The organism is Enterovibrio makurazakiensis, from assembly GCF_050336585.1.
Lineage (GTDB): Bacteria > Pseudomonadota > Gammaproteobacteria > Enterobacterales > Vibrionaceae > Enterovibrio > Enterovibrio gelatinilyticus.
Genome location: NZ_JAKJSE010000006.1, coordinates 230,443 through 288,113 on the forward strand (window position 1 = coordinate 230,443; position 57,671 = coordinate 288,113).

Below are 57,671 nucleotides of genomic sequence, written 5' to 3' on the forward strand. Positions count from 1 at the left end.
TCCGTCAGGCTCAATGATGCCGACCTTATTGGTGGGCGACTTTATTCTGGTTGAGAAATACGCTTACGGTTTGAAAGATCCTGTTTTCCGTCATCAATTGGTGGAAACTGGCAAACCAGAGCGTGGTGATGTGGTGGTGTTCAAATACCCGCCACAGCCTAGCATCGACTTCATCAAGCGCGTGATCGGCTTACCAGGCGACACCATTCGCTATAGCGAAGAAAAGCGTCTGTGTGTTCAAAAGCAAGGTGAAGCAACGTGTGAGCTAGTGCCGGTTGATGATGTTCATAAAAGTGAATTCACACAGCGCGGAGTTGACCTAATTCAAGCACAAGAACAGCTAGGCCAAGAACCACACCAAATCCTAGTTAACCCTTACATGCCAAACCAAGAAGGTCAGTATTATCCGACCCCAGGCGAGGGTGAATGGGTTGTACCAGAAGGCCAATACTTTGTAATGGGTGATAACCGTGACAACAGTAAAGACAGCCGTTTCTGGGGTTTTGTGCCTGAAGCCAACCTTGTGGGCAAGGCCGTCGCTATCTGGACCAGTTTTGAATTTGACGAACAAGGCGATAGCTTCCTACCGTCTTGGGTACCTGTCGGCGTGCGCTTCGAGCGTATCGGCGGCATTGATTAACTTGGAAAGACATGACAACACCTACAAATAAACTACAACGTCGCATTGGTTATGAATTTAACGATGCGGCGTTTCTCAGTCTTGCCCTTACACACCGCAGCGCCAGTGGAAAACACAACGAGCGTTTGGAGTTTTTGGGTGATTCTATTTTGAGTTTCGTTGTTGCTGACGATCTCTACCATCGTTTCCCGAACGTTGATGAAGGCGACATGAGCCGCATGCGTGCAACTTTAGTTCGTGGTAACACGTTGGCCGAATTGGGCCGCGAGTTCGAACTAGGAGATGTCCTGCAGCTGGGCCCTGGTGAGTTGAAAAGTGGTGGTTTCCGCCGTGACTCAATTCTGGCTGATGCTGTAGAAGCGATCATTGGTGCTATCTATCTCGACAGCGATCTGGAAACGGTACGTGGAATAGTGCTGAGTTGGTACAAGCAGCGTCTGGACACCATTATGCCGGGCGTGAACCAAAAAGATCCTAAAACGCGTTTGCAGGAGTTCCTGCAAGGGCGTAGAAAGCCACTGCCAGCCTATAATGTAACAAAGGTGCACGGTGAAGCGCACAACCAACAGTTTACGGTTGAGTGTGAAGTAGCAGGTTTGGAACGACCTGTAGTTGGTAAAGGCAGTAGTCGTCGCAAGGCTGAGCAAGCGGCTGCAGAACTAGCATTAGAAAAGCTGGACTCATGACAGACACGCACGAAATTCACCACTGTGGCTTTATCGCTATTGTTGGTCGCCCTAACGTCGGTAAATCGACACTACTGAACCGCTTAGTGGGTCAGAAACTGTCGATTACTTCGCGTAAGCCACAAACCACACGCCACCGCATTATGGGTGTTGATACGCGTGATGGTTTCCAAGCGGTTTATGTCGATACTCCGGGGCTTCATATCGAAGAAAAACGCACCATTAACCGCTTGATGAACCGCGCCGCAGCGAGTTCATTAACGGATGTGGAATTGGTACTTTTCCTTGTTGACGGTACACACTGGACTGACGACGACGAAATGGTTCTCAATAAGCTTAAAAAGTCTGAGTTGCCTGTTGTTCTGCTGATCAACAAAGTCGACAACGTAAAAGAAAAAGCGGACTTGTTCCCACACCTTCAAGCGCTAAGCGAGAAGATGGACTTCGTTGATGTTGTGCCTGTTTCTGCGAAGAGCGGTAAAAACATTGATGTGGTTGAGAAATTGGTTCGCGCACATTTGCCTGAAGGCGAGTGGTACTTCCCTGAAGAGTACGTGACCGATCGCTCTCAGCGCTTTATGGCATCTGAAATTATCCGTGAAAAGCTAATGCGTTTTACGGGTGATGAGTTGCCATACTCCGTTACCGTAGAAATCGAGCGCTTTGACTACAACCCTGCGACAGATGGGTTTGAAATCAATGGCTTGATTCTCGTGGAGCGCAATAGCCAGAAGAGAATGGTGATTGGCAAGGCGGGCGACAAAATTAAAACCATCGGTCGTGAAGCACGACTGGATATGGAAGGTTTGTTCGAGCGCAAGGTCTACCTTGAGCTTTGGGTGAAAGTGAAATCGGGTTGGGCTGACGATGAACGCGCATTGCGCAGCCTTGGCTATATCGACGACCTTTAATCCACAATTAGGAATACCTTATGGAAGGCTTGCAGCGCTGCTTTGTTCTGCACTCACGCCCTTACAGTGAGACCAGCCTGATCCTCGATGTATTCAGCGAAAGCCACGGGCGCGTCAGCATTATGGCGAAAGGCGCTCGTGGCAAGCGCTCTCCCCTCAAAGGGGCTCTTCAGCCCTTTACTCCACTTTTGATGAAATGGTCTGGTCGCGGTGAAATGCGCACCCTTCGGCATGCTGAAGCGATTGGCCTCGCGATCCCGCTTTCTGGTAATGCACTGTTCTCAGGCTTCTATCTTAATGAGATATTGAGCCGTGTGGTTGAACAGGAAACGTCTTATCATCAGCTGTTCTTTGATTACGTGACGGCATTGACGGAATTGGCACAACACGCCAACCCTGAACCCGCTTTGCGTCGCTTTGAACTTGCCTTGCTCGACTCTCTTGGCTACGGTATCGACTTTCTCAATTGTGCGGGCAGCGGTGAACCTGTTGACGAGCGCATGACATATATATTTCGGGAACAACTTGGTTTTGTGGCTTCGCTGATGAAGAGCAACAACCTTGTGTTTACGGGCAGCGACTTGATGGCGCTATCTTCGAGACAATTTTCAACGGCAGACCAGCTAAAAGCGGCGAAGCGCTTTACACGGCTGGCACTCAAGCCGTATCTTGGCTCCAAGCCTCTAAAAAGCCGAGAGCTATTTTCGTTAAGAACAAGGAAATTAACGTAATGAATACCATTTATCTGGGCGTCAACATTGACCACGTCGCAACTGTTCGAAATGCACGTGGCACTAAATACCCTGATCCTGTTCATGCAGCTGAAATAGCAGAGCGTGCAGGTGCTGATGGTATCACTGTGCATTTACGTGAAGACCGCCGCCACATTAAAGATCGTGACGTCTACATTCTTAGAGACACGCTGCAAACGCGTATGAACCTAGAAATGGCCGTGACCGATGAAATGGTCGCCATCGCATTGGACGTAAAACCTGCTTACGTGTGCTTGGTACCAGAGAAGCGTGAGGAGCTAACCACTGAAGGTGGCTTGGACGTGGTTGGTCAGCTAGAGAAAGTTAAAGCTGCCACGCAGACGTTAACGGAAGCGGGCATCAAAGTGTCACTGTTTATCGATGCTGACCGTGCGCAGATTGATGCTGCGAAAGCGTGTGGTGCGCCGTTTATTGAACTTCACACCGGCAGTTATGCGGATGCAGAATCTGAAGAAGAGATGCAAGCTGAACTGAAGAAAATCGCTGCGGGTGCGAGCTATGCAGCAGACCAAGGTATCAAGGTGAATGCAGGCCATGGTCTGACCTATCACAACGTGACACCGATAGCCAAGATCCCAGAGATCTACGAGCTGAATATCGGTCATGCCATTATTGGTCGTGCAGTCTTTGATGGTCTACCAAAAGCGGTCGCAGACATGAAAGCTATCATGCAGGACGCACGTCGCTAATGTCAGTTGTTGGTCTAGGGACAGACATTGTTGAGATTGATCGACTTGATAAAATCATCGAGCGAAGCGGGGACGCGTTTGCTAAACGCGTACTCACTGACAGCGAAATGGTTAAGTACAACACCACCAAATTTCCTGCTCGTTATTTGGCAAAGCGTTTTGCTGTTAAAGAAGCTGCGGCAAAAGCACTGGGCACAGGAATAGCGTGTGGCGTGACGCTGCATGATTTCGAAGTCAGCAATGATGACTTGGGTAAGCCTATCGTAGCGTTTACTGGTGTTGCTAAACAGTTAGCGGATGAGCGCCAAGTGACAAATATCCTGCTTACCATTGCAGACGAAAAGCGTTATGCCGTTGCAACGGTATTACTGGAGCGATAGCGGTTTGTGTTGAGCGAAAAGTACTGAATGAAATAACGCCCGTGATACTGAAAAATATCCCGGGCGTTTTTTTATGCTTATTAGCTGGAGTTATGCAGGGATGTGGCGCTTAAAGATAATCGAGGTATTGATACCACCAAACGCGAAGTTGTTACTCATAATGTAGCTGCAATCAATGTGACGGCCTTCACCGCGAATGTAATCTAAATCGCCACAGGCAGGATCAATATTCTCGAGATTCAATGTTGGGCTGAACCACCCCTCATTCATCATTTCTACACTCAACCAAGCTTCGATTGCACCGCAGGCACCGAGTGTATGACCAAAATAACTCTTTAGAGAACTCATCGGTATACGTGACCCAAACACATTTGCAGTGGCTTGGCTTTCCGCAATATCACCTTTTTCGGTCGCCGTCCCATGTGCTGAGATATAATCAATTTTCGTCGCAGGTAAATGGGCATTTTCGAGCGCCATTTCCATGCAAATCTGCATAGTTTCACGACTAGGCTGGGTAACGTGTGCGGCATCGCAGTTGCTTGCAAACCCGACGATTTCAGCGAAAATATTCGCGCCACGCTGAACAGCGTGCTCATACTCTTCTAAAACCAAGGTGCCAGCACCTTCGCCTATCACCAAACCGTCTCGATCAACGTCGTAAGGTCGGGGGGTTGTTTCTGGCGCATCATTTTTAAGGCTGGTGGCGAACAAGGTGTCAAACACTGCGGATTCTGTTGGGCACAATTCTTCTGCTCCACCAGCGACCATGACGGTTTGATAACCGTGTTTGATAGCTTCGTAAGCGTACCCAATAGCTTGGCTACCGGATGTACAAGCACTACTGGTTGGGATCACTCGGCCTTTTAAGCCAAAAAAGAGCCCAACATTGACCGCGGCAGTATGCGGCATCATTTGAACATAGGTCGTCGCTGTGATGGCTTTAGTGGTTTTTTCATTCAGCATGACACCAAATGCACCAATGGCGGGGGTACTGCCTGTCGATGAACCATACGCAATACCTGTTTGCCCATTAGTGAGTACCTCATGACCAATCAGCCCGCTTTGATTCAGGGCATTTTCAGTCGCCACCGTAGACAATTGAGACACGCGCCCCATACCACGCACTTTTTTACGAGGGTAATGTGCGGGCAGTGAAAAACCGGGCACTGGCGCGGCCAGTTTGGTGTTAAGCCCGTTGTACTGCTCATAGTCAGGCATATAACGCACAGCATTTTTCATTTCGCGCAGCTTAAGCTGCACATCTTGCCATTCGTTGCCAAACGCAGTAACACCAGACATACCAGTGATAACAACTCTGCGATTCATATCAGTCCTCCATTGACTGAGATTACCTGACGTGTGACATATGCAGCTGAATCAGACATAAGATAACTGACTAATCCAGCAACTTCTTCAGGCTTGCCCATGCGGCGCATCGGGACCTGTGGCAGTGCATGCTCTTTGACGTGATCGTCTACCATTCCCGTATCTATCAGGCCTGGTGCGACACAGTTTACGGTGATCTTTCGTTTTGCCAACTCTAGCGCAAGCGCTTTGGATGCTCCAATAATGCCTGCTTTGGCAGCGCTATAATTGGTTTGTCCGCGATTCCCTATGATGCCAGAAACCGACGCCATGGTGACAATGCGGCCACCGCGACGACATTGGATCATTGGCATGACACAAGGGTGCAGTACGTTGTAAAAACTGTCTAAATTTGTGTGTACGACGCCGTCCCATTCGTCGTCTGTCATTGCTGGGAAGGCCGTGTCTGCGGTGATACCCGCATTATTTACTACACCGTAGTAACCACCATGGGCTTCGATGTCGGCTTCAAGCATGGTTCTGCATTGCTCTCGATTGGCAATATCAAAGGTGATCAGTCGCCCTTGTCCACCTGCTGCTTCAACTTCAGCAAGTGTGGATTGTGCACCAGTCAGATCGCGGCCGTAATGGATCACTACGTTAAAACCGTCTTTCGCCAGTTGGAGGGCGATCGCTCGTCCTATTCCTTTGCTGGCACCGGTAACGAGTACATCTCGATTCATTTTGGGGTCCTGTTTATCATTTCTTGAAGCTTTTCTTCTGATGGTACATAGGCATTCAGTTGTGCGCTGGCAATGTCTTGACCTTGATGTTCAATACGGCAGCTAAATACGGCCATGCCATTGCTTTCCATCATGTGTGTGGCATGAATGTCGAGTACGGTTCCTGCGCGAAACTCTGCGAGTTCGCTTTGGTATCTGCGGCTACCGAGTAAAAAACCAATCGGGGGCTGTTTATCGTCTTTCCATGCCTGATACCCCGACCATACAGCAACCGTTTGTGCCATGAATTCAATGCCAACCCAGCCCGGAATAGCTTGAGCATCTTTATCGAAAAAGAGGTTGTCAGCGTGGGCAGTGACGCGACAATGCACATGCGTTTCGCCGACATCGATCAATGCGTCAATCAGGATCATGGGCGCTTGATGAGGCAAAAGCTGATTGAGTGAAGGATGATTGTTCATAGCTTTCCAAAAATCAGGCAAACGTTATTGCCACCAAAGGCAAACGAGTTGCTCAAAATCACTTTACGTTCAAGGTGTTCACCATGATTCGCGATGCGAATGGGCGCAATAGATGGATCGCGTTCATGCGTTTGAGCCGGAACCGGTAGAGAAAGATTGTGGTTTAGGATGTGCCAACAAATCACCGCTTCAATAGCACTGGCCGCACCTAAAGTGTGTCCTGTTAGTGGCTTGGTGGAGCTGACGGGGATTTGGTCACCCAAAACACGGAGTATCGCTTTGGACTCCATGGCGTCGTTTAGTCGCGTTGAGGTACCATGCGCGTTGACATAGCCAATATCATTGGCTGATAACCCTGCATCTTTTAGCGCTTTTCGCATGGCTTCTTCTGCGCCTTTGCCTTCCGGTTCTGGCGCGGAGATATGGTGTGCGTCTGAGCTATCACCCGCGCCTAACAATGCGATGGCAGAGCCGTTGTCGGGAGGTGTTAAAGATAAGAGCATAAACGCTGCAGCTTCGCCGATATTAATGCCATCTCGCTCTGCACCAAAAGGTTGGCAAAGTGACGATGAAACGGAATCTAAACTGTGAAATCCATTCGGAGTCAGGGCACAAAGGCTATCTGTCCCGCCAACAATGACGGCGTCAGCCAATCCGGCTTTGAGTAAGCGCTTTGCGGTAATAAACACCCGGCCACTGGATGAACACGCAGTGGAAACCACATAATGTAGCCCCGTTAAACCAAACGTGTCATTGATATAATCAGAGAGGTTGCAAAGCTCTTGTTGATAATAGTGAAACCCCTCTGGGAGTGCGCCATTGTCATCAAGGTGCTTAAGTGCCAACTCCCCATCAGAGATCCCTGAGGTGCTCGAACCTACCACCACGGCGATGCGATCAGCACCAAATGTTACTTTTGCCTGTTCAATCTTATCCCGCATTTGTAACAGCGCTGATGCGGCAAGTTGGTTATTGCGAGTGTTGTGATGGGGGTTGTGCGGGTTAATAGCAGGTAGCGCATCTGTGGCTCTACCAACCGTCACAGTGGAGCCATCATTGAGAAGAAATGCATCACCCGTCATGCCTCGACTTTCGCCTGTTGTAAGGCTGTCATGAATGTCAGTCTCGGTCAGCCCGAGTGCTGAATGTGAGCCACAAGCGTGGATGTAAACGGGGGTTGTCGTGTGTGTTGATACCATCATCGCTAAGAGTTTCAGTCCGTTTTACTTTAAGGTGTTAATGGTGATGTGATAGTCCTGACGTAATTGCTCAAAGCGAATAGTGTCCGGTATTTTCCCTGCGAGCAGGGGTTCATCATACTTTATTTCAGCGATTGTTTCGCCATTGGCATTGAACAAGACACGATTATCATCTCGCTCAATGAGTTGCCATCCAATTGGCGAAAGGTGCGGTATCCATGACTCTATGGGCCACAGCGTTAACATGATATTGAGCAGTACTTGTCGACCATCCGGCAATACGGCATTCAATCCTGCCAAGGTGTCTTCTTCAATCTCATTTTCTGAATAGGACAGCGTGAGAATGCGTGTCCCCCAGCTTGAAAACCCAACCAACACCACGCTATTTTCAGAAATTTGTAATTGAACCGGTAGCGTGTGCGTTTCCCCATTCCAATTTGCGGTGATGAGTTGGCTGACACTGGTTGTTGCACCAAAGCTGGCGGGTGATGGCAGTGTTACTGTGGTATTCGGCGCAATGTTGACCTGATTTCCTCTGGGGACGGAGGTACAGCCTGTAAAGCCAAATAGCATGATAATCCCAACGAGGATGTGGATTTTTTTCATAATCAACGTCTCTTGATAGCTAGCGGAGACAAAAGCCAAGCAATGGAAATACCGACTAAAACCGTAATGCCAAAACTATGAATGGCTTCAGTTTTACTCAAGGAGAGCAAACCGAATGACAATATGGTGGTGATGGCTGCTAACGAATTGGCGAGCAATGCTCGCTGACTGTCTTTCTGTTCAGCAAAGAACAATGCATAGTCGATGCCGATGCCCAGTACCAGAAACAGACCAAGAAGGTTGAACAAATTCATGGGGACTGAGCTAAAAGCCCCTGCCGCCAAACCAACACCTGCAGCAAGCACGGGAGGCAAAACGACAAGGCATGCTTGGCGTAGATCAAATCGCCACGCTAACACCAATAATATCGCCATGACCGACAGGCTCATTAATACACTGATACGCGTGCGGTACTCACCAAAAAGTGCCGACACTTCTTGCGCTTTATTGAGCAAGGTAATGGATGGTGTCGCTGAAACTAAGGACTGAACCTGTTGGGTATCGGTGACTTCTTGCAGCAATACGATGGCAGCAAATTGTCCATCAATGTCGCCTAGCCAAAGTGGAGACATGGCTTTACCCGCTGCGGAAGCCAAGAATGGTTCAGGTAATAGTGCTGTGAAATCATCGGGTGCGGTAGGTTTATTCGGTAAGCCTAGCGTTGTTGCAAGGGATTGTGAGTGTGAAGCATAAAGCGCTTGTACTATGTCGAAGTCGGCTTTTTGCACCGATGCGGGCGGTACGATATCAGCAAGATTTCGGAAATTGGAAATTGCCCCTTCCTCTTTCAGCTTTTCTAACGAAGGGCTTAGAGTGTAGAGCTGCTCTAGAACATCTTGTTCGCTGCTGCCTCTCACTAACAGCATAGGTTGGCTGTTGCTCAGTCCTGTGATGGACTGGATACGTTGCTCTTGCATTTTCAGTGCTTGGGGGGGCGATTGTAATTGCTGGATGTTGTCGTTGTAGTCAGCAAAATGAAGCCCTAGGGCGCTAATTCCGATGGCAAGGAAAGGTAATCCCCATCGTACTGTCGATTGCCTCCAAAGTGTCAGGTAGTGATGCGATAGCTGCGAAAGAGGCAGCGCAATATCTCGTGATGGCGAGGCGGCAAGTACCGGGAACCAGCACATCACTGAGAGGAATGCACCGATCAAACCACACGCTGAAAATAAAGCTAATTGTTGTAAGCCCGGGAAAGGGGCAACCAGCATGCTGAGGTAAGCGATGAGCGTTGAAATCAGCCCGAAAGTAATGGGGACACGCACGGATAACCATCCTTTTCGCGGATGCCATTTTTGCCCTGCAGCCAGACGTTCTGTCAGAAAATGGAACGCATAATCGATGGAGACACCGATAAGGCTAGCCCCCATGACAAGGCTAAAGAGATGGATTTGCCCAAATACCATTAAGCTAACGGCAAACGCGGTAGCCAAGCCTGCTCCGACGGATAAAAGTGTTAACCCTAGTGGCAAAACGCTTCGGTATACCGCCAGTACCAAGAGAATAACGCCGACGAGTGATCCTAATCCGATGGTGCTAATTTCCGATCGCGCACTTTCTGTACCAAATGCCGCATAGAAAATCACACCAGTATGAAGAATGTCGGCATTGAATTGTTGTGCGACGTCGTTTTCAGCAGCGATGAGTGATGGCAATAATTGTTGATTGGCGATGCTGTATGACGAGCCGCGAAGCGTGGCGCGAAGCAGCACATAATGTTTGTTTTCATGAGACGTGGTGAGGTAGCCGTCGAGCATCTTAAAACGGCTATTTTGGGCATTAAGAGATTGAACGTACTCGCGAAACAATAAAAAAGGATCGCTTGCCAGTTCCGATCCTGTCACCCCAGAAAACGGGTTATACACCGTTTGGATGACCTGCTTAACCTGTTGCTGGGGTGAGGCGGCTAAACGTGTTCTTTGTGCGGGAGTTAAAAGCTGCGCTTTATAGGGAGCGAATGAGCGAATCCAGGCCATTTGGTCTTCAGTGGAAATCTTTCCATCAACGTGTTGAAAAAGTGGCAAGGTGGAAAGTGTCGAGGCCAGTGAATCAGCAGCTTCAATAGCGCCTTGTTCCGTCTCGTGACCGACTAAAATAACAACCTGATCTTCCATTTGCTCAGCGACGTGCTGAAATGCTTTTTGAGCTATCGGATCTTGCTGATCTTTGGGCAGGAGATTGAGGATGTTGGTGTCTAACATCGGGGTATTTGAAGGGTGCTGCCATAGGGCTGTTCCCATCAAAATAGTCAAACTCATTAGCCAAATAATGGCTCTAGTGGCTAAAGGCAAGACGTTCCTCGTCGCTTAATACTGTCGGCATATGCTGAATATCAGAAAAGGTGAGTGTGGTTTTATCGCCGCGCAGCTCATGCAATGACAAGGTTTCAATGTTATCTCCGCCAGATAACACAATATTTTTGAACACTTGAGTCAAAGGGGCGGCGTTCGGAATCAATGTCAGTTGCCATTGGTTTTTATCACCAGTTAGCGAGAGGTTGAATTGTTCTTTTAGTACGTGAGTGTCGGCATGGAACAGAGAGAGGAACATTTCACTAAAATAAAATGCCATTGGATTTTCGTTGGCGTGTACGACCGTTTCCGGTTGCCCTGGAATACGCTGACGAAGGGTCTCGCCAGCCAAGGTCAACGACACAGGAAAGGGTGTTTGTTGCTCCCACAATAAACCATGCTTCTCACTCAGTAGGAATTGCCCCTGTGATTGAAGAGGCATGTCCAGCAAGGCGATTTCGCGTACCTGAATAAAATCGCCTCGCACAACGGGAGATAAAGAAAGCTGTTGCTGGAGCTCAGGTAAATCAAATGCTTTTGCTGGCAGAGAGAGCATCACCGCAATAAGCAGTATGACGTTAATGATTAGGCGATGCAGCATGGCAATATGCCTCCAATCTGTCGGTTAATGCTCGTGGCGAAACAAAGCACATTTCCTCGCTTTCAATACTCACGGCTACCTGAGTGGTATGCCCTTTGGTGAGGCGAGCACCGGATTGGGCATCATAAATGACATAATCAGTACGGAGTCTATTTTCGTACTCAGAGAGTTTGGCGGTCACTCTAATGGTGTGATTAAAGCGTATCGGCTTTACATATCGGACGGCAGTGTCGATGATTGGCCACATATAGCCGGAATCCATCATTGCAACGTACCCATAATCAATCTTTTCCATCATGACCCGACGCGCTTCTTCGAAAAAACGAAAGTAATTGCCGTGGTAAATCACGCCCATGGGGTCGGCATCTTGAAATGCCGTGATCAGAGTGACTTCTGCCTCAAGGACTACCTTTGTCATTTGTACAGGTTCCATTCCTGTTGCTGAATGTGTGTGATGAAGCGACGAAGATCGCATTCCAATGGTCGATCTTCAACCACAAAATCAAAGTCACTCAGCACGTTTTGTGTCATTTCGCGTAGTGCGGGGCTGAAATGGTTCATATCCAGTTCGCCGTGTCGACGTCGTATTTCCAATGCTTGTGTAGACGCCAATAAGCTGGCTGCAGTCACTTGTTCGGTTAACTCCAGTACGCGTAAACAATCTCGCGCTGCAATTGTCCCCATGCTGACTTTGTCTTGGTTGTGACATTCTGTAGAGCGTGAGAACACACTGGCGGGAATGGTGTTTTTCAATGCTTCAGCAGTCCATGCTGAAATGCCAATTTGTACCGCTTTGAATCCGTGGTTGATGGGCTTTCTCTCACCCTCAGCACCGGTTAGGTTAAACGGCAGACCATTGTTAAATTTGTAATCCATCAATTGCGCCATTTGGCGATCAAGCAGATCGGCAATGTTCGCAACCGCGGTTTTTAGGGTGTCCATGGCCATGGCGATATGACCACCATAAAAATGACCGCCATGCAGCACTCGCTCATTATCGCCATCAATGATTGGGTTGTCGTTGGCACTGTTAAGCTCGTTTTCGATCATCTGTCTGAGCCAAGGCAGAGTGTCTTGCAGAACGCCAATGACATGAGGAGCACAGCGCAAAGAGTAACGATCTTGAAGGCGGTCGCTGTTGCGTGGCGGGCGATCTGCTTGTAAGTCTTCACGTAACCAGCGAGCAATTTGCTGTTGACCTGGGTGAGGTTTTACGGCGAAAAGGGCTTCATCAAAATGGAAGTCATTGCCGTGCATCGCCAGAGACACCATTGCCGTAATACGAGTAGATAGTTGCACGAGGTACTCGGCGCGCTTGAAGGCTAAACACGCCAGCGCCGTCATTACAGAGGTGCCGTTCATCAACGCTAAGCCTTCTTTGGGCTTTAGTGTGATAGGTTTTATGCCAAGTTCCGCGAATACGTCAGCCGTAGGACGCAGTTCCCCCTTGTAAGAGACTTCGCGTTCACCAATCAAGGTGGCTGCGACATAGGATAGCGGCGTTAAATCACCACTCGCTCCTACAGAGCCTTCTTGCGGAATCCGTGGCGCAATGTCTTTGTTTATCAGGGTAACTAGCTGATTGAGCAGCTCCATGCTAACGCCAGATACGCCTTGAGTCAGAGAATTGAGTCTCGTGGCGAGTACCGCACGGCTTTGCATGTGATCAAGGTTTTGTCCCAGCCCACAGCCATGGAAGCGTGTTAAGTGAAGGGGAAGTTCGTTAACCAGCGCAGGAGGAATCGCGACAGTGCAGGAGTCCCCATAGCCTGTTGTGACGCCATAGATCACGCCTTCCTCTTTGAGTAGACGTTCTAAAAATTGCGTTCCACGATCAATGCGTGCTGAGAACTCAGGAGCTTGGTTTAGTGTGGCATGGTGTCCATTTGCAATGGCGACCACTGATTCGATGGTGAGTAGGCCATCACCGAATACGATTGTGTTATCAGCGTTGAATGTCATTGTCGTTGCTCGTTAACTGCCAGAAATTGAAAAAGTTATACCATTGAAGTGGCGCTTTTAGTGTGTGGTGTTCAAGTCGGCTTGCATAGTGTGCGACGACTTTTTGTAGAGCGTCCTCTCGCTTCCCGCGTGGAAGGAGAATGGGATCGTAGAATGGTTCGAAATACACGTTGAAATGTGGATCGTTGCTGTTTTCGTCTCGAATGCCGAAAAGAAGAAAAACCGGTGCTTTTAACACGGCGGCCAAAATGAATGGGCCTTGGGGAAAGGGCGCAGGCTCACCTAAGAAATCAGCCATGACGACTCTACCTTCTCGCGTTACCGATGTGCGATCTCCAACGATCACTACCCATTCGCCGTCATCTATTTTTTGTTGCAGCATGATCGCGGTGTCTGGCCCTAAGTGGGATACCGTGATGAGGTTCACCGAGGAATTCGCGTTGACTTCATCCATCACGCTGTTGAATTGTTCAGCGTGTTCAGTAAACACCAGTGCATTAATTTTTATGTGGGTATGGCGCCGACTGAGCGCTCGACAAAGTTCGATATTCCCAAGGTGTGAGCCAATTAATATGGCTCCACGTTTTTCTGCCGCTAAGTGTTGAAAATGCTCTGCGCCGGAAATAGTTAAATGGCTTTCGTTAAAATCACCCTGCCATGCTGCTAGCTTGTCCAGCATGGTTTCGCCAAAAGAAACCAAGTGTCGGTAAGTCGATAGGTTAGGGGGTATGGGGTGACCATATTGGGTGGAAAAGGCTTCTAGTTTGGACAAATAGTCTTTTGATGCTTCTCGAGCCGCTTTACCCGTTAACCAGTAATAGGCCATGACTGGACGTAACAATAAGCTAAAAGCTTTGCGCCCAAGCAAGCGGTAGATACCCAACAGAATCTTTATACCTAAAATGGTGCCGCGTTCTTTACGTGCCGACCAGTGCTGCTTATTTTGGCGTTTCATCGCGAGGAGATGAGGGATTTTCGGCAGCATAGAAAAGAACAGTAAAGTGTGCATTTTACTGATCCGCATGTTGTCTCTAAGCGCATCAAAATGAGAGATGCCGCCTTCTGGATAAATGACGCGAATATCAATAAACCGAATGTCTATCGCTTCCCAGTACATGCGCACCATGATTTCAATGTCGAAATCCATGCGCTTACCGGGTGATGATTGGTCAATCACGGCAAGGGTTTGTACCAATGGATAAGCACGAAAACCGCACATCGAATCTTTGATTGTTGTGGAAAGAGTTTCCAGCATGACCCAAAAATGGGTGATATAACGTCCATATAGCCGTGATTTGGGCACTGATTCATCGTAGATTGGACGACCCGAGATTAACGAAGCTGGGTTCGCAGTTGAGGCTGCAATCAACGAAGGGACGGCTGTCAAATCATGTTGTCCGTCAGCATCAATTTGTAATGCATGTGAAAAGCCCAACTCGGTGGCTTTTCTGAACCCCGCCATGACGGCGCCGCCTTTGCCTTGATTTTCGGTTAGCGTATGAAGGTAGACGTGAGGCGATTGAGCAACCACAGACAATTGTTGCTTGGTTTGCTCGTCACTCCCATCATCAACAATTAACACGGGGAGTGAAAAGTCACGCAGTGCCTCAACCACAGCACCAATCGTTGCGCCGTGGTTATAACAAGGGATTAAAAAACAAGGAGAGTATGCGCTCATGCATGCTCACTCAACATCATCCGTCCTGACGAGTGAGTAGACTTGTCGGAGTCATAGCGGAAGTACAGTTTTTGCTTCTCAGCGTGCCACGTCAATGAGAGGGTGACGACCATGTCGGGCAATATTGGTTCTTGAAATTTGATCACTTCCATTCCACCAAACGAGCCAGAAAGACCAAAATACTCACGAGCATACTGAACGGCTAGAGCGATTTGTGTGACGCCAGGGAGGATTGGGTATTGCGGGAAATGCCCTTTAAAATCCTCGAGCGTATGGTCCATTTTGAGTTTTAATGAGGCCGAATCTTCATTGAGTTCGACACTGACCAGTGTGGGTTTTCGTTGCATATTGTTCCTGTATGCCGTGATGCTATTCGTCGGTAAATAGAGCTTCAATGAGCGAATGCTGTCTTTTCCCCTGACTATTTTGCGGGATATTTTGCACGAACTTTAATCGCCGTGGAATCGCAATAGGTTCAAGCCACTCTCTCATAGCGTGACGGAGCGAAAGCTTGAATTTCCCTTGGCTAGTCTCTTGGATAATATCCAAACCTTGTGCAGATAATACCACGACTGCGGCAATGACCTGCCTACCACCTTGTGATAGCACAACTGACGCCGCGTCCGTCACCCACGGGCTTTGGCAAAGGCGTTGCTCGATTTCCGTCAGAGATACGCGTTTTTCTTCAACTTTAACCACTCGATCGGCTCTGCCTTTCAGAAGAAAGTGGCGATCATCGAACAGTTCGCAGATATCCGCGGTGTGATACCACTGCTGAGGGTCAATATAAGGGGAGCGTAAGGATAAGCAGCCGCTTTCATTGAGTGATGCCGTGATCCCATCAAACAAACGCCAAGGTGAGGACTCACTGGTTTGCTGACGAAAGCCAATGCCGCCTGTTTCCGTACTGCCATAGACTTCGATCGGAAGATACCCAAGACTGGCGATACTAAGTTGTGCGGCGTCATACGGAAGGGGGCCTCCAGATGAAAAGATGGAGCAATAACCGTCAGAGTTGGTTTGTTCTGATAACCGTTTTAACAACGCGGGGCTACTGACGAGCACATGGTGCCCCTTTGCTTGAGCAATAACTTGTTCTGGGTAAACCAAGTCGCGGCACATAAATGGGCGACCTGCGCTTAATGGCCAGAGAATACGAAACAGAAAACCGTAGATATGCTGGTGAGAAACAGTGCTAAAAAACGTCGCTTGTTGAACCTGCTTTCCCCACTGTTGTTCAAGCTGGTTCAATTCTTCTTGTAGTTGATGTAGTGACTTTTCGATAGCTTTAGGTACGCCACTTGAGCCTGAGGTGAACAAGGTTAACTTAAGATCAGTAAACGGTTGTAGCGCGGGTAGCGCGTCATTGGTTGGGATGAGCGCGTCCGGCAACGTTAGTGTTAAGAGGCCTTTTGGCGCTATCACACGTGTATCGTGAAGAATGCCATCGCAGCAGCTTGTGAGCTCAGTGAGTGCACCCGGCTGAAGGTTTCCCGGTAAAATGACCGACTTGTTGGCATGACACAATGCAAAAAACGCGACGGAAAAGAGGTAACTGTCTTCAAAGGCTAGAGCCCATTCTTTTTCAGGTCGCGCAGCAAGCTGGTGGCTAAGCGTCATGACATGGCGAGTGAAGTCACGCCAGCTTCGTTCGTTACCATTGTCGTCAATGGCGACGGGATGAGTGTGGGGTCTATCCGTCGAGCTAATCAGCGCTGAAAGTGGAGTGAAAGAAATCACGAAGCTTGAACCTTTTTTCTTACTAAATACTCCACGGCAAACAGTGTTCCTGCAGCTAAGTAGCTGAGTAAGCCGTTATACAAAGTCCAGTTACTCAGAGGCATGAAACAGGTGAGCCATGCAATGCTACCGTTTAGGAGAAAAAACAGGCACCAGACCTTGGTGACTTTTCGCGTGTAACTGACTCCCGAGGGGGGAAGGTCTGGGTCTTGCAATCGCGCTAACTTTTCAACAATGCTCTGAGGTTGGCTCAGACTATGCGCAAATATCGCCAGCATGACAGCGTTGACCACCACGGGATAGTAGAGAAACCAGTCATGCTGTTTGAAAAGGTAGCCCAGAGATGCCAGTGCTATTCCTATTGTGCCAGTGAGTATGGCTAAATGTTTGAGTGGCCCACTCTTTGAACGTCTGCTTGATACGATACGACAAGCAAAAAGGACAATGAGAACCAGTGCCAAAGGTGCTGCACCCCAATAGGACAATCCTGCATAGACCGCCAGTGGGTAAGCAAGAAGCAGCATTCCGGCTACCGCACTGAGGGATCTCATTACTGTGCTGCTAGCAAATCAGCAACAGCATCGACAACATCTTGCACTGTACGCACCGACTTAAACTCATCGGGTTTGATTTTTTTGCCTGTGGTGTTTTGTAAATGTACCACGAGATCAACGGCGTCAATGCTATCAAGATCCAGCTCATCATAGAGGCGGGCTTCAGGGGTGATGTCGTCAGGTGCTAATTCAAAGAGTTCGACTAGCGCATCGCGAACTTGTTCGAATATTTGTGCTTTGTTTACGTCTGTCATGTTTACTCCGCTTTGTTAGCAGAGATGAACGAAGCCAAATTAGCGACAGAGGCGAAATGCTCACGTGTGTTGCTATCGTCAGCATCAATGACCACGTTGTACGCTTTCTTAATGGCTAGGCCAAGCTCAAGTGCATCAATAGAATCTAGTCCTAGACCTTCTCCAAACAGAGGGGCGTCGGTGTCGATGTCTTCAATGGAGAGATCTTCTAGATTCAATGCATCGATGATCAGTTTTTTAATGTCGTTATGTAGTGTGCTCACAGTGGCCCTCTTTCGTTGAATATCGATGTTTGGAATTAATTGGGGTGGGGAATAGTTCGGTTGCCAGTCTCCGATTTAGACGACGAGCTTCTGTTGGTTCCGCTGCATCACTGCCACTAAATTCACTGGCGCTTATCTTACCCTTCACCTCCACATGAAAAAAGGGGCGAATGTCAGGAACCTGATACCATTTTCTCTCTTTGGTAAGAAAGCTGGGGGTGACTGTAATGTGGATGATTCGGATGTCGGTTTGGGTGCGAACTGCAATTTGTGATGCCCCTCTTTGCAGCTTTTGCTTTTCGCCGGGTGTGGTTCGAGTACCTTCAGGAAACACCAACAACACATTGCCTTGGTCTAAGCGATCACTACAGCGTGCCAGTAGGTCGTCTGGATCATTGTTGGGGATGTAACCAGCCGCTTTCACAATGCCTTTCATAAAGGGGTTACGCCAAATAGCGGCTTTAACGAGGCAGTCGCATTGGGGTAATTGAGATGCAATTAATACGTAATCAATCAAGCTAGGGTGATTGGCTAAAATAAGACAGCGTCTGTCTTTCTTCAGAATATCTGCACCTGAAATTCGAAAGTTGATAGCGCCTGTATATTTCATCGTCAGACAAAATGCGATAAAAGTGCGCTGAATGATTCGCTGCACGCGATGCTCCCGTTCTCGCGCGTCGCGTGCTGAAAACGTCATTATTGGGCATATAATAAATGTTAGGCATAAAGCCCCAATCCCAAAGAGACTAAAGCAAAAACCTGTGGCGAGAATTCGCCAGCCCTTACTGATTGCTATCAACATTCCATGTCCCCTTTGTGCACCACTCCCAATGTTGCCGTGAGCTTTGAATGACGAAGGTGGGTGCTGCATTCATGACATTGGCATAAAACGCGAGTGCTTGCGGTAATAAGAGCGTTGCGTCATGGCGGCTAGAGCTAGAGCTAGAGCTAGAGCTAGAGCTAGAGCTAGAGCGAGAAACAGTGAACTGCTCACCGTGTTCGATAATTACGCCAAAAGCATATGGGGGAACGTGATATTGGTTAAATGGCGTATATGGTTCAGGTAAGGGAGCATCGAAATCAACAACCAATACTTTGTGTTTGGGGTTCTCTGTTAAATAAATAGCAGCTTCAGTGAGGGCGTAATGAAAAGAATCCTCACCACCAGAGAGGGATGTCGCAGGTATGGCTTGTTTTGTTGCGATGGTAAATAAGCCTGCAGCTGTATTGTGGACCGATTGAGAGAATGCCGTGGGTGACGCATCTTGACCAGCCTGTATTTCGTTAAGCAGGGTGATAGTACGTTGAAGTTCACCATGCCGACTTGAGAAAACCACAAAGTCGACACTTTCATGCTCAATGAGCTCTGTTGCTATTTGCACCGCTAATTTGCTAATCGCACTCATGCGGCGGCGCATCATTGCTGGTATGGCACTGGCCGGTGGGGTGTTTCCCCCTTCTGGCCATTGATAATCGAGATGAGACCAGTTTGTCCAGTCTTCTTGATTTACTAGACCAGGCGACAGTGCATTAAGTTTTCGTAGGTTAAATTGAATACTACTCATTGGCGGGCTATAACATCAGTGCATATGTGATTGATCAAGGTATTGTTAGCATGAACAATGTGTAATGTTGATGATATCGTAATCACTGTAACACGCAACAAGGTGTTTGAATCAATAATAAGGAGTCAGTCGTGAATCTAAAGAAATGTCTAGTTTTGTTGGCAGTTGTCGTGGGGCTGGTTGGTTGTGGTCGTGTTCAACCTATCAAAAATGTTGAGAGCGTTCCCGTTGCTTTTAATGTGCCAGTGCTATCGGTAAAGCAGGCCATTATGGAATCTGGCGCTGATCGTGGTTGGATCATGACAGAAACGGCACCAGGTGTGATTCGGGGTGAACTTTTTGTCCGTTCTCATCGTGCTGTGATTGATGTGACGTATAGCGATAAGAGCTATTCGATTGATTACGTTGATTCTGAAAATCTTAAATACAGTGATGGTAAAATTCATCGTAACTACAATCGCTGGATCAACAATCTGGATGTTGATATCCGTAAGCACTTAGCGGTGCTGAGTGCCTCTAAGTCATAAGTACACTGTTTAGGTAGTAGGTTTTTAGCGTGAAGTCTTATGAAGTTGATCCGTATAACGGATTGAGCGCAAAAACAGAGGCGCAAAAGCTCGCTTTTGCGCCAATTGTTTTTCATACCGCTCGCACATTGCGAGATCTCAATATTTTGTCTGCCCTTGATGAGGCGGGAAGTGATGGCCTTGATGCCACAGAGATCGCAACTACAACGGGAGTATCAGAGTACGGTGTTAAAGTGCTACTCGATATGGCAGTGTCTGCCCATATCGTTACGTGGAAGTCACCGCGCTATTGTATTGCCAACCTGGGATATTTCCTGCTGCATGATGGCATGACACGTGCAAATATGGATTTCACTGCTGACGTTTGTTACGCCGCGATGAGCCATCTCACCGAGTCTATAGAAACTGGTACGCCTGCAGGCCTAAAAGAGTTAGGAGACTGGAGTACGATTTACGAAGGCTTATCGCAGCTACCAGAAAAGGCCAAGAAAAGCTGGTTCCAGTTCGATCACTTTTACTCTGATCGCTCTTTTCCCTTGTTGCTCGAAAAAGTGTTCGCGGATACGCCTAAAAACGTGTTTGATATTGGTGGAAATACAGGGCAATGGGCGAGGCAATGTTGTCAATACTGCTCTGATGTGACAGTCACTATTATTGACCTTCCTCCGCAGATTGAAATGGCATTAGAGCAGGCAAAAGAGACTGGCTATGAAGGTCGAATCAAAGGTCATGCTTTTGATGCACTTGATGCTTCTCAGTCCCTGCCTCAAGGTGCGGATGTATGGTGGATGAGTCAATTTTTAGATTGCTTTTCGCCAATGGAGATTTTGAGCATTTTGCGCCGCGTTCGCCAAGCGATGAAGCCGGATGCAACGGTTTATATCTTGGACCTATTTTGGGATGCTCAGAAATATGAAGCGGCGGCGTATAGTCTGAATGCGACTTCGTTGTATTTTACTTGCCTTGCCAATGGGAACAGTCGCTTCTATCGCTGCGAAGAGTTTGTTCAAATTGTTGAAGAGGCAGGGTTTGACGTGGTGGAAAAAACGGATGACATCGGTCTCGGACACACTTTGTTGAAACTTAACGCTCGTCAGGATTAGCAAGGCATTATCGCTCTGCGTACATTGTAAGGAGACATTGTTTGAATTTGGAAACCACACAGGTGGCTATTATTGGCGCTGGGCCATCTGGCGCGATTGCAGCAGCATTGTTAAACCAAAAGGGAATTGACGTTATTGTGATTGAGAAAGCGACATTCCCTCGCTTTTCTATCGGTGAGAGTTTGTTGCCAGCGTGTATGGAATCCATTCGGGCTGCAGGCATGCTGGATGCGGTTAATCATGCAGGTTTTCAATTCAAAAATGGCGCGGCGTTTAACCGTCGAGGACGCTATGTCAGTTTCGACTTCACGGACAAGTTTTCACAGGGTATCGGCACCACCTTTCAAGTTCAGCGTGGTGCGTTTGATAAAGTGCTGGCTGATGATGCAGAGCGACAAGGTGTAACGATTCGCTACCAACATGAGATTGAGTCGGTAGAACTTAACGGCGAATCTCCGCGCCTGACGGTCAAGGATGCGAACGGTGAAAAATATACGCTTGAAGCGGATTTTATCCTTGATGCGAGTGGTTTTGGACGAGTGTTGCCGCGTTTATTGAACCTTGAAACACCATCATGCCTTCCACCTCGAAAAGCGATATTCACGCACATTACAGATCGTATTGATGACGAGCAATATGACCGCGATAAGATTTTAATTTCTGTTCATCCTAACAACCAAGATGTTTGGTATTGGCTGATCCCATTTAGCAATGGAACATGTTCTTTTGGTATTGTGGGCGAGCCGACTTTCTTCGAACGCTACCCCGAAGATCACATTGATGCAATTCGCCAACTGGCATCGGAAGAGCCGCGTTTAGCTATATTGCTCGCTCAGGCAGAGTACCCTAACCCTGCTGGAGAAATTGGCGGATACTCTGCAAATGTATCAACACTGGCTACCGATAAATTTGCCTTGCTGGGTAATGCTGGAGAGTTTCTTGACCCGGTATTTTCATCCGGTGTGACCATTGCAATGAAGTCTGCTGAGTACGCAACTGACGCGTTATTGCGTCAATTGAGTGGTGAGAAAGTCGATTGGACCGCTGATTATGAAAAGCCTCTTCTAAAAGGGATTGATACGTTTCGATGTTATGTCGAGGGGTGGTACAAAGGCACATTGCAGGATGTGATTTTTTATCCAAACCCTGATGCGAAAATCAAACAGATGATTTGTTCTATACTCGCGGGTTATGCATGGGACGAGGGCAATCCCTATGTGAAAGAACCCGTGAGACGTCTGGACATATTGGCTTCTATCTGCGCGGAGTAAACCCTCCAATAGCTAACGATGAAACGGCAGGAAAGTCAGACTTTTCTGCCGTTTTTCGATCAGCTTTCCTCACTCAAATAATGCGGGGATTGCTCGCGGATATTATTCATCTCATCGAGTAATTCACAGAGCTCAGGTTCAAGGTCTTCGTTGTTGGCTCCCTGCTTATACTGTGTTTCCAGTTCATAACAGAGCCCTTTGAGCTTGGGTACACCGCTATAGGCGCAACTGCCATGTAGCTTGTGGATCACAGGCCAGAGTTCAATCGTATCGCCCTCTAATGCAAGGTTCACTTTGTCTTCTACTTCATCGAATGAGCGCACCAGCATTTGCAGCATCTCTTTCGCCAGAGCTTCTTTGCCTGACGCTTGCTTCATGGCTTGTGACCAATCGACACTGAGCGATGTACTGACCGTGTTTGAGTGGGTCAGTGGGCTATAGGAAGGTACGTCTCCAGATTGCGGGTGAGTCCAATGGTGCAGGACTTGTTCGAGAATATGCTCTTCAATCGGTTTGGTGAGGTAATCGTCCATGCCTTCGCCAAGCAAACGCTCTCGCTCACCCGCCATGGCATGAGCGGTGACGGCGATAACTGGGGTTTGATGGTTCAGTGGTGAACGACGAATTTCCTGACAAGCTGTCACCCCATCCATTTCTGGCATTTGAATGTCCATCAAGATCAGGTCAAAACGTTGAGCGTGCGCACGCTCTACCGCGTGCTTACCATCATGCGCCGTCACCACATTGGTCACGCGTTCTTTTAATAGTGCCGCGATGAGCTTGAGGTTCGCTGGGTTATCATCCACCGCCATGACGGTCATTGGCAGTTTGTTTACGTGCGCTTCAACCACGGCAGGAAGTGCCTTAGGTTGTTGTGGTTCACCCTGAAGTAGCTCTACTAACTTACGTACAGACAGCGGTTTCGGTAAGCATGCATCGACACCCGCATTTAAGAGGTGCTCTGACAGTGCGAGTTCCGTTGTCGGAAGGCAAAATACGATTTTATCACTGAAGACTTTAGCGCGAGATGCTTGGTTTATTAACGCATCGGGTTCTGGAACGGCGTCGGCATCGATACAAATCATCACACAAGAGACGCGTTCCGAATGCTCGGGTAGCTGATCAACACTTCGGATGCTGAGACCAAATTGAGAGAGTTTCTCACTGGTGATCTGGCGACTTTCTAGGTCGTTCTCTACTAAAATTAGCGAACTTCCGGCAAGCGCCTGATCATCGACAGGTTGTACCAAAGGCAAGTCGGTCTTCATCAGCGATAAGGTAAACCAGAAGGTAGACCCTTGGTGCAATCGGCTACTGAATCCAATGTCTCCGCCCATTTGCTGCACGAGGTTTTGGGTGATCACGAGGCCTAGCCCGGTTCCGCCATAGCGACGGCTGATACTCGCATCCGCTTGTCGGAATGCTTGGAATAACTGAGCCTGTTGGCGTTCGGAAATACCGATACCAGAATCTCGTATCACGAACTGTAATTCCAGTTGCTCATCACGTTGCTGTTTGAGTTCAACACTAATACGAATATGGCCACGCTCGGTAAATTTAGTGGCGTTACCAATCAAGTTAGTGAGCACTTGCTGGATGCGAAGCGGGTCACCAATCACCCCAGAAGGAATGCGAGGGTCAATGCGTAAATTCAGCTCTAGTCCTTTTTCGTGCGCCATGGGGGCAAGCAAACGCATGACTTCTTCTAAAGAGTCTTCGAAATCAAACGGGATGTTTTCAAGCAGCAACTTGCCAGCTTCGAGTTTCGAGAAGTCGAGAATGTCGTTAATGATCGTGAGTAGATTGTTGGCTGATTTTTCGATGGTCTGCAGATAATCTTGTTGGCTGCTACTTAATTGGGTTTTGAGCATTTGGCGGGTGAACCCAATCACACCATTGAGTGGTGTACGCAGTTCATGAGACATGTTGGCAAGAAACTCGGATTTCACCCGTGCCGCTTCTTGCGCGTTTTTCTTGGCGATGTCTAATTCAACATTTTGAATTTCAAGCTGTTCGAGCGTTTCACGTAAGTCTGACGTTGCCTGATCAATGCTCTGTTGCATCTCCAAATGATATTCAGACAATGAAATCGCCATGGCGTTGATACCGTTCTTCAAGGTATCAAGCTCACCCAATAATTTGCCTTCAATCCGAACATCGAGATGCCCTCGGCGGATTCTGTCGATCATATTGATCATTTGCTTTATTGGCGTTTCAACATCAAGCAACAAGCGATAGGCAAAGAATCCCGATAGAATAACGCCAAGAATAAGCACCACGCTGGCGGAAATGATTTCTTGGTATTGCTTAAGCTTCACCGTGGACAAGTCCATTTCCATCGTGATGTAGCCGATGGGCATTTCAGGTGCTAGCGCGTTATTGAAATTGCCGATAGCGCGAATAGGTGCACGAAGCAGCAAGGTGTCTTGCAGTCGGCTTATCTCCAAGCGATCGGGTATCGGTTGTCCGTCAGGGACGGCCATCAAATCGAGATTGCGGTGGTAGTTTGAGGTTACGAAGAGATCATTCTTGCCCGAAAATACCGCAATACTTCGAATGTATTGACTGTGTTGTCGGTGAGTGTGACCGATAAGGCGACGCACGTTTTCGCGACTTTCGTTAGAAAGACCGATTTCACTAGCGATTGCCAGCGGCTCAATGATTGCCTGACCCGCTACGCTCAATTGCTGCTCCAGCTCTTGATAGCGGTTTTTGATAAAATAGGCACTCAGTAAAATGCCGATGATCAATGTCGGTGCAATGGTAAGGGTAATTACTCTGGCGCGAAGTCCGTATTTGGTCATGCTGTTTGTTCTGTGGGAGAATTGCCATCATTTTCATGACGTACCTGTTCATGACATAAAATCATGACGTGCCTAAGGCTACATTCTAATCCTAGGTGCGGCTGTACACCAAAGCTGTCGGCGAGAATTCAGCAGGTTATCACAACCCGCTGTTCGCCAATATACGATTCACTGCTGTCATCACCAGAGGAAAAGGTGGCGATGGCCGACATTGGAAAATCAACATGGCGCGTTTTTTTCAGCCCCAGAAGAAGAAAAGTATCGACACCAAACACAAGGCATTCACCGTTGAGCGTCTTGACCATCAAGGCGATGGTGTGGCCTTTGACGGTAAAAAGCCGGTGTTTATTGCGGGTGCATTAGCGGGTGAAGACGTTGTAGCTCAATTGACGGAAGACAAACGTCAGTTTGCTCGAGCCAAATTGATCAAAGTGACCACTGCCAGTGCAGAGCGTGTTGAACCATTTTGTGCCCATTATGGGGTGTGCGGTGGATGTAACTTGCAGCACCTTGGACATGATGAGCAGATCAAAGCCAAGCAAACCTCACTTTCACAGCTGATGAGAAAGTTTGCAGATGCTGAACTCACCCAAGATGCACCAGTGTGCTCTGTTGGTGAAGGATATCGCCGACGTGCGCGATTGAGCGTGAAAATCGCTAAAACGGGTGAATTGGAAATGGGCTTTCGTCAGCGAAGCTCGAAAGACATTGTGACAGTGACGCATTGCCCAGTGTTAGCCAAAGCACTTGATGCACTGCTTCCAGAGGTTTACTCACTGCTGGATGCATTGCGCGGTCGCCGTATTATTGGTCATATTGAGCTGGTGGAATCTGATGCAGGGCGCGTGCTGTTAGTGCGTGCGATTAAGCCATTGCATGATGACGACATTGTGACTCTCAAACAGTTTGCTGATGACAAGGCGCTGATTTTGTATCTTCAGCAAGGAGATGCGGAGGCGCAGCGTCTTTGTGGTAGTGCGCCGTATTATTCGCTAGATACGTTTTCTCTTGAGTTTGAACCGCAGGATTTCATTCAGGTTAATGCCGACATCAACCTGAAAATGATTGCCCAGGCTCTTGATTGGCTTGCACTTGATAGTAATGACAAAGTGCTCGACTTATTCTGTGGACTTGGCAACTTCAGTTTGCCAATGGCTAGCAAGGCGGCATCTGTGGTGGGCGTTGAAGGTGTTGAGGACATGGTTCAACGTGCGACCGACAACGCGGTACGCAATAAGCTGGACAATGTGGCCTTCTATCATGCAAACCTTGAACTCGATGCGGGCAAGACTGAGTGGGGCAAGCAGCGTTATAGCAAAATTTTGCTCGACCCAGCACGTGCTGGCGCTTTAGGGGTTATGCCTTATGTGGCACAATCACGTGCTGAGCGTATTGTGTATGTGTCTTGTAACCCTGCAACACTCGCAAGAGACAGCCAAATACTGCTCGATAAAGGATACAAATTGGCTAAGTTGGGCATGTTGGACATGTTCCCGCACACAGGGCACTTAGAGTCGATGGCGCTGTTCATCAAAAAGGCATAAGTGACACACCGGCAACCATGAGGGTTGCTGGTTTATACACAAGCTACTTCCTTGTGCGTTGAACAGGCAAGTTGAGGTGGTTTGTGTATATGGATTAGAACAAACAGGATAGTGAAATGGTCGCAATTCGTGGCGCGCACCTAAATGACAACACAGAATTTTTGCTTGAACGCTGGGTCGATGGTCTAGCGCAAGATGCGGATGTCTCGCAGGCGCTGATAAACGCCTATTATGATTGCCAAACACTGGGTGACGAGCAGACCCTCGCTCAATCATTGTGGTTTGGTCGAGAAATGATTGAAATCCTTGTCACTCTTAGCATGGACAAGGAAACCTTGATTGCCGCGTTGCTCTTCCCTGTGGTGGAAGATGGCCTACTCACGCCAGAGGCCTTGAAAGAACGCTACGGCAGCAACATCACCAAATTGGTTGATGGGGTGCAAGAGATGGCGTCTATTCGTCATTTGAACTCCAACAATGAAGAAGCCACCGCAGCGCAGGTGGATAACGTGCGCCGTATGTTGCTCTCGATGGTTGATGACTTTCGTTGTGTCGTGATCAAACTGGCGGAGCGCATTAGTTATCTGCGTGAAGTGAAAAACGAACCAGACGATGTTCGTCAAGCTGTTGCCAAAGAGTGTGCGAATATCTACGCACCGTTGGCCAACCGCTTGGGTATAGGCCAACTGAAATGGGAAATTGAAGACTACACTTTCCGCTATCAGCATTCGGGCACCTACAAGCAAATTGCTAAGCAACTGGCGGAACGCCGTATTGATCGCGAAGACTACATTGATACCTTCGTGACAGACTTGCAGCAGGCCATGGGTGCGTCCAACATCAATGCTCAGGTGTACGGTCGTCCAAAGCACATCTACAGCATCTGGCGGAAAATGCAGAAGAAGAGCCTCGACTTCGATGAGCTTTTCGATGTGCGTGCTGTCCGAATCATTGCTGACCAATTGCAAGACTGCTACGCCGCATTAGGTGTGGTGCACACCAAATATCGCCACCTCCCTAAAGAATTTGACGACTACGTCGCCAACCCGAAACCTAACGGCTATCAGTCTATTCACACCGTAGTGCTAGGTCCTGAAGGGAAAACCGTTGAAATCCAAATCCGCACCAAGCAAATGCATGATGATGCCGAACTCGGCGTAGCGGCGCACTGGAAATACAAAGAAGGTGCATCAGCGGGCGGTCGCAGTGGCTACGATGAGAAAATCACCTGGCTGCGCAAACTGTTGGCATGGCAAGAAGAGATGTCTGATTCGGGTGAAATGCTCGATGAACTTCGTAGCCAAGTCTTTGATGATCGTGTTTATGCCTTTACACCAAAAGGTGATGTGGTCGATTTGCCTATCGGTGCTACGCCGCTAGATTTTGCTTACCACATCCACTCTGAAGTGGGTCACCGTTGTATTGGTACCAAAGTGGAAGGGCGCATTGTGCCGTTCACGTACCACCTGCAAATGGGCGATCAAGTTGAAATCATCACTCAGAAAGAGCCGAACCCTTCGCGTGACTGGCTAAATCCAAGTTTGGGCTTCGTCAATTCTGGCCGTGCTCGCGCTAAAATCAATGCATGGTTCCGCAAGCAATCACGTGAAAAGAACATGATTGCGGGCAAAGAGATCCTCGATACCGAACTGGCGAAAATTGGTGCGGTTAGCAAAGATGCCTCGCTGGCCATGAAACGCTTCAACATGAACAGCTTGGAAGAAGTGTATGCCGGTGTTGGCAGTGGCGACTTGCGCATCAACCAAGTGGTGAATTATATCAACTCCTTGGTGAATAAACCCACCAAGGCACAAGAAGACCAACAGCTTCGCGAAAAGCTCGAACAAGCCGAAACCTCGTCAGCGCCGAAAAAACCGCGCAGAGATGCCGTGGTGGTTGAAGGGGTTGATAACCTGATGACCCACCTTGCACGTTGCTGTCAGCCGATCCCAGGGGATGCCATCGAAGGTTATGTGACGCAAGGGCGTGGTATATCGGTTCACCGTTCAGACTGTGATCAATTATCAGAGCTTCGCCATCATGCGCCTGAGCGTATTATCGATACGGTGTGGGGCGGGGGTTTTGTAGGTAACTACCAGATCACGGTTCGCGTGTTGGCGTCAGAGCGCAATGGGTTGATCAAAGACCTGACCAACGTACTGACTAATGACAAAGTGAAAGTAGCAGGCATGCAAAGCCGAGTCGACTATAAGCAAAACATGTCGATCATGGACTTTGATCTGGAACTGAGTGATTTAGAAGTGCTGAGTCGAGTGATCTCTCGCCTTGAGCAGGTGCGAGATGTTCACGAAGCAAAACGACTTCACTGAGTGAGAAATCGCGCATCTTCAGGTTGATTTGGGTAAAAAATATTCGGTATAAAAAAGGGAGAGCTTAGGCTTTCCCTTTTTATTATTGAACACGTTTTAACACACTGACAGTGGGTAAATAGACATGAAAAAAATGTCGCGAATGCAAGAATTACTCGAAATTATGGCGACCCTACGAGACCCGAATAATGGCTGTCCGTGGGATAAAAAGCAGACGTTTGATTCCATAATTCCTTACACCATCGAAGAAACTTTCGAAACCGTGGATGCGATTGAGCGCCAAGATTGGGCGGATGTACGCGATGAACTGGGCGATCTCCTGTTTCAGATCGTGTTCTATAGTCAACTCGGTAAAGAGCAGGGCGACTTTGATTTCGACGATGTGGTCGGGGCTATCTGTGACAAATTGGTTCGTCGTCATCCTCATGTGTTTGGTGAGAAAGATGCGGACGGCAACCCACTTCAAGAAGCTGATTGGGAAGGCATTAAGGCACAAGAACGTGCCAAAAAAGCAGCGCCAGATGTGGCGGTGAGTTTATTGGATGACGTACCTAGCGCATTACCTGCATTAGGCCGAGCGACAAAAATTCAGAAACGTTGCGCTAGCGTCGGGTTTGATTGGGATGCGATCGGTCCGGTGGCTGAAAAAGTCCAAGAAGAGCTTGAAGAAGTGATGGAAGAAGCCTTGATGGTGGACGTCAATCAAGCACGTATTGATGAAGAAGTAGGCGACTTGTTGTTTGCCGTAGTGAATTTAGCCCGCCATGTTGGGACAAATCCCGAAAGTGCATTAAGAAAAGCTAATTTAAAATTCGAAAAACGTTTTCGTCAAATTGAAATGAAATTACGCGAAAATGGTAAAAACTTGCAGGAAAGTCAGACAGATGAGCTCGAAAATCTCTGGCAGCAAGTGAAACGTGACGAAGGCAACAAAGCAATGTAAATCACTCCATTGATTTACGACAAAAAAAAACGTTTGGTCGTGTGATAGTTTTCACGTTGTGGGAAGTTTCGGGCTCTGGTAACATGTCGTCCCGTCCAGATTTCCAATATTTCCCCTAAATCCAACTCTCAGGTTTAGCATGACAACGAATTACATTTTTGTAACTGGCGGGGTGGTTTCCTCCCTCGGTAAGGGTATTGCTGCAGCGTCATTAGCAGCGATTTTAGAAGCACGTGGTCTTAATGTGACCATGATGAAGCTCGACCCTTACATCAACTTGGATCCGGGCACGATGAGCCCAACCCAGCACGGTGAAGTATTCGTTACGGAAGACGGTGCAGAAACCGACCTAGACTTGGGTCACTACGAGCGTTTCATCCGTACCAAGATGACTAAGCGCAACAACTTTACGTCTGGCCGTGTATACGCCGATGTACTGCGCAAAGAACGCCGCGGCGACTACTTGGGTGCAACCATTCAGGTTATCCCACATATCACTAACTCGATTAAAGAGCGTGTGCTTGCTGGTGGCGAAGGTCACGATGTGGCTATCGTTGAAATCGGCGGTACTGTTGGTGATATCGAGTCATTGCCATTCCTAGAAGCTATCCGTCAGTTGGCGGTTGAACTTGGTCGCGAGCGCACCATGTTCATGCACCTGACTTTGGTTCCTTACCTTGCAGCTGCAGGTGAAGTGAAAACCAAACCTACTCAACACTCAGTGAAAGAACTGCTGTCTATCGGTATTCAGCCAGACATTCTGGTTTGCCGTAGCGACCGTGTTATTCCTGCAAACGAGCGTTCTAAAATTGCCTTGTTCTGTAACGTGCAAGAAAAAGCCGTTATCTCAATGAAGGATGTGGATTCTATCTACAAAATCCCTTCACTGATCCGTTCACAAGGCTTGGATGACTTGGTTTGTCAGCGTTTTGGTATCACGGCGCCACAAGCAGACTTGTCTGAGTGGGAACAAGTTATTTTTGAAGAAGCGAACCCGACCGGTGAAGTGACTATCGGTATGGTTGGTAAGTACATCGAACTGCCAGACGCCTATAAGTCTGTCAACGAAGCACTGAAGCACGCTGGCCTTAAGAATCGCCTGACCGTGAACATCAAGTATGTTGACTCTCAAGACGTAGAAACCAAAGGTGAAGAAGCACTGCATGGCCTAGACGCAATTCTAGTTCCAGGTGGCTTCGGTGATCGCGGCGTAGAAGGCAAAATTCTGGCAGCGAAGTTTGCGCGTGAAAACAAAATTCCTTACTTGGGTATCTGCCTAGGCATGCAAGTTGCGTTGATTGAATACGCACGTAACGTTGTGGGCATGGAAGGCGCGAACTCTACGGAGTTCAATAAAGAAAGCAAATTCCCAGTTGTTGGCCTGATCACTGAGTGGGTCGACGGCGAAGGTAAGGTTGAAGCGCGTACTGAGAAATCCGACTTGGGCGGCACCATGCGCCTTGGCGCACAGCTGTGTCACCTAAAAGACGGCACCAAAGCGCGTGAGCTATACGGTAATGCGTCTATTCACGAGCGTCACCGTCACCGCTATGAAGTCAACAATGTGCTTCGTCCGCAAATTGAAGAAGCCGGCCTTGTGGTATCGGGCTTGTCAGCGGACAAGAAGCTGGTTGAAATTATTGAAAACCCTGAGCACCCATGGTTTGTGGCGTGCCAGTTCCACCCTGAATTTACCTCTACACCGCGCGACGGCCATCCTTTGTTTGAAGGCTTTGTGGCAGCGGCAGGTAAAAATCAGCGTGGTGAGCTGTAACTGAGAACAAAGGGCGGTTGCGAAGGTAGTGCAGCCGCTTTTCGCATTTTTAAGCTATATGACATACGAGAGGAAACACAATGTCTAAGATCGTTAAAGTTCTAGGTCGTGAAATTATCGATTCACGCGGTAACCCAACTGTAGAAGCAGAAGTTCACCTAGAAGGTGGTTTCGTAGGTATGGCAGCTGCACCATCTGGCGCATCTACCGGTTCTCGCGAAGCTCTTGAATTGCGTGACGGCGACAAAGCTCGTTTCCTAGGTAAAGGCGTACTTAAAGCAATCGGCGCAGTAAACGGCGAAATCGCTAACGCTCTAGAAGGTAAAGACGCGACAAACCAAGCAGAAATCGACCAAATCATGATCGACTTGGACGGTACTGAGAACAAATCTAAGTTCGGTGCTAACGCAATCCTAGCGGTATCTCTAGCGAACGCAAAAGCAGCAGCTGCTGCTAAAGGCATGCCACTGTACGAGCACATTGCTGAACTAAACGGCACTGCTGGTCAGTTCTCTATGCCTCTACCAATGATGAACATCATCAACGGTGGCGAGCACGCTGACAACAACGTTGATATCCAAGAGTTCATGATTCAGCCAGTTGGCGCTGCAACTTTGAAAGAAGCTGTTCGCATGGGTGCTGAAGTATTCCACAACCTAGCGAAAGTATTGAAGTCTAAAGGCTACAACACTGCAGTTGGTGACGAAGGCGGTTTCGCTCCTAACCTTAAGTCTAACGCTGAAGCGCTAGAAGTTATCGCAGAAGCTGTTGCAGCTGCTGGCTACGAGCTAGGCAAAGACATCACTCTTGCTATGGACTGTGCAGCATCTGAGTTCTTCGACAAAGAAGCTGGCATCTACAACATGAAAGGCGAAGGCAAAACCTTCACCGCTGAAGAGTTCAACCACTACCTTGCTGGTCTAGTTGAGCAATTCCCAATCGTTTCTATCGAAGACGGTCTGGACGAGTCTGATTGGACTGGTTTCAAACACCAAACTGAGCTTCTAGGCGACAAAATTCAGCTAGTGGGTGACGATCTATTCGTTACTAACACTAAGATCCTTGCTCGTGGTATCGAAGAAGGCATCACTAACTCTATCCTGATCAAGTTCAACCAAATCGGTTCACTAACCGAAACTTTGGCTGCGATCAAGATGGCTAAAGATGCTGGTTTCACTGCAGTTATCTCTCACCGTTCAGGTGAAACTGAAGATGCAACTATCGCTGACCTAGCTGTTGGTACTGCTGCAGGCCAAATCAAGACTGGTTCTATGAGCCGTTCTGACCGTGTTGCTAAGTACAACCAACTTATCCGTATCGAAGAAGCTCTGGGCGAACGCGCACCTTTCAACGGTCTGAAAGAAGTTAAAGGCCAAGCGTAATCGCTTAGCTCTTCATTCAGTCGGCGATACGCTGATTTAGATATGAAAACGGCTCCCTCGGGAGCCGTTTTTTTGTTTGTAAGATAGGGAATAGAAAGATCTAGGAAGAGCGAAAGCGAAAAGCTTGACCGCATCTCAGGCCGTCAAAAACATTTTGCAGTACCCAGTACCCAGTACCCAGTACCCAGTACCCAGTACCCAGTACCCAGTACCCTATTTCTTTGCCAACTCGGGCAAATCCCCATTTAACCCCAAAGCTCGCTTAATAAACTGCGTTTTAATCCCTGGCAGGGTCGCTGCGGCCATCAAGCCAATGCCACGGAACAGTTTCTTAGCGGGGTTTTCACCTGAGAAAATATCGCGAAACCCCTGCATGGCGGCAATCATGTGAGCCGCTTCAGCTTTGCGCCAGCGCTCAAAACTGCGAAGGTTGGCTTTCTCGCCAATGTCTTTGCCTTCTTCATGCAAACGCACTAACTCTTGCGCCAAGCTGGTGGCATCTAACAACCCGAGATTGACACCTTGACCTGCCAACGGGTGAATGGTGTGAGCGGCATCCCCGATCAGTGCGACGCGCTCGACCACGAAGTCGCGGGCATAACGCATCTTCAGCGGAAACGCAGCCCGCTCGCTTGTTACAGAGCAAAGCCCCAGTCGTGTATCAAATGCGGCAGTCAGTGCTTTGTTAAAGTCTTCATCAGACAAAGCACATCGTTGGTCTGCAAGCTCAGGGGATTGTGACCACACAATAGAGCAAAGGTACGGGTCTGACAGCGGCAAGAATGCCAATGGGCCATCAGGGGTGAAGATTTGGCGTGCAACGCCGCCATGAGGCTCTGCAGTGCGAATATTGGCAACGAGCGCGCTGTGCCCATAGTCCCAATGAGTCAGCGGGATGGACAGTTGATTTCTAACCCATGAATTTGCACCATCAGCACCAACCACCAGTTTCGCAGTAATGGCATTGCCAGAATCGAGTGTTAGCCAAGCTTCGGTTTCGCCGAACATCATGCTCGCGCATTTGTCTGGGCAAAATAGGGTGACATTGTGTTGCTGCTTGATACGTTCAAACAATGACAGTTGGATAACGCGGTTTTCGACGATATAGCCTAGGTTCGGCTGACCCATGTCCATGGCATCAAAATCAATCGCGCCAAAGCTGTCTTGTTCCCACACCGACATTTTCTGATATGGGCTGCTGCGTCGAGACGTAATTCCGTCCCATGCACTTACATTTTTTAAGATGTTTTCGCTGGCGCGGCTGAGCGCAGAAACACGCAAATCGGGAAGGGGAGGCAGATCGATGTCTGGCATTTTTCCTTCGATGACGGCGATGCGAAGGTCGCTGTCAGCGAGTGCAGCTGCCAATGTTAATCCCACCATACCGCCACCAATAATGGCGATGTCTACATTTGTCATTTTCATTATCGTTCTACCAGCCCCATTGCACGTTTTAGCAATGGCGCTTTTAATCCGCTAAAGACGGACATTGCCGCCAGTCCTAAATTGCGCCCAAGACTGAGTGGCGCAGACGTATTGGAAAAACCATGAACAAGGCCCGATGTCATGGCGACAGTGGCATCTCTGTCTGGTTCGCGACGATGAAGGTAACGCTGAAGCATTATCATGTTGCCACAGTCTTGTTGTTCTTTGTGTGCCTTGGCAATTTCTTCTGCCAAGGTGACTACATCTCGAAGCCCAAGGTTAAAGCCTTGGCCTGCAATTGGGTGTAGCGTTTGGGCTGCATTTCCCACAACAGCAAAGCGATGGCTGATCAGCTGAGTTGCTTGGCGCAAGATCAGTGGATAGCTGTTTCGCTGCCCAACATGTAACAACTGGCCAAGGCGCCAGCCGAACGTTTGTTGGAGTTTCTCTGCAAATTCACGATCAGACAGCGCGAGAAAATCGGGCGCTTCGTGTGGTTTGACACACCAAACTAATGAGCTGCGACCTTCAGACATTGGCAACAACGCGACTGGACCGGTTTCGGTAAAGCGTTCAAACGCCTTGCCTTGATGAGGCAACGATGTAGTGACATTGGCGATCAGCGCGACTTGTTCAAAATCATGTTCATGGCGGGCGATACCGACCATGTCACAGCATGAGGAAAGGGCGCCGTCGGCAGCAACCATCAGTTTGGTGGTAAGCACTTGTCCATCATTGAGCGTTATCGTGACCTTGTCCGTTTCTCGGGTCAGTTCGGTGACGAAAGAGGGGCAGTACAAAGTGATGTTTTTAGCTTGGCTCAGGGCTTGATGAAATTCACGCCCTGCATCAGCCAGTTCAATCACATTGCCCAAGTAGGGTAAGCCTTCCGTGCTAGCATTCATCTCGGTGAGTCCGAAATGACCACGATCTGAAACATGGATGGTGTTAATGGCGGTGGCGAATGGTGCAACGTGATGCCAAATACCTAACTGCTCAAGCAATTGGCAACTTCCGTAGGACAGCGCGATGCTTCTCGCGTCATACCCAGGATGGGCATGGTCAGGGATAGCGGCTTCCACAACGGCGACGGACAGTTGAGCCTGCGTCAGTTGCTCAATGGCGAGTGCGAGTGTTGCACCAGCCATTGCGCCTCCTGCGATAATTACATCATATGTGTGTGTTGACGGCGCTGTTGCGTCCATTCCTTGCCTTTCTCCAGCGAGTGCTTCTGATAACAATCGCGTGTTGTTAATTGGTGATACGCTGATCTTAACCTTGGCTTATTGCGGTGCTGGCTTAGTGAAGTGTTGGCTTCGCATCTTCATCGTTTTGCGCTTTGGCGCCAAGCTCAATATGCAGAGTCATGGCGCATACACGTACATGCTCAATCACTTGCTCAAGCAGCAGGGCTTGTTCTTCTAAGTCTTCGTCTTCATCAATGCCAAGTTGTGCAATTTCAGCCAAATCGGCAAGCACTTCTTTTGCATCGTCAGAGAGCTTCCCAGCAGTCACACCAGCAAGACCGATACCTGCGATAAAGGCATTCACCCACTCTGATAGGCCATCAGCACGGTCAACAAGTTCAACGTTTTCGTCTGGCAGCAGAGGGTCGAAATCCATTTGGCCTGATGTCAGTTGATTATTAGCAATACCCAGCGAGGTGGCTGCTAGCGTTTTTGATTCATGTGGCCAGCCAGCACCATCGTTGGTGTAGTCATAAAGCATTGGCATCCAATTGCCGAGTTCTGGGTCTAGTCCACCGCAAAGCATGCCGCAAAGCAATCCTTGCATTTCAGCGGGGGTCACCGCCAAGCTGTCGGACTTTAGAGTGGTAGCAATGATGCTGTATTCAGGTAAAGTTACTTGTGTCACGAGGGCCACCTTGGATACCGTTAGTTTCTTGCCGTATGCTACCACTTAGCGCAATGTCACTGAACATCTCAACCTAAAAAGTCCATGCATGCCCACGGAAACGTCTTTCAGAATTTCAAAATAGCTCTGATTTTCATCACATTGACGACTTTTCGTCTAATCAGTGCGTCGAGAGACACAAGACATTAGGATAAACTTGCAGTTTAATCTGCCATTTTCTATAGTTTGTGCCCGTTACGTCAGGGTGCGACATCGCACTTTGAAGGGAGCTCAAAAAGATAATGACTACGCAGGCTGTTGAAATTCAAATCCTAGGTAAGACGATGCGCGTTAACTGTCCAGCAGGGCAGGAAGAGGCATTGGTTGAAGCAGCGAACGACTTTGATCAACGGTTGCATGAATTGTCTGGGCGCACTAAAGTAACGAATACAGAGCAGTTGCTCACGATTGCGGCACTTAATGTCTGCTACGAATTGTTGGCAGAAAAGCAAAAAAGTGTCGATGAAAAGAATGATATGGAGCAGCGTATTACGCTGTTGCAGCAAACGATTGAAGAGGCGTTGTTGAAGCACAGCGCGTCGAAAGCCTAAGGGCTTTACCTGTTTGACCCTGGAGTGTGCGTCAGTGGATCTGAGTCCCTGAGCCGATAAGCACATCTAAGGGTGAGTTGTTACAGGCTTTTGTGCAAGCTCGGCTCGTACCGAGAAGCCTACGGTCTGTTCTGCCCATCCGCCTTGAACCGCAGGGTTCAAGGGCGTAAGATCCCCAACGGCACTCCGGGGCCATCCCTTCTTAGATAGACCATTCAGCAAACGGCAAGGACCGCCGATGCAAGCAACAACGTCCGATCAGCGCCAAGCGCTACGCAAACAAATCCGCCTTCAGAGGCGCGCCTTATCAGACTCATCCCAGCAAGACGCTGCAGCGCAATTGCTCTCGCGTTTTCAGCAGGCTGAGGTTGTCAGCAGTGCCAAGCATATTGCTCTTTATTTGTCGGTGGACGGCGAAATTGATACGACACCACTGATAGAGCATTGCTGGGCGGAAAGTAAGTCTGTGTATTTGCCAGTGATTCACCCTTTTAGTAAAGGGCATTTACTCTTTCTTCATTACCATCGTCAATCCGTCCTCATTCCTAATCGTTATCACATCCTAGAGCCCAAATTGGATGTGAGAGATGTGTTACCAGTGAGCAAACTCGATCTGATTTGCACCCCGTTGGTGGCGTTTGATCAAACAGGTCAACGATTGGGCATGGGAGGAGGCTATTATGATCGCACGCTTGCACCTTGGTATGAGACGCAGCAAGGTGCTAAGCCTTTGGGGCTTGCACATGACGGTCAGCAAGTGAACGCTCTCCCCGTCGAAGCGTGGGATGTTCCATTGCCTGAAATCTTGACGCCTTCAAAACACTGGCAGTGGACGATATGAACGAATCTGATTGGATCAGTCGGAACGGGATCTGTGTATGTAAAAATCCCCAACTTACCGATTGAGATCTGTATAATCGGCCTCGCGTTTTTCCCCCTAAATTAGCAGGAGATCCTCATGACTCAGGATGAAATGAAGAAAGCGGCTGGCTGGGCTGCGTTGGAATATGTTACCAAAGGCAGCATTGTCGGCGTAGGTACAGGCTCAACCGTTAATCACTTCATTGATGCCCTTGAAACCATGAAAGAGCAAATCAAAGGTGCGGTGTCGAGCTCAGTAGCATCGACTGAGCGTCTTGAGAAAATTGGTATTCCCGTATTTGATGCCAATGAAGTGGCAAGCTTGGATATCTATGTCGACGGCGCTGATGAAATCAACCCAACCAACGATATGATCAAAGGCGGCGGTGCTGCACTGACGCGTGAGAAAATCGTCGCAGCGATTGCAGAGAAATTTATCTGCATTATTGATGACACCAAGAAAGTGGATGTTCTGGGTCAATTCCCATTGCCCGTTGAAGTGATCCCAATGGCGCGCTCTTATGTTGCTCGCGAACTGGTGAAACTGGGCGGTGATCCTTGCTACCGTGAAGGTTGTGTGACTGACAACGGCAATATGATTCTTGATGTGCATAACCTTCAAATCACCGATGCAAAGCAACTTGAAGATACCATCAATGGTATTGCGGGTGTGGTGACAGTGGGTCTGTTTGCGAATCGCGGTGCTGATGTTGTGCTTGAAGGCACACCAAACGGTGTTGTGAAAAGCTAAATTCTCTTTGACGAGCAAACCCTTAGCTTTCCGCATTTTTTTGACACGAAAGCCAAACGTTTGCGTTCAAGGAACTCAATAAGTTAGCGGTGCTCTTTGGGCACCGTTTTTTTTCGCTTTTATAACGTAATATTCTTACCCTTTCGAACAACTTTTTGTTACCTTAGTCACTAATTGTGAGGCGTTCATGACCACTTTGGTTGGAAAGTGTTCAATTTTCCCTTGGTTAGATCGAGGCCCTCAGCCACTCGGATGGCAAAACCAATTTTTGTAATTCTGGTTTGTTTTTAAGGATGATAACCACATGGCTAAAGTGTCGCTTGATAAAGACAAAATAAAAATCCTTCTTCTTGAAGGCGTCCACCCTACAGCATTAGAAGTGCTGCAAAGCTCAGGCTATACCAACATTGAGTATCACAAAGGGTCATTGGCTGGCGAAGAGCTAGAAGCAGCGATCGCTGATGCTCACATTGTTGGTATCCGCTCTCGTACTCAATTGACCGAAAAGATCTTTGAAAAAGCGAAGAAATTGATTGCTGTTGGCTGTTTCTGCATTGGTACTAACCAAGTAAACCTGTCTGCCGCTGCAAAGCGTGGTATCCCTGTTTTCAACGCACCTTTCTCAAATACTCGTAGCGTTGCTGAATTGGTTCTTGGTGAAATTCTTCTCCTTCTTCGTGGTATTCCTGCAAAGAATGCCTTGGCGCACCGTGGCGAGTGGATGAAATCTGCGGATCGTTCTTTTGAAGCGCGCGGAAAAAACCTTGGCATTATCGGTTACGGTCACATTGGTACGCAGCTCGGTATTCTTGCGGAAAACCTGGGTATGCGTGTTTTCTTCTATGATATTGAAAACAAACTATCTCTTGGTAATGCGCAGCAAGTAGCCTCGATGTCAGAGCTGCTAAACAAGAGTGACGTGATTACCTTGCATGTACCAGAAACAGCATCAACCCAAGATATGATGGGCAGCGAAGAGTTTGCTCGTATGAAGCCAGGCGCGGTATTTATTAACGCTGCTCGTGGCACTGTGGTTGATATCGACGCGCTGTGTGGCGCTTTGGAAAGCGGTCACATTGGTGGCGCTGCGATTGACGTATTCCCAACTGAACCAAAAACGAACAGCGACCCATTCACGTCGCCGTTGCAAGCATTCGATAACGTGATTCTGACGCCGCATATTGGTGGCTCTACGCAAGAAGCACAAGAAAACATTGGTATCGAAGTCGCGGGCAAAATGGTGAAATACTCTGACAATGGTTCGACATTGTCATGTGTGAACTTCCCAGAAGTGTCTCTGCCGGAGCATAGCGAAACATCACGTTTGCTGCACATTCACCAGAACAAGCCGGGCATCCTGACCAAGATCAACACCATCTTCGCTGAAGAAGGCATTAACATTGCTGCTCAGTACCTGCAAACCAATGCCGAGTTTGGTTATGTGGTGATTGATGTTGAAACCGAGCATTCAGAAAAAGCCCTTGAGAAGCTAAAAGCGATCGATGGCACTTTGCGTGCGCGTATTCTTCACTAATTTGGGTTGACGTGTTTGCTCCCCCTCAAACCGTCTTCCGCCCATTAATAAGGCCGCATTAGCGGCCTTATTTTTTGTCTGCCGTTTGGCGATGCAGCGGTTATTCCCCTAGTGCATAGACAACGTCGACACGATCTCGAATGGTGATTTCAGCGTCTTTGTAAGTCGCGTTTACGTCAGCTGTCGCCTCAGCCATACGCATCATAACGGGGCGAATAGGAGATTGGTCAACATAGCGGATCTCCCAAACACCCGCCAATGTTTCACCAAAGCCTTTGGCTAATGATTTTGCTTTCGCTTGGGCGTCGGCAATCGCGGCCATGCGAGCTTTTTCTTTTAGTTCCGCTTCTTTGCTGGAAGAAAATGCAATGCCATTTACGCGGTTAATTCCGTCTGCTAATGCACCGTCTAATACACGGTTCAGGTTATCGAGGTCTTTCACAGTGACTGTGACTGAGCGAGTTGCGCGATAGCCTGTTAGCTTCGGCTCACTGTTCTTGGGATAGCTGTATTGTGGTTGTAGCGACAAGTTTGCGCTGTCGATATCTTTATCTTCAACCCCCATCTTCTGTAGGCGCTCCACGAGAGCGGCGATAGCATTGTCTGAGGCTTTTTTAGCGGCTTGTGCTGATGTGCGGTTGATAGACACGGCAACGTCAATGCTTGCCATATCTGGAGTGGCAACCACTTCACCCACGCCCACGGTTTGTAAATGTGGAAAATCAGGTGACGCGATGGCGGAGAAAGGCGACAGCGTTACTGCCGCACCGAGCAAAGTCGCAATGAGGTGCTTTTTCATAGGAGAGTTTCCATTATTGTCAGTTTCAACACGGTTTGACCGCAAGTCTTTCTCGATTATCCCTGACGTTGAGAAAATACGAAATACCCAAACCTTCTCTGGCTGTGTGGATAGTTATTGAGGTAATACACGTCGAGCATAACTTAAGCATGCATTCGTCATTTGTGCCAGTACACCGCTCTCGGTAGCAAAGTGGTGCCAGTAAAGGTGACGGGAAACACCATCATCAGGACAAAGGTCAATCAACTCCCCACTTGCAAGCTCTCGCTCAATTTGCAGTTTGGGTATAAGGCAATAGGCGACCCCGAGCTTCGCCATGTTCACAAAGGCTTCAGACGAACGAACCATGTGACTGCGCCACCCGACCGTGGGCAAATTGAAGCGCTCAGACACGAATAACGTGTGCATGTCATCAAGACGGTCGAATACAACGGCGGGGGCTTTGCTGACAGCTTCGGCATTCATGCCATTTGGGAAAAATCGATCTTTGAAATCTGGCGTGGATACGCACAAGTATTTCATTTCACCGAGATATTGGGCAACGCAGCCATGTAATGGATGAGCTTCTGTGCTGATGGCAACCACTGCCTCACCCGATCGAATTCGATTAAGGCTACGAACTTCATCGTCTACGATCAGGCTCAGCTCAAGGGCTTGTGCTTGCATGAGCGGCGTCAGGGCAGGGAGTAGCCAGGTTGCGAGGCTGTCAGCATTGGTAGCAATAGGCACGGTCACAGCGCTAGATTGCCCATCAGGCATCAGCTCGGGAATTAATTCTTGCTCTAAGAGTTGAACACGCTGATGAAGCCCTAGTAATTTTCTTCCAATCGCGGTTGGTTGTGGCGGATTTTCTCGTATCAAAACTGGTTGAGCCACCAGTTTTTCGAGTTGCTTGATGCGCTGGGATACCGCTGACTGGGTGATGAAAAGCGTATCCGCAGCCTTTTCAAAACTGCCATTGGCGATCACAGCATCGAGGGCTGCAACCCAACGATAATCAAGTCCTTTCATTCATCTATCCTTTATTAAACACGGCATTAGCCTCTCTAATGTAGCATCAATTTTATTAGTTTTACTTACATCTATGCCGCCCTTATCGTGTGGCTTCCATCAACGCCGAAGTCAGAGGATGTCGAGCCATGAGCAGTGCAATTATTTTCCAAGGGTTTGGCCTCGGGCTGAGTATGATCATTCCGATTGGTGCACAAAACGCGTATGTGCTCAATCAGGGAATACGTCGTCACCACCATGTAGCGACAGCGACAATTTGTTTTCTCTGTGATGCCATATTGATCGCAATGGGGATCTTTGGTGGCGGCGCCATGCTGGCAAGCAACGAGATATTGCTCAATGTGGTGACAATAGGAGGCGTCGCCTTCTTGGTGACTTATGCGGTGCAATCTTTGTATCGTGCTTGGCAAGGTGAAAAAGACGACTTACCCGAGGGAGACAAGGTAAGCCGGAAAGGCGTGTTTGCTGTTGTGCTTGGCGCTCTGGCAGTCACGGTATTAAACCCGCATGTGTACCTAGATACTGTCGTGGTATTGGGATCGATTGGTGGTCAATTTGAACCCTCCCAACGTGTTGCATTTGCCATTGGTACTGTCCTCGCGTCTTTTGTTTGGTTTTATGGTATCTCTTTAGGGGCGGCGAAAATGTCGCCTGTATTGTCTCGTCCTCGAGTGCGTCAGGCGATTGATGTTTTAGTGGCACTGATGATGCTCTATGTGGCGTTTTTACTGATGCAAAAATGGTTAGCGGGGTTGTAAGGGATGAACCAAGAAACGCTTAATGACATTCTTCAGCGAAATATCTCTTTGTTTGAGGGCTGTGGTGTCGCTTATCAGCAGTGGCAACATGAACCGATATTGGATTTTACGACAGACGAGGAGGTTGGAAAGCGCCTTGGTTGGACAGCAACACCCACCAAGAGTTTGTTTCTTAAGTTTAAATCCGGTGAACACGCTCTATTGTTAACGCATAAAGAAGCGCGGCTCGACAGCAAGAAAATTAAAGCAGCCGTCGGGAAGCGGTCCTCTATTGCGTCAGATGACGAAATGATCCGCGAGCTCGGCTGTGTGCCTGGAGCGGTTTGCCCTTTTGGGATACCCACGTCTATCCCTTTGTTGATTGATGAAGCACTGTTTGGGTTTGAATCTTTGATGTATACCCCAGGTCCTCCCAATTATACCTTCGCATTTTCTGCGAAAGATTTACCTGTTTTACTTTCTGCTTTAGCCAACCCTATCTATATACTCAGAGAGACTATCGCTCAGTGATCTCAATTCTCTTTCGCGAAGCGGCAAGGGTTTGTCTGATATAATCACACGTTTGTCGTTGCCATGTCTGGTGTGGCAATGACGAATGTGGGAATATTACTATTCTTTATTATGTTCTTGAGATTACTCGGTTACCGTGCGAAATGGTGTGGTTAAGCCATGTCGAATAAGCTCGTGTAGGGGCGGAGGAAACGCGATGCGAATGCTGACAGTGATGCTGATCGTTTTGTTCGGCTGGCTCCAATATCACCTTTGGTGGGGCAAAAACGGGATTGACGATTACCTTAGCGTCAGTGCTGTCGCAGAATCGACCGCGCAAGCCAATGACAAACTGCATCAGCGTAATCAGCAAATGTTCGCAGAGATTGCGGATCTCAAGCGTGGACAAGAAGCCATAGAAGAACGTGCACGCAATGAACTGGGAATGATCAAGCCGGGAGAAACCTTCTTCCGCATCGTTAACGATTAGCCCTCTCCCCATTATAGAACGAAGAGAATCATGACTACCCCGGCAAGTAATGAACACCAATGCTCGCCTCGCTCCGTCGTTTCCGACGTTGTAGCTATCGTGCCAGCAGCGGGTGTTGGAAAACGTATGGGCGCAGCCTGTCCCAAGCAATACCTAACTATTCAAGATAAAACCCTGCTAGAGCACACTGTTTACGTGCTTCTCGCGCACCCAAGTGTGTCACGGGTGGTGGTAGCGATTGGTGCAGAAGATGAGTACTTTCACACGACGTCACTCGCGAATGATGCACGAGTGACCGTGACCACGGGTGGCACTGAGCGTGCAGATTCAGTGCTGGCGGGGTTGCATGCGACGCAAGCAGAGTGGGTCATGGTGCATGATGCGGCTAGACCGTGTGTACGACATCAAGACATTGATGCCTTAATTGAAGCTGCAACATCTCACGAGGACGGTGCGTTGCTGGCCTCACCAGTGCGAGACACCATGAAGCGGAGTAACGCGCTAGGTGATGTCGACCATACGGTTTCTCGGGAGCAACTATGGCATGCACTGACTCCGCAAATGTTTCAGCGAACAACATTATTGACGGCATTGGAAAAGGCGCTTGAACAATCCTTAGCCGTTACTGACGAAGCATCTGCGATTGAGTTTGCAGGTGGAAAGCCTAAGCTCGTCGCGGGACATGCAGACAATATTAAAGTCACTCAGCCTGAAGATTTAGCGTTAGCGGCGTTTTTCTTAACGCAACGTAACTCGCTGGGATAGACACAAAGAGGACAGATTATGATGCGCATTGGACACGGTTTTGACGTACACAAATTTGGCGGAGAAGGCCCAGTCATTATTGGTGGCGTCGTAGTGCCTTATGAACAAGGCTTAATTGCACACTCTGATGGTGATGTTGCCCTTCATGCTGTTTGTGATGCGCTGCTGGGCGCAATTGCCGCTGGTGATATTGGGCGTCACTTCCCTGATACCGATGCCGAGTGGGAAGGGGCCGATAGCCGATTCTTACTGCGTGACGTTTATGCAAAAGTAAAAGCAAAAGGATATGTTATTGGCAACCTTGATGTGACCATCATGGCGCAAGCACCGAAAATGGCACCGTATATTGATGTCATGTGTGCAGCGATTGCTGACGATCTTGAAACGGATATCACGAATATTAATGTGAAAGCAACGACCACCGAGCGACTCGGCTTTACCGGACGTAAAGAAGGAATTGCCTGCGAGGCGGTCGTTATTATCCGTAAGGAATCTCATGAGTGATGTAATGACTTCGTTGGCTTACCTGCATGGTAAACCAACCGCGACAGGTTGCCTCAAGGCAAAACCTGAGCATTTTTTCGTTAGCGAAACCCTCGATTTTACCCCCATCGGTCACGGTGAACATTTTCTTGTTCGTATCCGTAAAATCGGTGAAAACACCAAATATGTCGTCAACGAGCTAGCAAAAGCTTGTGGCGTGAAATCACGTGATGTGAGCTGGGCGGGACTTAAAGATCGCCATGCTGTGACTGAGCAGTGGTTTAGTGTGCATCTACCGGGTCAACCCGATCCTGATTTGACTGAATTCGTTGAAACTCACGAAGGCATTGATGCGATTTTGGAGACCACGCGTCATGATAAAAAGCTGCGTCCTGGCGATTTGATTGGTAACCGCTTCTCGTTAGTGATCACAGATTTTAATAGTGATGATGCGATAGAAGCGCGTCTCGCCAACATTCGCGACCAAGGTGTACCAAACTATTTTGGCAGCCAGCGATTCGGTCGTAACGGGAATAACGTGGTGTCAGCACGTGAGTGGGGACAAAACAAGTTTCAAGTGCGTGATAAGAGTAAACGAAGCTTCTATTTATCAGCAGCACGTTCGTATTTGTTCAACCAAGTGCTGTCCGCTCGTATTGAATCTGACATGGTACAAACCCCAATGCGCGGTGACATGCTGATTGATAGCACTGAGCAGTTGAAGCTTGTGCTAGATACGGGAAAAGCCACAGAGTGGTTGAGCAAAGGTACATGGCAAATTTCGGGTCCAATGACCGGTGATAATGCTCTGCCAACCGAGGCTGATGCGCGTAAGTTCGAACAGAATGTTATTAATCAAGAGCCAGATTTACTCGCGGTGATCCGCAGTAATCGTATGCGTCATGATCGCCGTGCATTCATGCTTTACCCGCAAGAGATGGATTGGACGCGTGAGGACGATACATTAACGGTATCTTTCTCGTTGCCGGCAGGAAGCTTTGCTACTGCAGTCATGCGCGAACTCATCGACGATACAACCAATGGAGAACTTGATGCACATATTGATCAGTAACGACGATGGCGTGTTTGCTGAAGGCATCAATGTGCTGGCTGATGCGTTATCAGAGATAGCGACTGTCACCGTGGTTGCGCCAGACCGAAATCGCTCTGGTGCATCAAATTCACTAACACTTGAAAACCCATTGCGTATTCGTGAGGTTGGTGAGCGCCGTTATGCCGTTCAAGGCACACCAACGGATAGCGTTCATATGGCGTTAAATTCTCTTGTTAAAGAGAAAGTGGATTTCGTTATCGCAGGTATCAATCACGGTGCTAACTTGGGTGATGATGTACTCTATTCAGGCACTGTCGCTGCTGCCACAGAAGGCTTTTTCCTCGGTGTACCTGCGATAGCGGTCTCTCTTTGTGGGTCAACGCATTTTCATACCGCCGCGCAGGTGGTAAAAAAAGCGGTGCTTCTTGATCAACACAAGCCGTTGCCACGCAATCGGATTTTGAATATCAACGTACCTGACTGCCCTCTGGAGTCTTTAAAGGGTTGGCAGGTGACTCGCCTTGGTGCCCGTCATCGAGCGGAAGATATGATTGAACAAACCGATCCAAGAGGAAAGCCAATTTATTGGATTGGTCCTCCTGGCGCGAAACAAGACGCTGGGCCGGGAACGGATTTTCATGCTATTGAAAACAATTGTGTCTCTTTGACACCTTTGCAGGTCGATTTAACAGCGCATGACACGTTAGAGACTTTGTCTCATTGGGCAACATACGCAACGGAACAATAAAAGGTGACATTGGTGAATTACTCGCATTCACTTATTCAACAACTTCGGCAGCAAGGGATTTCGGACGAACGCGTACTTAGCGCCATTGAACGTTTGCCGCGACATCTCTTTGTTTCAGAAGCGATGGCACATCAAGCCTATGATAATAACGCTTTGCCTATTGGTTTTGGTCAGACGATCTCTCAACCTTATATCGTGGCAAAGATGACCGAACTTCTATCGCTTCGTTATGACAGTCGAGTGTTAGAAGTCGGCACGGGCTCGGGCTTTCAGACATGTGTGCTAGCGCAACTGGTTGAGCATGCTTACTCCGTGGAGCGAATTAAGCAGCTTCAAATGGTCGCAAAGCGCCGTTTTAAACAGCTAGAGCTTTATAATATATCCACAAAACATGGAGATGGATGGGAAGGTTGGGCAAGTAAAGGCCCTTTTGATGCCATCATAGTAACCGCCGCAGCTTCCAGTATGCCAATGGCGCTTTGTGAGCAGCTCGCAGAGGGCGGATCCCTTATTGTACCTGTCGGAGAGACCGATCAGGTTTTATATAAAGTCACTCGAAAGGGTGATGATTTTGAAACAACAGCAATTGAAGCGGTACGTTTTGTCCCATTGGTTGCTGGTGATTTGGCATAGGTAAGAATTAGTGGAAGGGGTTTCAATTCAGTTGAAAATACTGGTTTTTCTTTCTGTATTGGGATTTCTGTCCGCATGCTCCGTTTCCAGCCCTGCGCCTGTTTCAAGCGTTGGCCCTGACTATAATGGCATCGAACGAGGCAGCTATAGAGGCAGCTATTACGAGGTTCAGAAGGGCGATACCTTGTATTATATCGCGTATGTCACCGACCGTGATGTAAAAGAAATAATTAGCGCTAATAAGCTCTCCGCGCCCTACACAATTTTCCCCGGACAACGACTAAACCTTTGGCAGAAAAAGTACGTGCCTCCTGCGTATGGTAAAAAAGGCGATGTTCCAGTGGTGCCTGTTGTTGCCGCTCCTGCAGCCGTTGCAACTGCGCCAGTCGTGATTGCTCAGAAGCCAAAAACCAATACAGGATCATCTGCTAAAGCGAACAAAGATAATCAAAAAAACGCTTCGCAAAAGAAGTCGGAATCTTCTTCGCAGAATAAGAAAAATGTTGAACAGCAAAAAGTGAAGGAGTACAGTCAGCCTGTAACAAAAAACAAACCATCTGTTGATAAATCTGCAAATAAATCGAAAGCGATAAGTTGGCGTTGGCCAGTGAGCGGAAGAGTCGTCTCTGGTTTTTCAAGTTCAGAGCTTGGAAATAAAGGGGTTGATATTGCAGGTAAACGTGGGCAAAGCATAAGTGCTGCTGCTGACGGTAAGGTGGTATATGCGGGCAATGCGCTGCGCGGATATGGGAATCTAATCATCATTAAGCATAACGATGATTACTTGAGCGCTTATGCACACAATGACCGCATCTTTGTTTCGGAGCGCCAGAGCATCAAAAAGGGGCAAAAAATAGCCTCGATGGGTAGTTCTGGCACGAACAGTGTCCGGTTGCATTTTGAAATTCGCTACAAAGGAAAATCGGTGAATCCGTTAAGGTATCTACCGAAACGGTAAACCGGGGCAGATGTTGCTGTACTGTCTTGCTGCTTATGCCAAAATTGGGAGGCGCTATGAGTCAGAATAATACCGCAAAGAAAGTCGACGATTTGAATGCTGATGAAGCTGATATCGAGCAAATGGAACTCGATACCGAAGTTGAAACAGCGGAAAGCGTTGAAGAATCAATATCCTTCACTGCATCATCCAAAGCATTGGATGCGACACAACTTTACCTAAGCGAAATTGGCTATTCTCCTCTACTTACTGCAGAAGAAGAAGTCTTGTACGCACGTCGTGCTCTTCGTGGTGATGAAGCTGCTCGTAAGCGAATGATTGAGAGCAACCTCCGTTTGGTGGTGAAAATATCCCGACGCTATTCCAACCGTGGTCTTGCTTTGCTTGATCTCGTCGAAGAAGGCAACTTGGGTTTGATTCGCGCCGTTGAGAAATTCGATCCTGAAAGAGGCTTCCGTTTCTCTACTTATGCGACATGGTGGATTCGTCAGACGATTGAACGAGCTATCATGAACCAAACTCGTACGATCCGTCTCCCTATCCATGTAGTCAAAGAGTTGAATGTTTACTTGCGTACTGCACGTGAGTTGGCGCAGAAACTTGACCATGAACCAACCGCAGAAGATATTGCATTTCAACTCGATAAACCTGTTGAAGATGTAAACCGCATGCTTCGTCTTAATGAGCGAATCAGTTCAGTGGATAATCCTATCGGTGGTGACTCCGAAAAGGCACTTCTTGATATCATCCCAGATGAAAAAGAAGGCGGCCCTGAAACGACAACGCAAGACGATGACATGAAGAAATCTATTGTTCATTGGTTGCAAGAGTTAAACCCTAAACAACGTGAAGTATTGGCTCGTCGTTTCGGATTGCTCGGCCATGAAGCATCAACACTTGAAGATGTTGGTCGTGAGATTGGTTTAACGCGTGAGCGTGTGCGTCAAATTCAAGTAGAAGGCTTGCGCCGTCTGCGAGATATGTTGACTCACCAAGGTCTGAATATTGAATCATTATTCAATACTGAACATTAAGCACATCTCCTTTTTGTTTATCCTTTTCAGTGCTTAATGAAAAGCCCCTTACGGGGCTTTTTTTGTTTTAGATGGTTTTGTAGGATTTACAGCTAAACGTTTCTTAGAGAAGCGCTTTGAGGCGATACAGCGCGTCTAGCGCTTGTCTCGGCGTCAGATTATCGGGCTCAATGTCGGTCAACGCTTTTTCTGCTTCACTGAGCTCTGGTAACAGAGAAAGCTGAGCGGCTGCTGTTGGTTTCACGGTTTCGCCAGTGACGACTTCATGTCCGCTTGCTTCTAACTGGCGTAACTTGTTTTTGGCCCTCTGGATCACTGTTTTAGGAACACCAGCAAGACCTGCGACGGCTAGACCATATGATTTGCTTGCAGCCCCTTCTTGAACGGCATGCATGAAGGCTATTTCATCACCATGCTCGACGGCATCTAGGTGAACATTGACCAATCCATCAATCTGACCTGACAGTTCGGTCAACTCAAAGTAATGGGTGGCGAACAGCGTCATGGCTTTTAGTTTTTCAGCTAACCATTCCGCGCTAGCCCAAGCCAGAGAAAGGCCATCATAGGTGCTGGTTCCTCGGCCGATTTCATCCATCAAAACCAAACTGTTTTCGGTCGCATTGTGAAGGATGTTGGCAGTTTCAGTCATTTCTACCATGAAGGTAGAGCGGCCAGAGGCCAGATCGTCAGATGCCCCTATGCGGGTGAAAATACGATCAACAGGCCCAAGAGTGACCGACTCGGCAGGCACATAAGACCCAATGTGAGCAAGTAACGTAATCAATGCGGTTTGGCGCATGTACGTAGATTTACCGCCCATGTTTGGGCCGGTAATGATCAACATGCGACGATCGGGACGCAATGCGGTAGGGTTCGCAATGAAAGGCGCATCTAGCACTTGCTCAACCACAGGGTGTCGACCCCCTGTAATATCAATGCCACGTTTGTCGCTCAATGATGGGCGACAGTAATTCAGTGTCTCCGCACGCTCAGCAAGGTTTGCCATCACATCAAGTGTTGATAGTGCATCAGAGATTCGCTGCAACGTTTCAAGATGTGGAAGCAGCATGTCGAACAACTCTTCCCAAAGCTTTTTCTCGAGCGCCAACGCTTTGGATTTAGAGTTAAGCACTTTGTCTTCATGCTCTTTGAGTTCAGGGATGATATAGCGTTCGGCATTCTTCAACGTTTGGCGACGCACATAGTGAGGTGGCACCAAGTGGCTTTGGCCTCTGCTCACTTGAATGAAAAATCCATGAACCTGATTAAACCCAACTTTGAGTGTATCAATATCATGTTGCTCACGCTCGCGACGTTCAAGTTCGTCGAGGTAACGTGTCGCGCCGTCTGCGAGCTCCCGCCATTCGTCTAACTCAGCATTGTAGCCGGGTGCAATAACACCTCCATCACGAATGACTACAGGTGGCGCTTCGACGACGGCATCAACCAAGAGTTGCACTAATTCTGGCACGGGCTCACAAGCGGCTTTAAGGGGAACAATCGATGGGTTGTCCATTTCACCTAGTAGTGATTCGATATCAGGTAACTGCTGCAGAGCGCCGCGCAATCTAGCCATGTCTCGTGGACGCGCAGAGCGAAGCGCCAAACGCGCCAGAATACGTTCCATATCGCCAACTGGGTGCAATGTCGTGGCGAGGTCGGAATAGATCCCTGTGTCTTTTAATGCCGTGATAGCGTCTAGGCGCGCGTTAACGACTGTGAAATCTCGCATCGGCTGATGCAGCCAGCGTTTTAGCAGTCGGCTACCCATTGCGGTGGTGGTTTTATCCAGCACAGACGCGACGGTATTTTCCAACCCGCCCGACAGATTCTGCGTCAATTCGAGGTTACGGCGCGTGGCTGCATCTAAAATAACTGCATGGTCTTTGTTTTCTTTTACCAAAGCGCGAATGTGAGGCAATGCAGTTCGCTGCGTGTCTTTCACGTATTGCATCAGGCAGCCTGCAGCAGCAAGACCGAGCGAGCAATTTTCAACACCAAAGCCTACAAGATCGCGTGTGCCGAATTGCTGATTGAGCTGCTGTTTAGCCGTTTCAATATCGAATTCCCAAATAGGGCGACGTCGGCTGCCTTTGCTCATGGCGGTGAGAGTCGGAAAAGCGAAGTCTTCGGGGTAGAGCAGTTCTGCAGGGCGAGTGCGCTGAAGTTCCGCCTGCATTTCTTCTTCGGTGGCAGGCTCACTCAACAAGAAACGACCGGAAGTAATATCAAGTGTGGCGTACCCAAAGTGTTCACCTTGCGCATATATGGCGGCGACAAGGTTATCAACACGTTCGCTGAGTAAGGCTTCGTCTGACACGGTGCCTGGAGTGATGATACGCACCACTTGACGATCAACGGGCCCTTTGCTGGTAGCAGGATCGCCAATTTGTTCACAAATTGCAGCAGATTCTCCGAGCTGAACCAGACGAGCGAGGTAACCTTCGACAGAATGGTAAGGAACGCCAGCCATCGGAATGGGTTCGCCCGCGGAAGCACCACGTTTGGTCAATGAAATGTCGAGCAACTGAGAAGCGCGTTTGGCATCGTCAAAGAACAATTCGTAGAAATCACCCATACGATAGAAAAGAAGTTCTTCGGGATGTTGAGCTTTAATTCTTAGGTATTGCTGCATCATCGGCGTGTGATTAGTGGGTGCTTGTACTGTCACGTTCTGGCCTGCAAAATTACAAAGGTAAGAGAAGGCAACAAGGATACGTGAATCGCGGTGAAAGGGTAAAGTATCGATCTCGCGATGGCTGAAAGAAGTTGAAAAAAATGACCGTCAGAGGGAAGCATGGAACAGTTAGTGAATTTGGCGACAAAAGTCGGTGAACGACTTAAAGAGAACCAACAGTCGGTGACCACTGCAGAGTCATGCACAGGTGGCGGGATTGCTTATATGTTGACGGAAATTGCTGGAAGTTCAGCGTGGTTCGAACGCGCATTCGTGACCTACAGTAACGAGGCGAAGCATGATTTGGTTGGTGTGTCGGAGGCAACCTTGACAACTCATGGCGCAGTGAGCGAAGAGGTAGTAGCGGAAATGGCTCAAGGGGCGCTAAATGCGGCAAGAGCGGATTTTGCGTTGGCGGTAAGCGGTATTGCAGGCCCTACAGGGGGCAGTGATGAGAAGCCCGTAGGCATGGTGTGCTTTGGCTGGGCCACTAAGAAAGGCGTTGTAACAGAAACCTGTTTGTTTGATGGCTCACGGTATGAAATTCGTAGAAACACCATTGCCCACAGTTTGTGTCGTTTGCTGAGTTACCTCGAAGCAGAAAAATAAGAGACGTAACACGAAAGCAAAGAAAAATGTTACACAGGGCTAGACACTGTATAAATGGACAGTATACTTAGCATCAATTAACGAACAGTTATCTGAACGAATATTGCTTCCGTTGGAGAATCAAATGGACGACAACAAACAGAAGGCGTTAGCCGCGGCCCTAGGCCAGATCGAGAAACAATTTGGTAAAGGATCGATCATGCGCCTTGGCGATGATCGCACCATGGATATTGAAACGGTTTCTACGGGTTCATTGTCGCTGGATATCGCGCTAGGAGCTGGTGGCCTGCCATTTGGTCGTATTGTTGAAATCTACGGTCCTGAATCATCAGGTAAAACCACGCTGACTCTTCAAGTGGTTGCAGAAGCACAAAAAGCAGGCAAAACCTGTGCGTTTATCGATGCCGAGCACGCGCTGGATCCTGTTTATGCTCGCAAACTTGGTGTTGATATCGATAATCTATTGGTTTCTCAGCCGGACACGGGTGAACAAGCATTAGAAATCGCAGATGCCCTAACGCGTTCAGGTGCAGTTGACGTTATCATCATTGACTCCGTTGCAGCATTGACACCAAAAGCGGAAATCGAAGGTGAGATGGGCGATTCTCACATGGGTCTTCAAGCTCGTATGCTTTCTCAAGCCATGCGTAAGCTGACTGCCAACATCAAAAACAGCAACACCTTGATGATTTTCATCAACCAAATCCGTATGAAGATTGGTGTGATGTTTGGTAACCCAGAAACCACTACGGGTGGTAACGCACTGAAGTTTTACGCATCTGTTCGTCTTGATATTCGTCGTATTGGCTCTATCAAAGAAGGCGATGAGATTGTTGGCAACGACACTCGCGTAAAAGTAGTGAAGAACAAGATCGCTGCGCCATTTAAGCAAGCTGAATTCCAAATCATGTACGGTGAAGGTATTAACCTTTATGGCGAACTGATTGACCTAGGTGTTAAGCACAAGCTGGTAGAAAAAGCGGGTGCTTGGTATAGCTACAAAGGCGACAAGATTGGTCAGGGTAAAGCGAACTCTTGTAAGTTCCTGAAAGAAAACCCTCATCTAGCGCAAGAGATTGATAAAACGCTACGAGACATGTTGCTACAAACCGCAACGTTGAGCGAAGAAGACGCAAAGAATAAGGAAGAGCAGCCAGAAGGCGAAGCGTTCTGAGTCTAACTGCACGAGAAAAAGCGGTGGGCCTTTTGGCCCGCCGTGACCATTCAGAACTGGAGCTTCGTCAGAAATTGGCGCAGAAACAGTACCCACCTGAAGAAATCGATACTGCTATCGAGCACTGCTATTATCATGGCTGGCTTGATGACAAGCGATTTGCCGAAGCAATGTTGCGTCTTGGTGTGTCGAAAGGGCACGGTTGGCAACGAATTTGTTTTGACGCTAAGCGCAAAGGCATCACCTCCGCTATGCTGGAAACAGCGCAAGAAAATCAACAACATGATTGGTATGAGTTAGCAAAAGAACTCGCGACTCGTCGCTTTGCTGATCTTGATGGCGTATTGCCTGAGGTTGATTTTAAGCAACGTGCAAAGTGGACGCGCTATCTACAAAGCCGTGGCTTTAGTTTCGACCAAATCAACTACGCACTATCAAAAGAAAGCTAGATCCTTGCCTTTCTTAGCTCGCACTGCGAGCTATCTTGTTTCTGCCTCTTTTCGACACCCCACAGGTTGTTTACAATAAGCCCCAATTGACTCTGGTAATATCGCATCTCATTGCGGTTATTTACCACCACCACTCCAATTTCAGGATTAGCCAATGTACATGAGCACCGACGAGGTTCGCACAGCGTTTCTCGAATTCTTTGAAAGCAAAGGGCACACCATTGTGCCTAGCTCATCGCTTGTGCCTGCAAACGACCCGACACTGTTGTTTACAAACGCAGGTATGAATCAGTTTAAAGATTGCTTCCTTGGCGCAGAAAAGCGCGCCTATACGCGTGCAACATCAGCGCAGCGCTGTGTTCGTGCTGGTGGTAAGCACAATGACCTGGAAAACGTCGGTTTCACTGCTCGTCACCACACATTCTTTGAAATGTTGGGTAACTTCAGCTTTGGCGACTACTTCAAAGAAGATGCGATTAACTACGCATGGGAGTTTTTGACAGAAGTTCTGAAACTGCCAAAAGATCGTTTGATGGTAACGGTTTACGAAACGGATGATGAAGCATTCGCGCTATGGAATGAGAAAGTAGGCATTCCTGCAGATCGTATCGTACGCATTGGCGATAAAGAAGGTGGTAAACCATTTGAGTCAGACAACTTCTGGCAGATGGGTGACACTGGCCCTTGTGGTCCTTGTACCGAAATTTTCTACGATCACGGCGATCACATCTGGGGTGGTCCTCCGGGCTCACCTGAAGAAGATGGTGACCGTTACATCGAGATTTGGAACAACGTATTTATGCAGTTTAACCGTCAGGCCGATGGCACGATGGAACCACTGCCGAAGCCGTCTGTTGATACCGGTATGGGCATTGAGCGTATTGCTGCAATCATGCAAGGCGTTCACTCAAACTACGAAATCGACATTTTCCAAACTCTAATTAAATCAGCGGCAGAAGTGATCGGCTATGACGATTTGTCTAACCAATCTCTGCGAGTTGTGGCTGACCACATTCGTTCTTGTGCGTTCCTGATCGTTGATGGTGTGATGCCTTCAAACGAAGGTCGTGGCTATGTACTGCGTCGTATTATTCGTCGCGCGGTTCGTCACGGTAACAAGCTAGGCGCGAAAGGTTCATACTTCTACAAGCTTGTTGGTCCATTGGCAGAGATCATGGGTACGGCTGGTGAAGAGTTGAAGAAACAGCAAGTTTTGGTTGAGAAAGTGCTTAAGATTGAAGAAGAAAACTTCGGTCGCACCTTGGATCGCGGCATGGCCATCCTAGATGAAGCACTAGAAAGCTTAAAAGGCGATGTGCTTGACGGCGAGACTGTTTTCAAACTTTACGATACCTACGGTTTCCCAGCAGACCTGACCAACGACGTTGCTCGTGAACGCAACCTGTCGATTGATGAAGAAGGCTTCGAAGTGGCAATGGAAGCTCAGCGTCAACGTGCACGTGAAGCGGGTCAGTTCGGTACCGATTACAACGCGGTTATCAAGGTAGAAGGTGACTCTGAGTTTACCGGCTACGGCGCAACTGAAGGACGTGGTTTAATCACGGACATCTTCGTTGATGGTATGGCAACAGAGGCGCTAGCAACCGCAGATGAAGCGGTTATCATTCTTGATCAAACGCCATTCTATGCTGAGTCTGGTGGACAGTCTGGTGATGCGGGCTTATTGATGACAGAAGCGGGCAAGTTTGAAGTACTTGATACACAGAAATACGGTTCGGCGATTGGTCACCGCGGTAAGCTAGTAGACGGTACATTGTCTGTTGGTGACAGCATGACTGCACAAGTCGATGCTGAACGTCGTCAAGCGATTGCGTTAAACCACTCAGCAACGCACTTGTTGCATGAAGCGCTGCGCATTGTTCTGGGTGAGCACGTTCAACAGAAAGGTTCTTTGGTTCGCGCTGAAGGCCTACGTTTTGACTTCTCTCATCTTGAAGCGGTGAAGCCTGAAGAACTGCGTACTGTTGAAGCATTAGTGAATGAGCAAATCCGACACAACCACGACATTAGTACTGAATTGATGGACATTGAGTCTGCCAAAGCAAAAGGTGCAATGGCGCTGTTTGGTGAAAAATATGACGATCAAGTTCGCGTATTGAGCATGGGTGATTTCTCAATCGAGCTATGTGGTGGTACTCACGCAACTCGTACTGGTGATATCGGTATGCTGAAGCTCGTCTCTGAAGGCGGTATTGCGGCTGGTGTGCGTCGTATTGAAGCTGTGACTGGTAAAGGCGCAGAAGACGCATTCTACCGTCAACAGCAAGATTTCACTGCGAAAGTGAACGAATCTCAAACCCGAGCAAAAGCACTGGAGAAAGAGATTCAGCAGCTTAAAGAGAAACTAGCAGCGCAAGAGAGTGCGAGCTTGATTAATAACGTCACTGAAATCAACGGCGTAAAAGTTCTCATCAGCAAGCTAGATGGCGCAGACAGCAAAGCCCTTCGTACCATGGTTGACGATTTGAAAAACCAAATGGGTAGCGGTGTGGTTTTCCTTGGTAACGTTGCCGATGACAAAGTGGCGCTTATTGCAGGCGTAACGAAAGATCTTGTTGGCAAAGTGAAAGCGGGCGAGTTGGTCAACATGGTTGCCCAACAAGTCGGTGGTAAAGGCGGTGGTCGTCCTGATATGGCACAAGCGGGCGGCTCTGATGCTGCAGCATTGCCTGCAGCACTTGATACTGTTGCACCTTGGTTGACTGAGCGTCTATAACGCAGAGAGTGACCTAAAATACGTGTAAAAAAAGGCTTCCGAAAGGAAGCCTTTTTTGTCCCTATTGTTTATATCGTTTATTCTTTGCACTTTTTTTTTAACTCTGTATAGTGCATCGCCTTAATGCTGGTGGGGCTTTTATACAAAGTCTTATACATCAGAATTTTTGCACCGGTAGGATGAACTTTTCTTTCTGCGCAGTATCTTAAAAGGTGATCTTCTGGGCACAGGAGTCACAATGTCTGGATTCTATGGGTGAATTCTCATTGGCAAACTGGAGTTGGCCAAAGAAATAAGCCATATTGAAAAACCAGACGGGCGCTGACGTTTGTATCCAGTGCTCGACAAAGGATGCTCGCAAGGACGGAAAGTAGTTGTTAGTCCATCTCGGAGCTTGAGCTGCCGCGTGAGTTTACTTCGTGCAGTAAGAAGACCAATGACTCAACTAAGAAAGTTGTAATTACTCAAGGAGTAGAAGAATGCTGATTTTGACTCGTCGCGTAGGTGAAACGCTGATGATTGGTGATGAAGTTACGGTAACCGTACTGGGTGTTAAAGGTAATCAGGTACGTATCGGTGTGAACGCGCCTAAAGAGGTTTCTGTTCACCGTGAAGAGATCTACATGCGTATCCAGGCTGAAAAAGGCAACCCAGCTCCAACGACTGGTAATTTCTAAGCCTAAAGCACTCGTATTTTATAAAAGGCCGATTACTACATCGGCCTTTTTGCGAATGTCAGGTTGTTCATTTAAAACGCAAATGGCTGCCATTTTGTTCGTTCAATGATG

General features: G+C 48.3%; 57 protein-coding genes and 1 other RNA gene (1 of these 58 running past the window's edge). 34 read left to right on the forward strand and 24 right to left on the reverse strand.

All coding sequences use genetic code 11. The features are described from left to right. The 6 genes in view from lepB to acpS are tightly spaced (at most 20 nt apart) and all read left to right on the forward strand, a layout consistent with a single transcriptional unit that may run on beyond the window. Positions 1-640 carry the 3' portion of a signal peptidase I gene (lepB, locus tag L4D06_RS04655; RefSeq protein ID WP_274162824.1) on the forward strand. The gene continues 260 nt to the left of window position 1, outside the view, so only the last 640 of its 900 coding nucleotides appear in the window; its start codon lies beyond the left edge, outside the window; the stop codon is at positions 638-640. Between the two features lie 11 nt (positions 641-651). Then, positions 652-1,326 carry a ribonuclease III gene (gene rnc / locus L4D06_RS04660; protein ID WP_274162823.1) on the forward strand — a complete coding sequence of 225 codons (675 nt, stop codon included), beginning with the start codon at positions 652-654 and terminating at the stop codon, positions 1,324-1,326. Then, entirely contained in the window at positions 1,323-2,237 is a 915-nt protein-coding gene (gene era, locus L4D06_RS04665) for a GTPase Era (protein ID WP_274162822.1), read from the forward strand. Before rnc ends, era begins: the two co-directional genes overlap by 4 nt. Positions 2,238-2,257: 20 nt before the next feature. After that, positions 2,258-2,968, forward strand: a complete 711-nt coding sequence (gene recO, locus L4D06_RS04670; RefSeq protein WP_274162821.1) for a DNA repair protein RecO — start codon at positions 2,258-2,260, stop codon at positions 2,966-2,968. Beyond that, positions 2,968-3,699, forward strand: a complete 732-nt coding sequence (gene pdxJ / locus L4D06_RS04675; protein ID WP_016960299.1) for a pyridoxine 5'-phosphate synthase — start codon at positions 2,968-2,970, stop codon at positions 3,697-3,699. The genes recO and pdxJ overlap by 1 nt, the downstream gene beginning before the upstream one ends. Beyond that, entirely contained in the window at positions 3,699-4,079 is a 381-nt protein-coding gene (acpS, locus tag L4D06_RS04680; protein ID WP_274162820.1) for a holo-ACP synthase, read from the forward strand. The genes pdxJ and acpS overlap by 1 nt, the downstream gene beginning before the upstream one ends. A gap of 90 nt (positions 4,080-4,169) precedes the next feature. On the opposite strand, the gene L4D06_RS04685 is transcribed toward acpS, so the two are convergent. Genes L4D06_RS04685 through L4D06_RS04765 form a run of 17 tightly spaced genes read right to left on the reverse strand, consistent with a single transcriptional unit; the run spans position 4,170 to position 19,301 of the window. Further along, a complete protein-coding gene (locus tag L4D06_RS04685) occupies positions 4,170-5,405 on the reverse strand; it encodes a beta-ketoacyl-ACP synthase (protein WP_429737987.1) in 1,236 nt (411 codons plus the stop codon). Then, complete coding sequence (locus tag L4D06_RS04690; RefSeq protein WP_429737988.1) at positions 5,402-6,127, reverse strand: 3-ketoacyl-ACP reductase FabG2; 726 nt, start codon at positions 6,125-6,127, stop codon at positions 5,402-5,404. The genes L4D06_RS04685 and L4D06_RS04690 overlap by 4 nt, the downstream gene beginning before the upstream one ends. Next, positions 6,124-6,588, reverse strand: a complete 465-nt coding sequence (locus L4D06_RS04695) for a hotdog family protein (protein WP_274162817.1) — start codon at positions 6,586-6,588, stop codon at positions 6,124-6,126. Before L4D06_RS04695 ends, L4D06_RS04690 begins: the two co-directional genes overlap by 4 nt. After that, positions 6,585-7,787 (reverse strand): beta-ketoacyl-[acyl-carrier-protein] synthase family protein, encoded by a 1,203-nt coding sequence (locus L4D06_RS04700; protein WP_429738017.1) that lies wholly within the window; start codon positions 7,785-7,787, stop codon positions 6,585-6,587. The genes L4D06_RS04695 and L4D06_RS04700 overlap by 4 nt, the downstream gene beginning before the upstream one ends. A 24-nt stretch (positions 7,788-7,811) precedes the next feature. Beyond that, entirely contained in the window at positions 7,812-8,393 is a 582-nt protein-coding gene (locus tag L4D06_RS04705) for a DUF3261 domain-containing protein (RefSeq protein WP_429737989.1), read from the reverse strand. Between the two features lie 2 nt (positions 8,394-8,395). Next, a complete protein-coding gene (locus L4D06_RS04710; RefSeq protein WP_429737990.1) occupies positions 8,396-10,684 on the reverse strand; it encodes an MMPL family transporter in 2,289 nt (762 codons plus the stop codon). After that, positions 10,668-11,285: an outer membrane lipoprotein carrier protein LolA gene (locus L4D06_RS04715; protein WP_429737991.1), complete on the reverse strand. Its 618-nt coding sequence runs from the start codon at positions 11,283-11,285 to the stop codon at positions 10,668-10,670. Before L4D06_RS04715 ends, L4D06_RS04710 begins: the two co-directional genes overlap by 17 nt. Continuing rightward, on the reverse strand, positions 11,263-11,703 hold the full coding sequence (locus L4D06_RS04720; RefSeq protein ID WP_429737992.1) for an acyl-CoA thioesterase: 441 nt from the start codon (positions 11,701-11,703) through the stop codon (positions 11,263-11,265). Before L4D06_RS04720 ends, L4D06_RS04715 begins: the two co-directional genes overlap by 23 nt. Then, positions 11,700-13,247: an HAL/PAL/TAL family ammonia-lyase gene (locus tag L4D06_RS04725; RefSeq protein ID WP_429737993.1), complete on the reverse strand. Its 1,548-nt coding sequence runs from the start codon at positions 13,245-13,247 to the stop codon at positions 11,700-11,702. Before L4D06_RS04725 ends, L4D06_RS04720 begins: the two co-directional genes overlap by 4 nt. Next, the gene (locus L4D06_RS04730) at positions 13,231-14,925 is read right to left on the reverse strand and encodes a glycosyltransferase family 2 protein (RefSeq protein WP_429737994.1); all 1,695 of its coding nucleotides are present in this window, start codon (positions 14,923-14,925) and stop codon (positions 13,231-13,233) included. The genes L4D06_RS04725 and L4D06_RS04730 overlap by 17 nt, the downstream gene beginning before the upstream one ends. Continuing rightward, positions 14,922-15,272 carry an ApeI family dehydratase gene (locus L4D06_RS04735; protein ID WP_429737995.1) on the reverse strand — a complete coding sequence of 117 codons (351 nt, stop codon included), beginning with the start codon at positions 15,270-15,272 and terminating at the stop codon, positions 14,922-14,924. Before L4D06_RS04735 ends, L4D06_RS04730 begins: the two co-directional genes overlap by 4 nt. Positions 15,273-15,294: 22 nt before the next feature. Continuing rightward, complete coding sequence (locus L4D06_RS04740; protein WP_429738018.1) at positions 15,295-16,662, reverse strand: AMP-binding protein; 1,368 nt, start codon at positions 16,660-16,662, stop codon at positions 15,295-15,297. Then, a complete protein-coding gene (locus L4D06_RS04745; RefSeq protein ID WP_274162809.1) occupies positions 16,662-17,216 on the reverse strand; it encodes a COG4648 family protein in 555 nt (184 codons plus the stop codon). The genes L4D06_RS04740 and L4D06_RS04745 overlap by 1 nt, the downstream gene beginning before the upstream one ends. Next, positions 17,216-17,473 carry an acyl carrier protein gene (locus L4D06_RS04750; protein ID WP_274162808.1) on the reverse strand — a complete coding sequence of 86 codons (258 nt, stop codon included), beginning with the start codon at positions 17,471-17,473 and terminating at the stop codon, positions 17,216-17,218. The genes L4D06_RS04745 and L4D06_RS04750 overlap by 1 nt, the downstream gene beginning before the upstream one ends. A 2-nt stretch (positions 17,474-17,475) precedes the next feature. Further along, complete coding sequence (locus L4D06_RS04755; protein ID WP_274162807.1) at positions 17,476-17,736, reverse strand: phosphopantetheine-binding protein; 261 nt, start codon at positions 17,734-17,736, stop codon at positions 17,476-17,478. Further along, positions 17,720-18,538 carry a lysophospholipid acyltransferase family protein gene (locus tag L4D06_RS04760; protein ID WP_429737996.1) on the reverse strand — a complete coding sequence of 273 codons (819 nt, stop codon included), beginning with the start codon at positions 18,536-18,538 and terminating at the stop codon, positions 17,720-17,722. The genes L4D06_RS04755 and L4D06_RS04760 overlap by 17 nt, the downstream gene beginning before the upstream one ends. Then, positions 18,519-19,301, reverse strand: coding sequence for a beta-ketoacyl synthase chain length factor (locus tag L4D06_RS04765; protein WP_429737997.1), 783 nt, complete (start codon positions 19,299-19,301; stop codon positions 18,519-18,521). The genes L4D06_RS04760 and L4D06_RS04765 overlap by 20 nt, the downstream gene beginning before the upstream one ends. Before the next feature lie 131 nt (positions 19,302-19,432). Between L4D06_RS04765 and L4D06_RS04770 the strand changes: the two genes are divergently transcribed. The 3 genes from L4D06_RS04770 to L4D06_RS04780 are packed head-to-tail and all read left to right on the forward strand — an operon-like array spanning position 19,433 to position 22,202. Continuing rightward, complete coding sequence (locus L4D06_RS04770) at positions 19,433-19,828, forward strand: hypothetical protein (RefSeq protein ID WP_274162804.1); 396 nt, start codon at positions 19,433-19,435, stop codon at positions 19,826-19,828. A 29-nt stretch (positions 19,829-19,857) separates the two neighbouring features. Next, a complete protein-coding gene (locus L4D06_RS04775) occupies positions 19,858-20,931 on the forward strand; it encodes a class I SAM-dependent methyltransferase (protein ID WP_429737998.1) in 1,074 nt (357 codons plus the stop codon). 41 nt (positions 20,932-20,972) lie between these two features. After that, positions 20,973-22,202 (forward strand): NAD(P)/FAD-dependent oxidoreductase, encoded by a 1,230-nt coding sequence (locus L4D06_RS04780; protein WP_274162802.1) that lies wholly within the window; start codon positions 20,973-20,975, stop codon positions 22,200-22,202. Between the two features lie 59 nt (positions 22,203-22,261). Here L4D06_RS04780 and barA read toward each other — a convergent pair whose 3' ends face one another. Then, on the reverse strand, positions 22,262-25,006 hold the full coding sequence (gene barA, locus L4D06_RS04785) for a two-component sensor histidine kinase BarA (RefSeq protein WP_274162801.1): 2,745 nt from the start codon (positions 25,004-25,006) through the stop codon (positions 22,262-22,264). Between the two features lie 224 nt (positions 25,007-25,230). On the opposite strand from barA, the gene rlmD reads away from it, so the two are divergent. The 5 genes from rlmD to eno all read left to right on the forward strand — a co-directional run bounded on the left by rlmD (position 25,231) and on the right by eno (position 32,979). After that, positions 25,231-26,550: a 23S rRNA (uracil(1939)-C(5))-methyltransferase RlmD gene (gene rlmD / locus L4D06_RS04790; RefSeq protein WP_429737999.1), complete on the forward strand. Its 1,320-nt coding sequence runs from the start codon at positions 25,231-25,233 to the stop codon at positions 26,548-26,550. Between the two features lie 116 nt (positions 26,551-26,666). Beyond that, entirely contained in the window at positions 26,667-28,880 is a 2,214-nt protein-coding gene (gene relA / locus L4D06_RS04795; RefSeq protein ID WP_274162799.1) for a GTP diphosphokinase, read from the forward strand. Between the two features lie 124 nt (positions 28,881-29,004). Further along, positions 29,005-29,823: a nucleoside triphosphate pyrophosphohydrolase gene (gene mazG / locus L4D06_RS04800; protein WP_429738000.1), complete on the forward strand. Its 819-nt coding sequence runs from the start codon at positions 29,005-29,007 to the stop codon at positions 29,821-29,823. 139 nt (positions 29,824-29,962) lie between these two features. Continuing rightward, entirely contained in the window at positions 29,963-31,597 is a 1,635-nt protein-coding gene (gene pyrG, locus L4D06_RS04805) for a CTP synthase (RefSeq protein ID WP_274162797.1), read from the forward strand. An 80-nt stretch (positions 31,598-31,677) separates the two neighbouring features. Beyond that, complete coding sequence (gene eno, locus L4D06_RS04810; RefSeq protein ID WP_028022958.1) at positions 31,678-32,979, forward strand: phosphopyruvate hydratase; 1,302 nt, start codon at positions 31,678-31,680, stop codon at positions 32,977-32,979. Between the two features lie 213 nt (positions 32,980-33,192). Here eno and L4D06_RS04815 read toward each other — a convergent pair whose 3' ends face one another. From L4D06_RS04815 to L4D06_RS04825, 3 genes are all read right to left on the reverse strand, one after another. After that, the gene (locus L4D06_RS04815) at positions 33,193-34,404 is read right to left on the reverse strand and encodes an FAD-dependent 2-octaprenylphenol hydroxylase (protein ID WP_429738001.1); all 1,212 of its coding nucleotides are present in this window, start codon (positions 34,402-34,404) and stop codon (positions 33,193-33,195) included. After that, entirely contained in the window at positions 34,404-35,609 is a 1,206-nt protein-coding gene (gene ubiH / locus L4D06_RS04820; protein WP_274162795.1) for a 2-octaprenyl-6-methoxyphenyl hydroxylase, read from the reverse strand. Before ubiH ends, L4D06_RS04815 begins: the two co-directional genes overlap by 1 nt. Before the next feature lie 94 nt (positions 35,610-35,703). Next, positions 35,704-36,279 carry a YecA/YgfB family protein gene (locus L4D06_RS04825; protein ID WP_274162794.1) on the reverse strand — a complete coding sequence of 192 codons (576 nt, stop codon included), beginning with the start codon at positions 36,277-36,279 and terminating at the stop codon, positions 35,704-35,706. A 281-nt stretch (positions 36,280-36,560) separates the two neighbouring features. Between L4D06_RS04825 and zapA the strand changes: the two genes are divergently transcribed. The 5 genes from zapA to serA all read left to right on the forward strand — a co-directional run bounded on the left by zapA (position 36,561) and on the right by serA (position 40,015). Beyond that, positions 36,561-36,869, forward strand: coding sequence for a cell division protein ZapA (zapA, locus tag L4D06_RS04830; RefSeq protein ID WP_274162793.1), 309 nt, complete (start codon positions 36,561-36,563; stop codon positions 36,867-36,869). 13 nt (positions 36,870-36,882) lie between these two features. Continuing rightward, a non-coding RNA gene (ssrS, locus tag L4D06_RS04835) (6S RNA) lies at positions 36,883-37,066 on the forward strand. Between the two features lie 41 nt (positions 37,067-37,107). Further along, positions 37,108-37,710, forward strand: coding sequence for a 5-formyltetrahydrofolate cyclo-ligase (locus L4D06_RS04840; RefSeq protein ID WP_429738002.1), 603 nt, complete (start codon positions 37,108-37,110; stop codon positions 37,708-37,710). Between the two features lie 117 nt (positions 37,711-37,827). Continuing rightward, positions 37,828-38,481: a ribose-5-phosphate isomerase RpiA gene (gene rpiA / locus L4D06_RS04845; protein ID WP_274162791.1), complete on the forward strand. Its 654-nt coding sequence runs from the start codon at positions 37,828-37,830 to the stop codon at positions 38,479-38,481. 304 nt (positions 38,482-38,785) lie between these two features. Then, positions 38,786-40,015: a phosphoglycerate dehydrogenase gene (serA, locus tag L4D06_RS04850; RefSeq protein ID WP_429738003.1), complete on the forward strand. Its 1,230-nt coding sequence runs from the start codon at positions 38,786-38,788 to the stop codon at positions 40,013-40,015. A 100-nt stretch (positions 40,016-40,115) separates the two neighbouring features. Here the strand turns inward: serA and L4D06_RS04855 are convergent, their stop codons facing one another. After that, positions 40,116-40,814, reverse strand: a complete 699-nt coding sequence (locus L4D06_RS04855) for an oxidative stress defense protein (RefSeq protein WP_429738004.1) — start codon at positions 40,812-40,814, stop codon at positions 40,116-40,118. 114 nt (positions 40,815-40,928) lie between these two features. Next, positions 40,929-41,825: a LysR family transcriptional regulator ArgP gene (locus L4D06_RS04860; protein WP_274162788.1), complete on the reverse strand. Its 897-nt coding sequence runs from the start codon at positions 41,823-41,825 to the stop codon at positions 40,929-40,931. Between the two features lie 128 nt (positions 41,826-41,953). Here L4D06_RS04860 and L4D06_RS04865 point away from each other — a divergent pair, with 128 nt between their 5' ends. The 10 genes from L4D06_RS04865 (at position 41,954) to rpoS (ending at position 49,237) form a co-directional block, all read left to right on the forward strand. Then, on the forward strand, positions 41,954-42,583 hold the full coding sequence (locus L4D06_RS04865) for a LysE/ArgO family amino acid transporter (RefSeq protein ID WP_429738005.1): 630 nt from the start codon (positions 41,954-41,956) through the stop codon (positions 42,581-42,583). A gap of 3 nt (positions 42,584-42,586) precedes the next feature. After that, positions 42,587-43,093, forward strand: a complete 507-nt coding sequence (locus tag L4D06_RS04870; protein ID WP_429738006.1) for a YbaK/EbsC family protein — start codon at positions 42,587-42,589, stop codon at positions 43,091-43,093. A gap of 196 nt (positions 43,094-43,289) precedes the next feature. Continuing rightward, on the forward strand, positions 43,290-43,562 hold the full coding sequence (ftsB, locus tag L4D06_RS04875; protein ID WP_274162785.1) for a cell division protein FtsB: 273 nt from the start codon (positions 43,290-43,292) through the stop codon (positions 43,560-43,562). Positions 43,563-43,592: 30 nt separating this feature from the next. Next, positions 43,593-44,327, forward strand: coding sequence for a 2-C-methyl-D-erythritol 4-phosphate cytidylyltransferase (gene ispD / locus L4D06_RS04880; protein ID WP_429738007.1), 735 nt, complete (start codon positions 43,593-43,595; stop codon positions 44,325-44,327). A gap of 21 nt (positions 44,328-44,348) precedes the next feature. Further along, complete coding sequence (gene ispF, locus L4D06_RS04885; RefSeq protein ID WP_429738019.1) at positions 44,349-44,831, forward strand: 2-C-methyl-D-erythritol 2,4-cyclodiphosphate synthase; 483 nt, start codon at positions 44,349-44,351, stop codon at positions 44,829-44,831. Beyond that, the gene (truD, locus tag L4D06_RS04890; RefSeq protein WP_429738008.1) at positions 44,824-45,882 is read left to right on the forward strand and encodes a tRNA pseudouridine(13) synthase TruD; all 1,059 of its coding nucleotides are present in this window, start codon (positions 44,824-44,826) and stop codon (positions 45,880-45,882) included. The genes ispF and truD overlap by 8 nt, the downstream gene beginning before the upstream one ends. Further along, positions 45,863-46,612 (forward strand): 5'/3'-nucleotidase SurE, encoded by a 750-nt coding sequence (gene surE / locus L4D06_RS04895; protein WP_429738009.1) that lies wholly within the window; start codon positions 45,863-45,865, stop codon positions 46,610-46,612. The genes truD and surE overlap by 20 nt, the downstream gene beginning before the upstream one ends. Positions 46,613-46,624: 12 nt before the next feature. Next, positions 46,625-47,245, forward strand: coding sequence for a protein-L-isoaspartate(D-aspartate) O-methyltransferase (locus L4D06_RS04900; protein WP_274162781.1), 621 nt, complete (start codon positions 46,625-46,627; stop codon positions 47,243-47,245). A gap of 10 nt (positions 47,246-47,255) precedes the next feature. Further along, positions 47,256-48,203, forward strand: coding sequence for a murein hydrolase activator NlpD (gene nlpD / locus L4D06_RS04905; protein WP_429738010.1), 948 nt, complete (start codon positions 47,256-47,258; stop codon positions 48,201-48,203). Positions 48,204-48,259: 56 nt separating this feature from the next. Further along, a complete protein-coding gene (gene rpoS, locus L4D06_RS04910) occupies positions 48,260-49,237 on the forward strand; it encodes an RNA polymerase sigma factor RpoS (protein ID WP_274162779.1) in 978 nt (325 codons plus the stop codon). 103 nt (positions 49,238-49,340) lie between these two features. Here the strand turns inward: rpoS and mutS are convergent, their stop codons facing one another. Continuing rightward, positions 49,341-51,875: a DNA mismatch repair protein MutS gene (mutS, locus tag L4D06_RS04915; RefSeq protein ID WP_420791175.1), complete on the reverse strand. Its 2,535-nt coding sequence runs from the start codon at positions 51,873-51,875 to the stop codon at positions 49,341-49,343. A gap of 159 nt (positions 51,876-52,034) precedes the next feature. Here mutS and pncC point away from each other — a divergent pair, with 159 nt between their 5' ends. The 5 genes from pncC to csrA all read left to right on the forward strand — a co-directional run bounded on the left by pncC (position 52,035) and on the right by csrA (position 57,560). Further along, positions 52,035-52,523 (forward strand): nicotinamide-nucleotide amidase, encoded by a 489-nt coding sequence (gene pncC / locus L4D06_RS04920; protein WP_274162777.1) that lies wholly within the window; start codon positions 52,035-52,037, stop codon positions 52,521-52,523. 124 nt (positions 52,524-52,647) lie between these two features. Then, positions 52,648-53,697: a recombinase RecA gene (gene recA, locus L4D06_RS04925; protein ID WP_274162776.1), complete on the forward strand. Its 1,050-nt coding sequence runs from the start codon at positions 52,648-52,650 to the stop codon at positions 53,695-53,697. Continuing rightward, positions 53,694-54,146 carry a regulatory protein RecX gene (locus L4D06_RS04930; protein WP_420791174.1) on the forward strand — a complete coding sequence of 151 codons (453 nt, stop codon included), beginning with the start codon at positions 53,694-53,696 and terminating at the stop codon, positions 54,144-54,146. Before recA ends, L4D06_RS04930 begins: the two co-directional genes overlap by 4 nt. A 154-nt stretch (positions 54,147-54,300) precedes the next feature. Beyond that, the gene (gene alaS / locus L4D06_RS04935; protein ID WP_429738011.1) at positions 54,301-56,883 is read left to right on the forward strand and encodes an alanine--tRNA ligase; all 2,583 of its coding nucleotides are present in this window, start codon (positions 54,301-54,303) and stop codon (positions 56,881-56,883) included. A gap of 479 nt (positions 56,884-57,362) precedes the next feature. Beyond that, positions 57,363-57,560, forward strand: a complete 198-nt coding sequence (csrA, locus tag L4D06_RS04940; protein WP_017011859.1) for a carbon storage regulator CsrA — start codon at positions 57,363-57,365, stop codon at positions 57,558-57,560. Positions 57,561-57,671: the final 111 nt, after the last annotated feature.

Bases quoted from the DNA above. Each gene is read 5' to 3' on its own strand.
- rnc (WP_274162823.1), top strand. From the start codon at position 652: ATGACAACACCTACAAATAAACTACAACGTCGCATTGGTTATGAATTT.
- era (WP_274162822.1), top strand. From the start codon at position 1,323: ATGACAGACACGCACGAAATTCACCACTGTGGCTTTATCGCTATTGTT.
- recO (WP_274162821.1), top strand. From the start codon at position 2,258: ATGGAAGGCTTGCAGCGCTGCTTTGTTCTGCACTCACGCCCTTACAGT.
- pdxJ (WP_016960299.1), top strand. From the start codon at position 2,968: ATGAATACCATTTATCTGGGCGTCAACATTGACCACGTCGCAACTGTT.
- acpS (WP_274162820.1), top strand. From the start codon at position 3,699: ATGTCAGTTGTTGGTCTAGGGACAGACATTGTTGAGATTGATCGACTT.
- L4D06_RS04685 (WP_429737987.1), bottom strand. From the start codon at position 5,405: ATGAATCGCAGAGTTGTTATCACTGGTATGTCTGGTGTTACTGCGTTT.
- L4D06_RS04690 (WP_429737988.1), bottom strand. From the start codon at position 6,127: ATGAATCGAGATGTACTCGTTACCGGTGCCAGCAAAGGAATAGGACGA.
- L4D06_RS04695 (WP_274162817.1), bottom strand. From the start codon at position 6,588: ATGAACAATCATCCTTCACTCAATCAGCTTTTGCCTCATCAAGCGCCC.
- L4D06_RS04700 (WP_429738017.1), bottom strand. From the start codon at position 7,787: ATGGTATCAACACACACGACAACCCCCGTTTACATCCACGCTTGTGGC.
- L4D06_RS04705 (WP_429737989.1), bottom strand. From the start codon at position 8,393: ATGAAAAAAATCCACATCCTCGTTGGGATTATCATGCTATTTGGCTTT.
- L4D06_RS04715 (WP_429737991.1), bottom strand. From the start codon at position 11,285: ATGCTGCATCGCCTAATCATTAACGTCATACTGCTTATTGCGGTGATG.
- L4D06_RS04720 (WP_429737992.1), bottom strand. From the start codon at position 11,703: ATGACAAAGGTAGTCCTTGAGGCAGAAGTCACTCTGATCACGGCATTT.
- L4D06_RS04725 (WP_429737993.1), bottom strand. From the start codon at position 13,247: ATGACATTCAACGCTGATAACACAATCGTATTCGGTGATGGCCTACTC.
- L4D06_RS04730 (WP_429737994.1), bottom strand. From the start codon at position 14,925: ATGAGCGCATACTCTCCTTGTTTTTTAATCCCTTGTTATAACCACGGC.
- L4D06_RS04735 (WP_429737995.1), bottom strand. From the start codon at position 15,272: ATGCAACGAAAACCCACACTGGTCAGTGTCGAACTCAATGAAGATTCG.
- L4D06_RS04745 (WP_274162809.1), bottom strand. From the start codon at position 17,216: ATGAGATCCCTCAGTGCGGTAGCCGGAATGCTGCTTCTTGCTTACCCA.
- L4D06_RS04750 (WP_274162808.1), bottom strand. From the start codon at position 17,473: ATGACAGACGTAAACAAAGCACAAATATTCGAACAAGTTCGCGATGCG.
- L4D06_RS04760 (WP_429737996.1), bottom strand. From the start codon at position 18,538: ATGTTGATAGCAATCAGTAAGGGCTGGCGAATTCTCGCCACAGGTTTT.
- L4D06_RS04765 (WP_429737997.1), bottom strand. From the start codon at position 19,301: ATGAGTAGTATTCAATTTAACCTACGAAAACTTAATGCACTGTCGCCT.
- barA (WP_274162801.1), bottom strand. From the start codon at position 25,006: ATGACCAAATACGGACTTCGCGCCAGAGTAATTACCCTTACCATTGCA.
- rlmD (WP_429737999.1), top strand. From the start codon at position 25,231: ATGGCGCGTTTTTTTCAGCCCCAGAAGAAGAAAAGTATCGACACCAAA.
- relA (WP_274162799.1), top strand. From the start codon at position 26,667: ATGGTCGCAATTCGTGGCGCGCACCTAAATGACAACACAGAATTTTTG.
- mazG (WP_429738000.1), top strand. From the start codon at position 29,005: ATGAAAAAAATGTCGCGAATGCAAGAATTACTCGAAATTATGGCGACC.
- pyrG (WP_274162797.1), top strand. From the start codon at position 29,963: ATGACAACGAATTACATTTTTGTAACTGGCGGGGTGGTTTCCTCCCTC.
- eno (WP_028022958.1), top strand. From the start codon at position 31,678: ATGTCTAAGATCGTTAAAGTTCTAGGTCGTGAAATTATCGATTCACGC.
- L4D06_RS04815 (WP_429738001.1), bottom strand. From the start codon at position 34,404: ATGAAAATGACAAATGTAGACATCGCCATTATTGGTGGCGGTATGGTG.
- ubiH (WP_274162795.1), bottom strand. From the start codon at position 35,609: ATGGACGCAACAGCGCCGTCAACACACACATATGATGTAATTATCGCA.
- zapA (WP_274162793.1), top strand. From the start codon at position 36,561: ATGACTACGCAGGCTGTTGAAATTCAAATCCTAGGTAAGACGATGCGC.
- L4D06_RS04840 (WP_429738002.1), top strand. From the start codon at position 37,108: ATGCAAGCAACAACGTCCGATCAGCGCCAAGCGCTACGCAAACAAATC.
- rpiA (WP_274162791.1), top strand. From the start codon at position 37,828: ATGACTCAGGATGAAATGAAGAAAGCGGCTGGCTGGGCTGCGTTGGAA.
- serA (WP_429738003.1), top strand. From the start codon at position 38,786: ATGGCTAAAGTGTCGCTTGATAAAGACAAAATAAAAATCCTTCTTCTT.
- L4D06_RS04855 (WP_429738004.1), bottom strand. From the start codon at position 40,814: ATGAAAAAGCACCTCATTGCGACTTTGCTCGGTGCGGCAGTAACGCTG.
- L4D06_RS04860 (WP_274162788.1), bottom strand. From the start codon at position 41,825: ATGAAAGGACTTGATTATCGTTGGGTTGCAGCCCTCGATGCTGTGATC.
- L4D06_RS04865 (WP_429738005.1), top strand. From the start codon at position 41,954: ATGAGCAGTGCAATTATTTTCCAAGGGTTTGGCCTCGGGCTGAGTATG.
- L4D06_RS04870 (WP_429738006.1), top strand. From the start codon at position 42,587: ATGAACCAAGAAACGCTTAATGACATTCTTCAGCGAAATATCTCTTTG.
- ftsB (WP_274162785.1), top strand. From the start codon at position 43,290: ATGCGAATGCTGACAGTGATGCTGATCGTTTTGTTCGGCTGGCTCCAA.
- ispD (WP_429738007.1), top strand. From the start codon at position 43,593: ATGACTACCCCGGCAAGTAATGAACACCAATGCTCGCCTCGCTCCGTC.
- ispF (WP_429738019.1), top strand. From the start codon at position 44,349: ATGCGCATTGGACACGGTTTTGACGTACACAAATTTGGCGGAGAAGGC.
- truD (WP_429738008.1), top strand. From the start codon at position 44,824: ATGAGTGATGTAATGACTTCGTTGGCTTACCTGCATGGTAAACCAACC.
- surE (WP_429738009.1), top strand. From the start codon at position 45,863: ATGCACATATTGATCAGTAACGACGATGGCGTGTTTGCTGAAGGCATC.
- rpoS (WP_274162779.1), top strand. From the start codon at position 48,260: ATGAGTCAGAATAATACCGCAAAGAAAGTCGACGATTTGAATGCTGAT.
- mutS (WP_420791175.1), bottom strand. From the start codon at position 51,875: ATGATGCAGCAATACCTAAGAATTAAAGCTCAACATCCCGAAGAACTT.
- pncC (WP_274162777.1), top strand. From the start codon at position 52,035: ATGGAACAGTTAGTGAATTTGGCGACAAAAGTCGGTGAACGACTTAAA.
- recA (WP_274162776.1), top strand. From the start codon at position 52,648: ATGGACGACAACAAACAGAAGGCGTTAGCCGCGGCCCTAGGCCAGATC.
- alaS (WP_429738011.1), top strand. From the start codon at position 54,301: ATGTACATGAGCACCGACGAGGTTCGCACAGCGTTTCTCGAATTCTTT.
- csrA (WP_017011859.1), top strand. From the start codon at position 57,363: ATGCTGATTTTGACTCGTCGCGTAGGTGAAACGCTGATGATTGGTGAT.